Consider the following 56,211-nt stretch of genomic DNA (forward strand, 5'->3'; position numbering starts at 1 on the left):
GACCCGTCGACTCCCGCGCCGTCCGCGACACCACCCGCGCACCCCGAGCCAGCGCACCGAACGACACCGCCAGCTCCTCCACCGCACCCGCCGCCGCAACAGCCTCCACCGGCGCCGAGTTCGGCTTCACCGTGATCACCGGCACGCCGGACGTCACCCGCGACCGCGTCGTGAACGACGCCGCGAACACCGACTGCGTGGCCACCGCACCCTCATCACCGGCCACCACATCCACCGCGTCGGTGATCAGACCCGACCCCAGCCGCAACGCCAACCGCGCCGCGACCTCCTTGCCCTCACCCGACGACGCCACCAGCACCGCCACCGGACCCACCACCTTGGCGGCCGCCTCCAAAGCGTCCACCTTCGGCACCACCAAGAACTCCGCGAACTCCGCCGCGTCATTCACCAGCACCCGCACCGCACCATGCGCACCCAGCACACCCGCAGTCGCCCCGGCACCCGCACCCAACGCCACCGCCACCGGCTCACCCAGCCGACGCGCGATCGTCAACAACTCCAGCGTCGGCTTACGCACCGCACCATCAACATGGTCCACAAAGACCAGGACTTCACCCATGGAAACTCGAACTCCTCGCAGAACAGACGGACAAGCGGATCAGATGAACTTCTGGCTCACGAGGAACTCCGCGAGCTGCCTGCCGCCCTCGCCCTCGTCCTTCACGATCGTCCCCGCCGAACGCGCCGGACGCGCCGCCGCCTCCACGACCTCGGTCCACGCACCCGCCAGACCCACCGACCCAGCATCGATCCCCAGATCGGCCAGGTCCAGGGACTCCACCGGCTTCTTCTTCGCCGCCATGATCCCCTTGAACGACGGATACCGCGCCTCACCCGACTGGTCCGTCACCGACACCACCGCCGGCAACGCCGCCTCCACCTGCTCCGACGCCGTGTCACCATCACGCCGACCCGACACCGTGCCACCGGCGACCGCCACCTGCGACAGCAACGTCACCTGCGGCACCCCCAACCGCTCCGCCACCAACGCCGGCACCACACCCGCCGTCCCATCGGTGGACGCCATCCCCGTCACCACCAGATCGAACCCCACACGCTCGACCGCCCTCGCCAGCACCAGCGACGTCGCCATCACATCAGACCCGTGCAAGCCCTCGTCCTCGACATGCACCGCCTTGTCCGCACCCATCGACAACGCCTTGCGCAACGCGTCCTTCGCATCCTCAGGACCCACCGTCACCACCGTCACCTCAGCGTCCCCCGACGCCTCGGCAATCTGCAACGCCTGCTCCACCGCATACTCGTCCAACTCCGACAACAGACCGTCCACCGCATCACGATCCGTCGTCAGATCCCCCGCGAAGTGACGATCACCCGTCGCATCAGGCACGTACTTCACCGCTACAACAATCCTCAAGCTCACGTGTGCTCTCCTACTACTGCGTCGGGGTACGTCAACTGCCGAGTAAGGGCAGCATAGGCGCCTTGGACTGCTGCTCCCCGCCGGGACGCTGCGGCGCTCCGGCAGAAATATTACTCGCCAGTACAGTCCGCTCCCTCCCCCTGCGCAAGGGTGGGAACTGTGACGTTGCCGACGCGGCCGGGCGCCTCCGCGGCCGTGCTCAGTGGCGCAACGCGTTGAATCGGCCCTGGTGGTAGAGGAGCGGCCGGGCGGGGCCGTCCGGGGCGCCGGCGACGGCCTGCGCGATCACGACGCGGTGGTCACCGGCGGGTATGCGGGACACGACGCGGGCGACGAGCCAGGCCGACACGTCCTCCAGCAGGGGTACGCCGTACGGACCGGGGGCCCACGCCGTGGGCGGGGCGAAGCGGTCGGCGCCGCTGCGCGCGAAGGTGGCCGCGAGGTCCTCCTGGTGCTCGCCGAGGATGTGGACCCCGAGGTACGCGGCATCGGCGACCGTCCGCCAGGCCGAGCCCGCGGTGCTGATGCCGAACGACACCAGGGGAGGTTCCGCGGAGACGGAGGTGAGCGAGGTGGCGGTGAAGCCGGCCGGGCGCGTGCCGGCCGCGGTGATGACGGCGACGCCCGCGGCGTGGCGGCGGAAGACCGACCGGAAGGCGTCGGCACCGAAGACATCGGAGCCGAAGACGCCGGACGCCGGGACTTCCTCGCCTGCGGTGTATGCCGGGGAAACGGCGCCCTCCGGGTACGCCGCTGCGGGCAGTTCGGTCGGGGCGGGACTGGCCTGGGTGCCGAGATCGGGGGACGCGGTCATGAAGTTGTCCTCTTGGTGCTGTCGAGCCGGAGGCGTGCTGGCTTGTGGACGCTCAGCGGCGGTGACAGCGGGCGCTCGCGTGCCGACCGAGGTCGACGTCGAAGCGGGCGAAGAGAAAGAGGTCTCGCGACATAACGTCAGACTGACAATCAGGGTGCCGCGCCGTCAAGGGCGCACGGAGGGGTGGGACGGGCGTCATACCGCGGCGCCGAGGGCCGCGATGACGTCGGCCTTGCGGGGCTGCCCCGCCGCGCGCCGGACGATCGCGCCGTTCGCGTCGAGCACCAGGACGGTCGGGGTCTTCAGGATGCCGAGCCGCCGGACGAGGTCGAGGTGCGCCTCCGCGTCGATCTCGACGTGCGCGACCCCGTCGACCATCCGGACGACGTCCTCCAGGGTGCGTCGTGTCGCACGGCAGGGGGCGCAGAACGCGCTGGAGAACTGGACGAGCGTGGCCCGCTCGCCGAGCGCCGCGCCGATCTCACCGGCCGTCAGCAGTTCCGCGGTGTCCTTGTCCCGCACACGTATCCTTCCGTCGCGCCGCCGGTGCACCAGTCCGAAGACCGCGGCCGCGGCCAGCACCGCGACACAGACCACGAGTCCCGTCATGTCCGCCCTCCCCCGCGATTGCAGCGTTCACAGGACTGCCATGATTCCCGGGGGTCCGGCCGGGCCGCTGTCCGGAATCATGACTGCCATGAGCTCTCACGCCATTGATGCCCGAGGACCGCGGTTCGCCGCAAGCCTGACGACGGTCGTGCTGGCCGCCGTTCTCGTCACCGGCAGCGGCTGGCTGCTCGCCGTCCAGGCGCTCGTGTTCGCGGTGGGCGCGGCGCTGGGTGTGCAGCACTCACCCTATGGGCTGCTGTTCCGCACGGTGGTACGCCCCCGGCTGGGACCGCCGACCGGGACCGAGGACCCGGCGCCCCCGCGCTTCGCGCAGGCGGTGGGGCTGGTGTTCGCGGTGATCGGGCTGGTCGGCTGGTTCGCCGGGCCCCAGTGGCTGGGGATGGCGGCGACCGGTTGCGCGTTGGCGGCGGCGTTCCTCAACGCGGTGTTCGCCTACTGCCTCGGCTGCGAGATGTACCTGCTGGTGCGTCGTACGACCGGGTGACGTGATGAGAATCTCGCCCAGGCGCGGGCACGCGGGATGACACGGCACCCGTTTACGGTGCACGATCAGCCCGCGGTCGCAAACCTACGGCCGCGTAACTTCCACCGGGGGCCACCCCCTACGAAGAAAAGGGGCCCCACGCATGGCCGAACTCGTCTACCCACCCGTCATCGGCTTCGCGCGCACGATGTTCCGGGTGCAGGGCCTGCGCTTCGACATCTCCGGTACGGAGCACGTGCCGCGCAACGGCGGCGCGCTGCTCGTCAGCAACCACATCGGCTACCTTGACTTCGTCTTCGCGGGTCTCACGGCGCTCCCGGCCAAGCGCCTGGTGCGCTTCATGGCCAAGGAGTCGGTGTTCCGGCACAAGGTGTCCGGGCCGCTGATGCGGGCGATGAAGCACATCCCGGTGGACCGTTCGGAAGGCATGCACGCGTACAAGCACGCCCTGTCCGCCCTGCGTTCCGGCGAGATCATCGGGGTCTTCCCCGAGGCGACGATCTCGCAGTCGTTCACGCTCAAGTCCTTCAAGTCGGGCGCGGCGCGCCTGGCGATTGAGGCCGGGGTACCGCTGCTGCCGGTCGCCCTGTGGGGCACCCAGCGCATGTGGACCAAGGGGCAGCCGCGCCAGCTCGGCCGCAACCGCTTCCCGATCTCGATCCGCGTGGGCGAGCAGATGGAGGCGGGCGAGAACGAGAAGCCCGGTGCGCTCACCCGCCGTCTGCGGCTGCGCATCCAGGAGTTGCTGGAGGACGCGCAGCGCGCCTACACCGGCCGCCCGTCCGGTCCCGACGACCACTGGTGGCTGCCCGCGCACCTCGGCGGTACCGCGCCCACCCCTGAGGCCGTGGCCGCCCAGGAGCGGACCGCCGCGGAGGGCTGAGGGCACACCCGCGCGGCGGCACCACCGCGTACGGCGGCCCAACGGTCGCCGATCCCGGGGTTGTTGCCGCGCGGCCCGCACGGGTCCCGACCGGCGGCGTACGGGCCGTACGACACACAAAGGCATGCGCGGCCCCGGCACAGTCATGCGGAGCCGGGGCCGCCGCTTGCCGCCGGGCGGCCGTATCGCGCACGGCCGGGCACCCTGTCCGCCGCCGCCCGATCGGCCGACGTGCCGCTCTGGGGAACCGGCTCCCTGTGACGGATACTGAAAAGGCAAGGCAGTTCGGCAATTGATTTTCCTGTAGCGGTATATCTATGCAGTCCGAGAGGCGGCTGTGGTGGACCGTGGAGGAAGACGCGCCGGCAACCCGACCGTCACGGGCGCACTGGCCGTGGTCGCGGTGCTGGCCGTGCTGATCGTGCTCGTCTGGGGGGCGCTCGCCCGGCACGGCGGCCCTGACCGGGCGTCGGACGCGCCCGGGCGCCGTACTCCCCCGGCGGCCACGCCGTCCGCGTCCCCACTGCCGTCCCCGTCGGCCGTGGGCGAGCGCTCGCCGTTCACGGGACTGCCGCAGGACCGGGCCCGCCCCGTGCTCGCCGTGAAGATCGACAACGTCGGCCCGGCCCGCCCGCAGACCGGGATCGACCGGGCCGACCTGGTGTACGTGGAGGAGGTCGAGGCGGGACTCACCCGCATCCTGGCCGTGTTCTCCGGGCCCCCCGCCGACCTGCCGGACCGGGTCGGGCCGGTGCGCAGCGCCCGCGAGTCGGACCTGGAGCTGCTGCGCCAGTTCGGCCGGCCCGCGCTCGCCTTCTCCGGCGCGCAGAGCAGGCTGCTGCCGGTGATCGCGGCCGCACCGGTGCACGACGTCTCCCCCGCCCACGCCAGTGGGGCGTACGCGCGCGACGGCTCCCGTCCCGCCCCGCACAATCTCTACGCCTCTCCGGCGCGGCTGCTGGCCGCCGCCCCGGACGCCTCGACCGCCCACGACATCGGCTTCCGCTTCGGCCACGCGCCCTCCGGGGGCGCCGCCGCGACCACTCGCACCGTCCGGTTCCCCGCCGGTTCGGCCGGCCTGCGCTGGTCGGCCGAACGTCAGCGCTGGCTGGTCTCGTTCGACGGCCGGCCGGCCTCCGCGACGGGCTCGGGGCAGTTGGGCGCGCCCACGGTCGTGATCCAGTACGTGACCGTGCGCACCTCGCGCTACCACGACCGCTGGGGCAGCATCTCGCCGTACAGCGAGACCGTCGGTTCGGGCGACGCGGAAGTGCTCCGCGACGGCAAGGCGTTCCGGGCGCACTGGTCGCGTCCCGACGCGGACGGCGGGACGCGGTTCACCACCGGGCAGGGCGCGCCGATGACCTTCGCACGCGGCCCGGTGTGGATCGTGCTGGCGCCGCGTCCCTCGTAGACCTCAGGCGATCGCGCCCCCGGTGGCGGCCGACGGGCCGGGGGTGCCGCGTGCGGCGAGCGCCGAGGCGAGGTCGGCGTGGACCGCGAAGACCCCGGTCGTCCGCGTCAGCCGCAGCAGCCGCAGCACGGGCGGGTTGTCGGCGACGAGGCCGAAACGCCCGCCGCGCTCCAGAGTGCGCCGGCGCGCGCGGATCAGCACGGACAGGCCGCCGCAGTCGAGGAAGTCCAGCCCGCGCAGGTCCACCACGAGGTCGAGGTGCGGCCCGGCGCACGCCTCGTCCAGGCGCGCGCCGACGCTTTCCCCCGCGTACAGATCGAGCTCCCCCCACACCTCCACCACGGTGGCGCCGCCGACCACCCACTGACGCACCCCGAAGTCGTGCTCGTTGTCGAACAAAGCCGGCCCCCCGACTCCCGTACCCTGCTGGGCCCCTGACGCTCCGGCGTACGCCGCGCGCATTTCGGCGCGCCGCGCACACCCCCGTGGGTCCGGGATACCCCCCAGCGGTACCCGGCGTCAACACATCGGGACTAACCCGGCAGGACCACCAGTTCCCGGGCGGTCTGGTTGAGCCGCTCCCCGCCCTCGGCGGTGCAGACCGCGATGTCCTCGATACGGGCGCCGAAGCGGCCGGGCAGGTAGATCCCCGGCTCGATGGAGAAGGCCATGCCGGGCTCCAAGGGGCGTGCACTGCCCGCCACGATGTACGGCTCCTCGTGGGTCTCCAGGCCGATGCCGTGACCCGTGCGGTGGATGAAGTGCTCCCCGTACCCGGCCGCGGCGATGATGTCCCGCCCGACGGCGTCCAGTTCCTCCGCCGTCACGCCCGGGCGCACGGCCTGGGTCTGGGCCTGCTGGGCGGCAAGAAGCACCTCGTACAGTTCCCGGAACTCCGCGGGGGGCTCGCCCACGGCGTAGGTGCGGGTGGAGTCGGAGCAGTAGCCCTCCTGCGTGGTGCCGCCGATGTCGACCACGACGGGGTCGCCGCCGCGGATGACGCGGTCGGAGACCTCGTGGTGCGGGCTGGCGCCGTTGGGACCGGAGGCCACGATCACGAAGTCGACCGTGGTGTGGCCCGCTTCGAGCACGGCCTCGGCGATGTCGCGGGCGGCCTCGCGCTCGGTGCGCCCGGCAGTGACCCACTCGCCGATGCGCCGGTGCACCCGGTCGATGGCGGCGGCGGCGCGCCGCAGCGCGTCGATCTCGGCGGGCGTCTTGCGCATGCGCAGGTCGCGCAGCACCTCGCCGGCCAGGCTCTGCTCGGCGCCGGGCAGCGCGGCGCGCAGGGCGAGCACCTTCTCCGCCCACATGTGGTTGTCGACCGCGACGCGACCGCCGCCCGCGGTCCGCGGCAGACGACGGGCGACGAGCGCGTACGGGTCCTCGGTCTCGGCCCAGCCGACGATCTCCACGCCGAGGCCGCCGAGCGGCGAGATCTCGGCGCCCGGCTTCTCCAGTTCCGGCACGACGAGGAACGGCTCGCCGAGCACCGGCAGCGCGAGGCAGACCAGGCGCTCGGTGAGATGGGCGTGGTAGCCGGTCAGATAGCGCAGATCGGGCCCGGGGGACACGAGGAGCGCGTCGAGCCCGGCGTCGGCGGCGGCCTTGCGGGCCAGTTCGAGGCGTTCGGCCGGGTAGAGGGGCGCCGCGGGGGCGCCATGGCCGGGAGCAAGGGGGGTGTCGGTCACGACTCTCACCGTAGACGCCCCTGGCGCCCGGCGCAGGCCGCCCGCGTCGGCGCAGGTCGTAGGCTTGCCGGGATGGACGATCACACCGCTCCCGATCCGCTCCCGGCGCTCGCCGCCCTGCTGCGCTCGCTGCCGCCGTCCTGCGGGCCGGTGCGGCTGGTCGCGGTCGACGGACACGCCGGCGCGGGGAAGACGACCTTCTCCGCCGCGCTGTCCCGGGCGCTCGGCGGGGCGCCCGTGGTGCACCTGGACGATCTGGCCACCCATGACGAGCTGTTCGCCTGGACGGACCGGCTCCGGGAACAGGTGCTGGAACCGCTGAGCCGGGGCAGGACGGCGCGGCCCGCGAAGTACGACTGGGTGGCACGGCGCTTCGGCCCGCTCCTCGACGTGCCCCCGGCACCGGTGGTCCTCGTCGAGGGAGTGGGCGCGGGACGGCGGGCGGTGCGGCCGTGGCTGACGCGCACCGTGTGGCTGGACGTCCCCCGCGACACCGCCAGGGAGCGCGGCGAACGGCGGGACGGCCCGCAACTCGCCGGTTTCTGGGCCGGATGGATGCGCGCGCAGGACGCCCATTTCGCCGCCGACCCCACACGTCCCTTCGCCGACCTGCTGGTGCGGCAGGTGCCGAATGGGTACGAGATACGCGAATCACCCTCCGGAACACCCTTGGCGCACACGGCCGATCACCCAGCGTGACCACGCCCGGCGGCTGCCCCGGCCCCCTCCGGCGGGCCCCCGGGCGGGGCTCCGGGGCGGCTTGACCCGGGGGCCGTACAGGACTTACGTTCTGAATGCGCGGTCATGTACGACCGCCCCACGACGCGAAGCCCCCGGTTGTTCCCCCGTGACCGGGGGCTTCGTTCTGCCCTGGACGGGTGATCCGGCCCCGTACGGCAGCGAATTGCTCACCCAACGTCACGGTCCGCGTGGCTCTACGGTCTGTCCCGCCTGCACGGGTACCATGCGATCGGGGTGCGAGGAGATGCGTCCGCGGTGCGCACCCCGTATCAACTCCCGCCCCGGGACGTGTGGTTGGGGCGGTGGGAGACACCGGGGGGAACGGTTGGTGGGGACCTGATGGATTTCGGCACGGAACATCCCGGCTCCCCTGCCGATCTCGCCTGGGTGCGGGCAGTGGACGCCTACACGATGGGTGCGTACGCCCAGGCCGAGGAGGAGTTCCGGGCGGCCGTCCGGCTCGACCCCGGCATGGCCGACGCCTGGCTCGGGCTGCACGCCCTGCGCGCGGACACCGCCACCGCGCTGCTGCAGATGTACCGGCACCGCGACCGCTTCGGCGAGCAGCGCCGGTCCCGCCGCCGCTCGATGAACTCCTGGTACTGGCTGGGCTGGTGGGTGCAGCCGGTCCTGGAGACCCGGCGCGACCTGCTGCTGGCGCACGCCTCGCACTGGCTCGACGGACGCCACATCGCCGAGCTGGACCGGGCGCTGGCCGAGTGCCCGCCCGTCGACACCGACCCGCACGTCCGCTTCCTGCACGCCTGCCGGGCCTACCTGGTCAAGGACTGGGACCAACTGGTGCGACACACCGAGCCGTTGCTCGGCGACGGTATCCTCGGCATCGAGGCGGGCCTGTTCGGCGGCATGGCCCGGGTGCGGCTGGAGCTGTACGGGCAGGCCGAACCGCTGCTGGTCACCGCCCTGATGCGGTGCCGCAGCGAGCAGCCGCAGCGCAAGGAGCTGCGCTACTGGCTCGCCCGTGCCTACGAGGGCACCGGCCGCACCGCCGCCGCACTGCCGCTGTACCGGGCCGTGCACCGCGTCGACCCCGGTTTCATGGACACCTCGGCACGCCTCACGGCCATCGACGAGGCGGACGGCCTGGGCGACGAGTCCGCCGACTACGCCTCCGTCGCCATGCCGGGCTTCGGGCAGACCGCCCCCGAGGGGCTGTCGCCCGACCCCGATCCCCTGGACGCGCGCGGCGGCGCGATGGGCGTCGCGGGCGGCGGAACGGGCGGCTCGGTGCTGGACGACCCGCTCGGCGGCACCGGCCCGATCGACGACGACATCCGGGAGAAGGCGGTCCTGCCCGTCTCCCCCATCCCGCCCCAGGTGCCGGTGATCGCGCCCGACCCGGTGCTGCTCGCCCAGGCGCTGGCGGAGCTGGACCGCATGGTGGGGCTCGAACCGGTCAAGCGCCAGGTCCGCGCGTTGTCGGCGCAGCTGCGCATGGCCCGGCTGCGGGCCGGCCAAGGACTGCCCGTGCAGCCCCCGAAGCGGCACTTCGTCTTCTCGGGACCGTCGGGCACGGGGAAGACCACCGTCGCCCGTATCCTCGGCCGGGTCTTCTACGCCCTGGGGCTGCTCGGCGGCGATCATCTGGTGGAGGCCCAACGGGCCGATCTGGTCGGGGAGTTCCTCGGCCAGACCGCGGTGAAGGCCAATGAGCTGATCGACTCCGCCCTCGGCGGCGTGCTGTTCGTGGACGAGGCGTACGCCCTGTCCAACTCCGGCTACAGCAAGGGCGACGCGTACGGCGACGAGGCCCTGCAGGTGCTCCTCAAGCGCGCCGAGGACAACCGCGACCGCCTCGTGGTGATCCTGGCCGGCTACCCGGAGGGCATGGACCGCCTGCTGGCGGCCAACCCCGGGCTCGGTTCGCGCTTCACCACCCGCGTCGACTTCCCGAGCTACCGCCCGCAGGAGCTCACGGACATCGGCGAGGTCCTCGCCGCCGACAACGGCGACCGGTGGGACGAGGAGGCGCTGGAGGAACTGCTGGCGATCAGCGGCCATGTCGTCGACCAGGGCTGGATCGACGAGCTCGGCAACGGGCGCTTCCTGCGCACGCTCTACGAGAAGAGCTGCGCCTACCGGGATCTGCGCCTGTCCGGCTACGCGGGCCCGCCGTCACGCGACGACTTGTCGACCTTGCGACTGCCCGATCTGATGCAGGCCTACGGCGAGGTGCTGTCGGGCCGCGGTCCGGGGCTGTCACCGCCGGAGCCGCTGGACTGAGCGGCCCGGTCCGGCCCGTACGAGCCGAGCACGCGGAAGGGCCCGGGCGGTCGCCCGGGCCCTTCCGCGTCAGCTCGCCAGCGCCTGGGAGGCGTGGACGCTCTCCCGTTCGGGAGCCGCCGGCTCCCGCTCGGCGTCCGTCTCCCGGTGGGCCGGGTCGCGGACCTCGCCCACCAGCATCTCCAGTACGTCCTCCAGGGCGACCAGCCCCAGCACCCGCCCGCTCGCGTCCGCGACCGCCGCCAGGTGCGACGCGGCGCGCCGCATCTGGGTCAGCGCGTCGTCGAGCGGCAGCTCGGCGCGCAGGGTGGCCATCGGCCGCCAGAGCCGGGAGGGCACCGGGCGGTCCGGGTCTTCCAGGTCGAGGACGTCCTTGACGTGCAGATAGCCGAGGTAGACACCGTCCGGCCCGGCCACCGGGTAGCGGGAGTAGCCGGTGCGGACCGTCAGCTCCTCGATCTCCGCGGAGGTGACCGTCGCGTCGACCGTGACCAGTTCCTCGGGGGCCAGCAGGACGTCGGTGACCGGGCGGCTGCCCAGCTCGAGCGCGTCCTCCAGGCGTTCCTGCGCGTCGTCGTCGAGGAGTCCCGCCTGCCGGGCGTCCTCGACGAGCGCGGTCAGCTCCTCGCTGGTGAAGACCGCGTCGATCTCGTCCTTGGGCTCGACCCGGAACAGCCGCAGGATGATCCTGGCGCTCCAGCCCAGCACCGCGATGACGGGCCGGAACAGCCGGGCGAAGCCCACGAGGCCCGGGCTCAGCCAGAGCGCGGTCTTCTCGGGCGCGGCCATGGCCAGGTTCTTCGGCACCATCTCGCCGATGACCAGGTGGAGGAAGACCACCACGGCCAGCGCGATCACATAGCCCGCCGGGTGGACCAGGCCGTCCGGGAGGTGGACGGCGACGAAGAGCGGCTCCAGCAGATGGGCCACGGTCGGCTCGGCGACCGCGCCCAGCGTCAGGGAGCACACCGTGATGCCGAACTGGGCGGCCGCCATCATCTGCGGCAGGTTCTCCAGACCGTGCAGCACGGTTCTGGCCCGCCGGTGGGTGCCGGCGAGGGGTTCGATCTGGCTGCGCCGTACGGAGACCAGCGCGAACTCGGCACCGACGAAGAAGCCGTTGCCGAGCACCAGCAGGGCGGCGAAGAACAGTTGCAGGAAGCTCATCGGTCGCGCTCCTGCCCCGCCTGCGGCTCGTCGAACCCGACGCGCACCAGGCGAACCCTTTCGGCACGGTGGTGCGCCACTTCGCGCACCCGCAGCTCCCAGCCGGGCAGCACCGCCGTGTCACCCGGTTCCGGGATGCGTTCCAGCAGGTCGGCGACGAGACCGGCGACGGTCTCGTAGGGGCCCTCGGGCGCCTCGAGTCCTATGCGCTCCAGCAGGTCCACGCGGCAGCCGCCGTCGGCGTCCCACGCGGGCCGGCCGCCCTCGGCGGGCACCTGGGCCAGCTCCGGGAGGTCGGCCGAGTCGTGCTCGTCGCGGACCTCGCCGACGAGTTCCTCGACGATGTCCTCCAGGGTCACCACGCCGGCCGTGCCGCCGTACTCGTCGACCACGACGGCGATCGGCTGCTCGCGCCGCAGCCGCTCCAGCAGGGGCTGGACGGGCAGCGTCTCGGGGACGAGCAGCGGCGCCACCGTGATCCGCCCAACCGGGGTGCGGTCGCGCTCGTGGGCCGGGACGGCGAGGGCGTCCTTCAGGCTCGCCATGCCGACGATGTCGTCCAGCCGCTCCCGGTAGACCGGGAAGCGGGACAGCCCGGTGGCCCGGGTGAGGTTGAGCACGTCGGCGGCGGTGGCGGTGTCCTGGAGGGCACTGACCCGTACGCGCGGGGTCATCACGTTCTCCGTCGTGAGGTCGCCGAGCGAGATCGTGCGGACGAAGAGGTCCGCGGTGTCCTGCTCGATCACCCCGGCCTGCGCGGAGTGCCGGGCGAGCGAGACCAGCTCGGTCGGGGTACGGGCGGAGGCGAGCTCCTCCGCGGGCTCGACACCGAGGGCGCGTACCAGGCGGTTGGCGGCCGTGTTGAGCAGTTCGATCACCGGGCGGAACGCGGCGGAGAAGACCCGCTGCGGTCCGGCCACGAAACGGGCCACCTGGAGCGGGCGGGAGACCGCCCAGTTCTTGGGGACCAGCTCGCCGACGACCATCTGGACGGCCGAGGCGAGGATCATGCCGACGACCACCGCGATGGCGGGCGCGGCCCCGGAGGGCACGCCGACCGTGGTGAGCGGCCCGGACAGCAGGTGGGCCAGTGCGGGCTCGGCGAGCATGCCCACGACCAGCGAGGTGATCGTGATGCCGAGCTGCGTGCCGGAGAGCTGGAAGGAGAGCTTGCGCAGCGACTCGACGACGCTGAGCGCCCGTCGGTCGCCCTCGGCGGCCGCGCGTTCCGCAGCCGGCCGCTCCACGGTCACCAGGCCGAATTCGGCGGCGACGAAGAAGCCGTTCGCGAGGATGAGGACAAAGGCTGCCCCGAGGAGCAGCAACGAGGTGTTCATGCCGCCGCTCCGGGATGTCGGTGCGGAGGGGCGGCGCAGGTACTACCGGACGGTCCGTCCATCGTGGCTTGGGTGTCACTCCTCGGGTCGTTGCGGGGTTCCAGAGTAATGAAGAATCGGGGCGGGGCGGCAGGTCTACTGCGCCGAGGTCCCGCCCGAGCCGTGGACCTCGGCCAGCGCGCGCAGCCCCCGCGCGTCGCGCAGCGCGCCGGCGCGGCCGATGCCGGGCTGAATACCCATGGCGGCCAGGCTCGTTCCGTCGGCCAGATCGAGGTAGACCCAGGGATCGCCGGGCCGCAGATTCACCCGGATCACCTGCGCCCATTCCAGTCGGCGCCGGGTGGTGAGATTGACCACGGTGACGCCGTCGCGGTCGGCGACGACCTTGGGACGGCTGAGCAGCACCAGCACCCCGCTGACGATCACCCCGGTCAGGACCATCCAGGCGCGGTCCGAGGTGTGCCAGGGCCGGGCCCCGTCGGAGGGAAGCAGGACGGCGATCGCGACGAAGGCCGCGAGCAGCCCGGCGCCCAGGGTCAGCAGCACCGCGCGGGTACGCGTGGGCCGGAAGGTGACGGGCAGCTCGGGGAGGTCCGCGGACACGGCGGGGCCGGCGGCCGGGGCGCGATGGGCGGGGTTCACAGGCGGCAGGCGTGGATGCCGGTGGTCAGGATCGCCCGGGCGCCCAGGTCGTAGAGCTCGTCCATGATCCGCTGGGCGTCCTTGCTGGGGACCATGGCGCGCACGGCGACCCAGCCCTCGTGGTGCAGCGGGGAGACGGTGGGCGACTCCAGGCCGGGCGTCAGGGCGATGGCCCGCTCGACGTGCTCGACCCGGATGTCGTAGTCCATCATCACGTAGCGCCGGGCCACCAGGACGCCCTGGAGGCGGCGCAGGAACTGCTGCACCTTCGGCTCCACCGTCGTGTCGGCCTCGCCGGTGCGGCGGATGACGACGGCCTCGGAGTCCAGGATCGGCTCGCCGACGACCTCCAGGCCGGCATTGCGCAGCGAGGTGCCGGTCTCCACGACGTCGGCGATGACCTGCGCGACACCGAGCTGGATCGCGGTCTCGACCGCGCCGTCCAGCCGGACGACGGAGGCGTCGACCGAGTGGTCGGCCAGGTGCCGCTGAACGACCGTCGGGTAGGACGTCGCGATCGTCAGGCCCCCGAACTCCTTCACGTCCGTCACCGTGCCCGGCACGGTGGCGTAGCGGAAGGTGGAACGGGCGAAGCCGAGCTGGAGGATCTCCTCGGCGTTGGCGGCGGAGTCCAGCAGCAGGTCGCGGCCCGTGATGCCGATGTCCAGGCGCCCGGAGCCGACGTAGACGGCGATGTCGCGCGGGCGCAGGTAGAAGAACTCGACGTCGTTCTCGCCGTCGACGAGGACGAGTTCCTTGGTGTCCTTGCGCTGCCGGTAGCCGGCCTCATGCAGCATCGCCGACGCAGGCCCGGACAGTGAACCCTTGTTGGGGACGGCGATGCGCAGCATGAGCGAGTTCCTTTGCAGCTCGGCGTAGGGCGGGACGGACGGACCGGAAGGACGAGAAGGACGGTGAGGTCGGGAAGGTGACGCGCAGGGTGGCGCTGCTCACAGATGAGCGTATACGTCGTCCAGGGCGATGCCCCGGGCGACCATCATCACCTGCAGGTGGTACAGCAGCTGGGAGATCTCCTCCGCGGTGCGGTCGGCGCCCTCGTACTCGGCGGCCATCCACACCTCTGCGGCCTCCTCGACCACCTTCTTGCCGATCGCATGCACGCCCTTGCCGACCAGTTCGGCGGTGCGGGACGTGCTGGGGTCGCCAGTGGCGGCCTTCTGCTGGAGCTCCGTGAAGAGCTCCTCGAATGTCTTCTTGGCCATGGTGGTCCCACCCTACGCGGAACTGCCCTACCTCACCGCCACGGCTCGGACACCGAACGCAGGATCGTCGCGGTGGCGACCGCGGCAGTGACCGCCTCGTGCCCCTTGTCCTCGTTGGAGCCGGGCAGTCCGGCCCGGTCCAGCGCCTGTTCCTCGGTGTCGCACGTCAGCACGCCGAAGCCGACGGGCACGCCGGTGTCCACCGAGACCTGGGTCAGACCCTGGGTGACGCCCTGGCAGACGTACTCAAAGTGCGGCGTGCCGCCGCGGATCACGACGCCGAGCGCGACGATCGCGTCGTAGCCGCGGTCGGCCATCGCCTTGGCGGCGACCGGCAGTTCGAAACTGCCGGGCACCCGGATCAGGGTGGGCTCGTCGATGCCCAGGTCACCGAGCGCGCGCACGGCGCCGTCGACCAGCCCGTCCATCACCTGCTCGTGCCACTGGGCCGCGATGACGGCCACACGCAGGTCGCCGCAGTTCTTCACGGACAGTTCGGGGGCGCCCTTACCGCTCACGTGCGTCTTCTCCTTGCTCGATGCTGTCGATGTGCTGTTGGTACTGGTGGTCCGGGTGGTCTGAGCAGTCCGGGCCACCGGACCGGGACCGGCCTACTGGTTGTGGTAGGCGGCGTTCGGGGCCGGGTCGAGCCACGGCAGGTCGTGGCCCATGCGGTCCCGCTTGGTGCGCAGGTACCGCAGGTTGTGCTCGCCGGCGGCGATGGGCATGGCCACCCGTTCAGTGACCTTCAGGCCGTGGCGCGTCAGCGCGTCGGTCTTGTCGGGGTTGTTGGTCATCAGACGCAGGGAGACCACGCCGAGGTCGGCGAGCATCTGGGCCGCGGCGCCGTAGTCGCGGGCGTCGGCGGGCAGGCCGAGCTCCAGGTTGGCGTCGAGGGTGTCGCGGCCGCGCTCCTGGAGTTCGTACGCGCGCAGCTTGGACAGCAGCCCGATCCCCCGGCCCTCGTGACCGCGGAGGTAGACCACGACGCCGCGCCCCTCGGACGCCACTCGTTCGAGCGAGGCCTGCAGCTGCGGGCCGCAGTCACACCGCTGGGAGCCGAACACGTCGCCGGTCAGGCACTCGGAGTGGACGCGGGCCAGCACGTCCTCCCCGTCGCCGATCTCGCCCGCCACGAGCGCGATGTGCTCGATGCCGTCGGCGGCGTCGCGGTACCCGTAGGCCCGGAAGTCGCCGTAGGCGGTGGGCAGACGGGTCTCCGCCTCGCGGCGGACGGTGGGCTCGGCGGAGCGGCGGTGGTCGATGAGGTCCTCGATCGAGATGATGGCAAGACCGTGCTTGCGGGCGAAGGTCATCAGGTCGGGAAGACGGGCCATGGTGCCGTCCTCGTTGGCGATCTCCACGATCGCGGCGGCGGGGCGCAGACCGGCCAGCCGGGCCAGGTCCACACCGGCCTCGGTGTGGCCGTTGCGGGTGAGCACACCGCCGGCCCGGGCGCGCAGCGGGAAGACGTGGCCGGGCCGGACGAAGTCGCCGGGCTCGGTGCCGCCGGTGGCGAGCAGCCGGATGGTGGTCGCCCGGTCGGCGGCCGAGATGCCGGTGGTGACGCCGTGGGCCGCGCTCGCGTCGACGGACACGGTGAAGGCGGTCTTCATGGACTCGGTGTTGGATGCCACCATCTGCGGCAGCTCCAGCCGGTCCAGGTCGGCCTCCTCCATCGGCACGCAGATCAGTCCGCGGCACTCGGACATCATGAAGGCGACGATCTCGGGCGTGGCCTTCTCGGCCGCGATGACGAGGTCGCCCTCGTTCTCGCGGTCCTCGTCGTCGACGACGACGACCGGGCGGCCTGCCGCGATGTCGGCGATGGCGCGCTCGACGGAGTCCAGGACGATCGGCTCGTCCTTCACCTCGTACAGGCTGTGCAGTGCGGTGCTCATGCTGCTGCCGCTCCTTCCAGGGCGGGCGCCTTGGGGCGCGGGACGCGGGTCTGCTGCCACCAGGCGTGCATGCCGGCGATCACCAGGACGAAGTAGAGGACGTAGACGAAGGCGGAGAACTTCAGGCCGCTGTTCCAGGCCAGCGGGACGCCGACGACGTCGACCGCGAGCCAGGCGAACCAGAACTCCACCCAGCCGCGGGCCATGGCGACCATCGCGGCGACGGTGCCGACGAAGATGTACGCGTCGGGCCAGGGGTTCCAGGACAGCGACGGGTAGAGGGTGAACAGCCCCACGACCGCGAGGAGGCCGGCGACGGTTCCGCCGGCGAGCAGGCCCCGCTCCCGCCACGTGGCGAATCGGATCGCGATCCCTCCGGAACCGCGGGCGCCGCGGCGCCACTGGACCCAGCCCCACACGGCGACACCGATCACCAGCAGCTGCTTGCCGACGCCACCGGTGAGGTGCGCGGACCAGTTGGCCGCCACCAGGACGACGCCGGACAGCAGTTGGACGGGCCAGGCCCACACCGACCGCCGCCAGCCGAACGCGAGCCCGGCCAGGCCGAGGCTGTTGCCCACCACGTCGGTCCACAGGAAGTCCTGGCCGAACGCGGAGAAGGCGGACCCGTTCAGGGCGTCGAGGGCACTCACCGCTCCGCCGCCCTCGGTGTCGTGGCACGGTCCCCGTACAGCCGCTCGACGTACTTGGCGATGACGTCGACCTCGAGGTTCACCGGGTCGCCGGACTGCTTGAAGCCCAGCGTGGTCAGGCCGAGGGTGGTGGGGATCAGGCTGACGGTGAAGGAGTCGGGGCCGGCCTCGACGACGGTCAGGCTGATGCCGTCGACGGTGATGGAGCCCTTCTCGACCACGTAGCGGGACAGTTCCTGCGGCAGCGAGATCCGGACGATCTCCCAGTGCTCCGCGGGCACGCGCTCCACGATCGCGCCGGTGCCGTCCACGTGGCCCTGGACGAGGTGGCCGCCGAGGCGGCCGCCGAGGGCCATGGGACGCTCCAGGTTGACCTTGCCGCCGGGGCGCAGCGCGCCGAGGCTGGACCGCTTGAGCGTCTCGGCCATCACGTCCGCGGTGAACTCGCCCTCGCCGGTCTCGACGACGGTGAGGCACACGCCGTTGACCGCGATCGAGTCGCCGTGCTTGGCGCCTTCGGTGACGAGCGGGCCGCGCAGACGGAAACGGGAGGCGTCGCCCAGGTCCTCGACGGCGACGACGTCGCCCAGCTCTTCGACGATTCCGGTGAACACTCAGTTCTCCTCAATTCGGCTCGGGTATGCGGTAATACGCAGGTCGGGGCCGATGTGTTCGGTCGCGGCGACGTCGAGCCGCAACGCCTGCGAGATGGTCGTGATTCCCGCGTCGCCGAGAGCGGCCGCTCCGGCGCCGAGCAGGACGGGGGCGAGGTAGGCGACGACCTTGTCGACGGCCCCCGCGGCGAGGAACGCGCCGGCCATCGTGGGCCCGCCCTCGAGGAGTACGGAACGGACGCCGCGGCCGTGGAGCTCACCGAGCAGCGCGTGCACGGCGACGCCGTTGCCGGTGCGCGGGAGCCGCGCGATGTCGACGCCGGGCAGGTGCTCGGTGTCGGCGTCCTCGGCGACGGCGATCAGGGTGGGGGCGGCGTCGTCCAGGACGCGGGCGCCGGGCCGGATCTTGGCGTTGGTGTCGACCACGACGCGCAGCGGCTGGGTGAAGGAGCCCGTGAGACCGCGTACGGCCAGATGGGGGTCGTCGGCGCGCAAGGTGCCGGAACCGACGACGACGGCGTCGGACTCGGCGCGCAGCCGGTGGACGTCCGCGCGGGAGGCCGCGGAGCTGATCCAGCGGCTGGTGCCGTCGGCGGCCGCGATCCGGCCGTCGAGGGTGCTCGCGTACTTCCACACCACGAAGGGGCGCCGTTCACGGGTGGCGGTGAGCCAGACCTCGTTGCCGCGGGCGGCCTCGGCGGCCAGCAGGCCGCTCTCCACATCGACCCCGGCGGCGGTCAGGGTGGCCCCGCCGCCGGTGGCCGCGGGGGTGGGATCGCCGACGGCGTAGACGACACGGGAGACCCCGGCGGCGATCAGCGCCTGCGCGCAGGGGCCGGTGCGGCCGGTGTGGTTGCACGGTTCCAGGGTGACGACGGCGGTGCCGCCGCGGGCGGCGTCCCCGGCGGCGCGGAGCGCGTGGACCTCCGCGTGCGGGCCTCCGGCCTGCTGGTGCCAGCCCTCTCCCACCACCTGTCCGCGGGCGTCGAGGATCACGGCGCCGACGACGGGGTTGGGGCTGGTGGAGCCCAGACCGCGGGCGGCGAGCTCTATGGCCCGGCGCATCGCGTCGGCTTCACCTGGTGTGGCCACCGGGTCCTCCTGCCTCTTCGGGCACGGACTCCGGGGCTGCGCGGGAAACGGAACGGGGATACGGATCCGGGAGACGCCGGGTCGGAGGGGTGGCCGCGCAGGTCCGTGTCGTCGTATCCGGGGACACGCACTCGCGCTGCCGCCGACGGCGTACCGGTTCCTGCCCGCCGCGCACTGCCTCCCATCCGGACTTTAACCGTCGGTCCAGGAATCTCACCTGGTCAACCGGCCGCTGGATGCGGACGGGTCGCGGACTGTAACCGCCGGTTCGGAGTTTCACCGACCCCGGAGTGCGCTGAACGTCACTGGTACTGCACTCAGTCTGCCACGGACGATCGATGCATATGCAATGGCCTGCTGTGGGGTCTCTCACACGCCAATGGCGCCCACCCATTGACGCCACTGGTCTAGTCCTCTTAGTCTGCCGCCAACGCCCTTGCCGGGCAGCCCCCTTCGGAGGCCCGAGGTGCCCCACGCACCCGTGCCACCACGGCCCGGCACCAGGACGGACCCGACCGCAGACGCCGACTCCGCCCCGACCGCGGGCTCCCGCGGACCGCCGACACCTCCCCCCACACACGCCCGGCGGCGGAAGGGCGTCTCCCCCGCCGTCGGGCCGGACGTCACACGTCCGGGCTGAACAGCGCGTCCTGCGCGGCGTCCCGCGCCGACAGCAGGGCGCCGCGGAGCACGGCACTGCCCGTGACCGTCCCCGCCCGCACCTCCGTGGGCAGCGGGGACATGCGCGCGAGCCGCTCGGCGACCCGGGCGGCCAGGTCCCCGGCCCCGGCCCGGCCGACCTCGCCGCCCAGGACGACGCAGCCCGGGTCGAGCACCGCGCAGACCGCCGCCACGCCTATGGCCACCCGGTCCGCCAGCGCGTCCAGGAACAGCTCGCCCCGCTTGCCGCCCGTCCGCGCCCCCGCGACCACCGCCTCCGCGGCGGGCGCGTCGTCCTCGTCCCCCGGCACCGGCAGCCCGTGCGCGCGGGCCAGCGCGCACACGGCCGCGCTGCCCGCCAGCGAGTGGAAGCCGCCCCCGCACCCGCTCGCCGTGGGCAGCTCGAACGTCCCGGGAACCGGCAGGAAGCCGATCTCCCCCGTACCGCCGGAGGCACCGCGGCGCAGCACACCGCCCAGCACCACCGCGGCGCCGACACCATGGCCGAGCCACAGCAGCACGAACGTCTCGCGGTCGCGGACCGAACCGAGCCGCTGCTCGGCGACGGCGGCGAGGTTGACCTCGTTCTCCAGCAGCACCGGCGCGTCGATCCGCCGGCGCAATTCGGCCACCAGGGCGGAGTGCCAGGCCGGCAGCTGACCGGTGGCGCGCAGCTCACCGGTGGCCGGGTCGACCAGGCCGGGCGCGCCGACCGCGATCGTGTGCAGCGCCGTGGCGCCCGCGCGCCGCGCGGTGCGCTCCAGCAGGGCGACCGAGCGGGTGACCGTCCGCCGGGGGTCGCCGAGCGGGTCGACGGGCAGCACGGCGCTGCCGATCGTGACGCCCAGCAGGTCGGCGACCTCGATGGCGACGCTGTGCGTGCGCACGTCGAACGCGGCCAGATGGGCGCGGTCGGCGACGATGCCGTACAACCGCGCGTTGGGACCCCGCCGGTCGGCGCCCGTCTCGCCGACGACCGTCACCAGACCCGCCTCCTGCAGCCGCTCGACGAGGTCGGCGACGCTCGGACGGGACAGCCCCGTCAGCTCCTTGATCTGCGACGCGGTCAACGGCCCCTGGCTCTGCAGCAGTTCGAGCGCCAGCCGGTCGTTGATCGCACGGGCCGTACGGGGGGACGCGGTACGGCCGACGAGCGGGCGGAGGGCACTCATGACGGGGATCCTTCCAGAAGCCCCGGCCCGTGGGCCGGGAACGGCTGCATTCCGGCTATCTTTCAGGAAGCCTGCCTGTTAATTTACAGAAGCGGACCACGGGGCGGGACACTGGGAGGGATCACCATGGCGACGACCACGACGAGGAAGACCGAGCCGCGGCTGCGACGGGCCCATCTGGCCGTCGCCGCGATCTTCGCCGTACACGGCTCCGTCAGCGGCAGCTTCGCCACCCGGATCCCCTGGATCCAGGAGCACGCGGGCCTCAGCGCCGGACAGCTCGGCTTCGCCCTCGTCTTCGCCGCCCTCGGCGCCTCCGCCGCCATGCCGCTCGCCGCGCGCATCGCCCACGTGCTCGGCATGCGCGCCGCGCTGCGCGTCCTGATCGGCCTGTGGTGCGCCTCACTGGCGCTGCCCGCGCTCTCCCCCGGACTGCCCTGGCTGTGCGGGGCGATGCTGGTCTACGGCGCCTCGGCTGGCATGGCCGACGTCGTCATGAACGCCCAGGGCGTCGAGGTCGAGGAACGCCTCGGCCGGTCGATCATGTCCGGGCTGCACGGCATGTGGAGCGCCGGCGCGCTGATCGGCTCCCTCGTCGGCGTCGTCGCCGCCCACGCCGGACTCGACGCGCGCGTCCACCTCGCGACCGTCGCCGCCGTACTCGTCGCGACCGGGCTGCTGGTCTGCGGCGGCGTCCTGGACCTGCGGCCCGCCCAGCACGAGGAGGCCCCCGCCCGCTTCGCGCTGCCGCCGCGCTCCGCCCTGGTCATCGGCGCGATCGGCTTCTGCGCCGTCTTCGCGGAGGGCGCCAGCATGGACTGGAGCGCGGTCTACCTCCGCGACATCGCCGCCGCCTCCCCCGCTGTCGCCGCCGCCTCCTACACCGCCTTCGCCTGCACCATGGCCGTCTCCCGCCTCCTCGGCGACATCGTCGTACGCCGCTTCGGCCCGGTCCGCACGGTCCGCGTCGGCGGCGTCCTCGCCACCGCGGGCGGCGTCCTCGTGGCCACCGCCGCCAACCAGATCGCGGCCATCGCGGGCTTCGCCCTCCTCGGCGTCGGCATAGCCGTCGTCGTACCGCTGTGCTTCGCCGCGGCCGGCCGCAGCGGGCCCAACCCGAGCCAGGCCATCGCGGGCGTCGCCACCGTCACCTACACCTCCGGGCTCGTCGCGCCCGCCGCCATCGGCTCCATCGCGCAGGCCAGCTCCCTCCAGGCCTCCTTCGGCCTGGTCACCCTGCTGGCCGCCGGGCTCACCCTCGGCGCGGGCGTCCTGCGCGCCGCCGGCACGTCGGCGGGCGAACCCGCCGACAAACCCGTCGCCGTGGCCACGCCCCATGCCTAGCCTGCACGGCATGCGGACCTTCCTGGAGACCGAGCGGCTACGCCTGCGGCACTTCACCGACAGCGACACCGACGCCGACCATCTGATCGGGCTCGACAGCGACCCCGAGGTCATGCGCTACCTCGGCAGCCCCACCCCCGCCGACGTCATCCGCCACGACGTCCTCCCGCGCTTCGCCCGCTCCCAGGTGTGGGCCGCCGAGGAGCGGACCACCGGGCAGTTCATCGGCTGGTTCGCCCTCACCCCGCGGGACGCCGGCCCCGCCGACGACCTCGAACTCGGCTACCGGCTGCGGCGCGCCGCCTGGGGCCGCGGCTACGCCACGGAGGGCGCCCGCGCGCTGGTGGCCAAGGCCTTCACGGACCTGGGGGCGCGGCGCGTGTACGCGGAGACGATGTTCGTCAACGCGCGGTCGCGGCGCGTGATGGAGAACGCGGGGCTGTCCTTTGTGCGGGTCTTTCACGAACAGTGGGAGGAGCCCTTGGCGGGCGCGGAACACGGGGAGGTCGAGTACGCCCTCCTCCGCACGGACTGGGCTTCCCCGTAAGGTCTTTTTCCCGCCCGCCCTCCCGTGTGCCCTGTGAAGTCACGCACCCCGACGCCAGTTGTTGGGGGGCCGGGTTCGGGGCCTCCGGGGCTGCCATTCTGGACAGCACATTTAGGTGCCTCAGGTACCCGCCTTGATCACTCCGGGTTGTGCACCCAAATATGCTCCACAGTCCAGAACACCACCCCTCCGACCCCGCCCCCTCCGTTTCACCATGCGCCTGATCGCCGGTGGGTGGTCTGAAGCGGCACCGTGCTCGGGCACCCGTAGGCGCCGCGCTGTCCACGTGCGCAGCCGTCACCGCCAACAGACACCCCACCGGCCGTAAGTCGCCCCAACGACCCCGGGAGGGGGTGCGCCGGGGGCCGCCCGCAGGGGACGAGCGGAGACCGCATGGTCGATGCCGAACGATGTAGGGGTAAACCGCGAGCCCCGAGGACGGACTCCGGAGCGGCGCCGACCCCCACGACGCACGCAGCGCGGGGCCCGCACTTACCGCGCCGGGCACACGGGAGGGAGGGCGGGGAAAAAACCAAGGCAGAAACCCTCACGCAGACAGCTCAGCCGACCGCCAGGTCCTGCAGCCCCACAACCTTCAGCAACCGCAACCGCTCGTACGCCTCCGTCCCCACCCCCGCACTGTGCAGAATAAGCCGCTGCCCCCCTTCCGCACTGACCAGCACCTCGCAGTCGAGTTCGAGCGTCCCCACGACCGGGTGCCGGAACCGCTTCGTCGCGAAGCGCCGGACCGCGACCTCGTGGGTGGCCCACAGGGCGGCGAACTCCGTGCTCGCGGCCCGCAGTTCCGCGACGAGGGCGGCCGCGGCCGCATCGTGGGGGCGGGCGGCGAGGACGGCCCGCAGATGCGCGACGTGGGCGCGTCCGAGGTCGTGGTGGTCCTCGGGCGGGAAGAGTTCGCGTGCCGCGGGGTCGGTGAACCAGCGGCGGACGAGGTTGCGCTGGGCCGGTGGCCGGGCCGAGGCGTCGCCGACGAGGGCGGCGGCCATGGCGTTCTGGGCGAGCACGTCGCCGAGGTCGCCGACGACTTGCGCAGGCGTGTCGTCGAGGCGGTCCAGGACGAGCAGGAGCCCTGGCCGTACGTGGGTGGAGCGGTGTGCGTCGCGGGGCGGTTCCTCGCCGCCGAGGTGGAAGAGGTGGTCGCGTTCGTCGTCGGTCAGCCGCAGGGCCCGGGCGAGGGCGCCGAGGATCTGCCGGGACGGCCGGGGGCCACGGGCCTGTTCCAGCCGCGTGTAGTAGTCGGCGGACATGCCGGCCAGTTGGGCGACCTCCTCGCGGCGCAGTCCCGGCGTGCGCCGCCGTGCGCCGGCCGACAGGCCCACGTCGGAGGGGGTCAGGCGGGCGCGGCGGCGGCGCAGGAAGTCGGCGAGTCCTGCGCGGTCGAGGACGGGGCTGGGGTCGGGGTGCGGGTCCACGGTTCCAGGATCGTCCCGGGGCGCGGCCGTATCCAGGGCCTGCCGGTCCCGGGATCAGGAGGTCTCTCCCCTGCCGCGCCGGGCCGCTGGAGGCTGGGCCCGTCGCGAGAGGAGACATCGATGCTGACATTGGTGACGGGCGCCACGGGACGGGTGGGCAGCCGCCTGGTGCCGCGGCTGCTGCAGTGGCGGCGCCCGGGGGACGAGGTGCGGGTGCTGGTGCGGGACGCGGAGCGCGGCGCGCCGTTCGCACGGCGGGGAGCGCAGGTGGTGACGGGCGATCTGCGGAACGAGGAGGACGTGCGGAAGGCGCTCGCGGGGGCGGACGCCGTGCTGAACCTCGCCGCAGTGTTCCGCGGCGACGCCGGGGACGGGGCGTGGGCTGTCAACCGGGAGGCGACCTTGGCGCTGGCCCGGCTGGCGGCCGCGGCCGGGGCGGTGCGCTTCGTGCAGGCAAGCACGAACCTGGTGTACGGACCGGGCCGGGGCCGCCCGGCGTGTGAGGACGACGAGCCGCTGCCGGGCGGCCCGTTGTGGGGCCCGTACCCGGAGTCGAAGGCGGAGGCCGAGCGGGGCCTGCTGGACCTGCACCGCGCGGTGGGCCTGGACGTGCGCGTCGGGCGCCTGGCGTTCGTGTACGGCGACGGCGACCCGCATCTGGCGGAGTCGCTGCGGTGGGCGGGCGGCTGGGCCGCGCACCAGCGGCTGCACATGGTGCACCACGCCGACGCGGCGCAGGGTTTCCTGCGGCTGCTGCGCACACCGGGCATCGGCGGCCGGGTGTACAACTTCGCCGACGACGCCCCCGTGACGGCGGTGGAGCTGCACTGGCTCAGTGGTGCGCAGGCACCGGCCGGCATGGCGGAGCGGGCGCTGCCCGACCCGTGGGCCGGGGTGGTGTCGACGGTGCGGGCCCGCGACGAACTGGGGTTCCGCCCGCAGTATCCGTCGGTGTGGGCGGCGCGCGACGCGGGCGTGCTCTGACTCACCCGATCCGGGGACGCCGCGGCCGCCGCTCCCCGTGGGCCGCGCGACCTGCTGCGACGCTGGGCCCATGACGACGGCACGGCGGGCCGCGCCCGCGGGCGTGGAGCAGGTGGTGGCGCGGATGCGGGCGCTGGGCGCGTCGCTGCCGCCGGGTGACGGCGTGGCGGTGTTCAACCGCGTCTATCTGTCGGTCACCGAGGAGCTGGTACGGCGGCTGGCCGCGGGCGCGTTCGGCGACCCGCCGGCCGCCGCCGAGCTGGGCGGCCGTTTCGCCGGCCGGTACCTGAGGGCGGTCGAGGGCGGCCTGGACGGGCGTGCGGTACCGGCCTGCTGGCGGCCGTTGCTCCTGCTGCGCGGGCACCCGGGCGTGCGCCCGGTGCAGTTCGCGCTCGCGGGCATCAACGCCCATGTGGGGCACGATCTCGCACTGTCGGTGGTGGACACCTGTGTGGCGCTGGCGTGCGAGCCCGCGTCACTGGAGGCGGATTTCGACCGGGTCGGGGAGCTGCTGACGGCGGTCGAGGAGCGGGTGCGCGAGGAGCTGATGCCGGGCCCCGACCTGCTGGACCTGGCCGATCCGCTGACCCATCTGGCCGGTTCGTGGAGCCTGGAACGCGCGCGGGACGCGGCGTGGGCCGCGTCCCGCGTGCTGTGGTCGCTGCGCGGACTGCCGGAGGTGTACGAGGAGTTCACCGAGAAGCTCGACGCGGGTGCCGGGCTGGTCGGCCGCTTCCTGCTGACCCCGCTGGGGCGCTGAGCGGTGGCGGATCAGTCCTCGTCGAGCGCGACCGGTGCGATCTCGTCGTAGCGGTCGCCGGGGCCCGGGTTGGTCTCGTCGGTGGCGCCGCCGAGCTGGTGCATGACGCCCCACACCGCGTTGAGCGCGGTCTGCACGGCGCCCTCGGCCCAGCCGGCCGTCCAGGAGATGTCGTCGCCGGCGAGGAAGATGCCGCGCTTGTCCTCGGGCAGGGTGTCCTGCATGAAGTGCGTGAACAGGCGGCGCTGGTAGCGGTAGTGGCCGGGCAGGTTGGCCTTGAACGCGCCCATGAAGTAGGGCTCGTTCTCCCAGGAGACGGTCACCGGGTTGCCGATGACGTGCCGGCGGATGTCGACCTTGGGGTAGATCTCGCGGAGCGACTTGAGCATGACCTCCATGCGCTCGGCGGCGCTCAGCGGCAGCCACTTGAGGCTGTCGTCGCACCAGGTGTACGACAGGCAGATCACGGCCGGCTGGTCGGGGCCGTTGTCCAGCAGATAGGTGCCGCGGGTCATCCGGTCGGTGAGCGTCATGCTCATCACGTCCCGGCCGGTGTCCTCGTCCTTGTCGAGCCAGAACGGCCGGTCGACGGGGACGAAGAGCTTGCTGGACTCCATGTAGTGCGTGCGCTCGATCGCCGTCCAGTGGTCGATCGGGAAGAGCGAGTCGTCGCAGTCGATCTTGCTGAGCAGCATCCAGCTCTGCGCGGTGAAGACCGCCGCCTGGTAGGTGCGGATGGCGCCGTCGGCGTCGGTGACCGTGATGCGGTTGCCCGCGGTGCGGTGCAGGCGGGTGACGGCCGGGCGCGGGGCGCCGCCGTGCAGCGACTTCAGCGACGTGCCGTACGGCCAGTGCACGATCTTTTCGGGCTCGCGCTCCCACAGCCGTACCGGGAGCTGCTGGCTGCCGCCGACGATGCCGCGGTGGTGGTCGTCGGCCTCGGTGTAGACGACCCGCAGGATCTCCAGGATGGAGTTGGGGAAGTCGGTGTCCCAGCCGCCGGTGCCGAAGCCGACCTGGCCGAAGATCTCGCGGTGCCGGAAGGACTTGAAGGCCTCGGAGTCGCAGAGGAAGCCGTAGAAGGTCTGGTTGTCGAGCTTCTCGACCAGCTTCGACCAGATCTCGCGGATGCGCGGGACGTCGCGCTCGCGCATGGCGCGGTTCATGTCGGTGAAGTCCGCGCCCTCCTCCAGGCAGGCGTTCCAGGCGTGCGCGACGTCGCGGTAGACCTGCGGCAGGTCGTCGATCGTCTCGGCGTAGTGGGACTCGCCCTTGAGGTCGACAACGGTCGACGGGGTCGCGGGCGCCAGCGGGTTGGGGAACGGCTGGGTCTCCAGGCCGACCAGGTCGATGTAGTGCTGGAGCGCCGTGGAGGACGGCGGGAAGCGCATCGCGCCCATCTCCGCGGTCAGGCTCTCGTCGCAGCCCTCGAAGCCGACCGTGCGCAGCCGGCCGCCGATCCGGTCCGCCTCGTAGACGACGGGCCTCAGGCCCATCTTCATCAGCTCGTACGCCGCCACGATGCCGGACAGGCCGCCGCCGATCACCGCGACCTCGGTGCCGTGGGCGGTCGCGGGTATGGAGCCGAGGCCGGCCGGGTCCGCCAGGAAGTCGTCGTACGCGAAGGGGAAGTCGGGGCCGAACATGGTGATGGGCGGGACCGAGGGCACCTCGGGGTGCTGCTCGTCGTGGACCGCGGTGGGCACCGTGGACGTCATGGGGTGACTCTCCTGGCAGTGGAACGGGGTGGGGCCGTGATGAGGGGGTGGGGTGGGGTTCAGCCCAGCGAGCGGTACAGCTCGGGGCGGCGGTCGGCGAGGTAGGGCGTCTCCTCGCGGGCGGCGCGCAGGACGGCGGGGTCGGCGTCGGCGACGACCAGTTCCTCCCCGGACCCGGCCCGGGCGCGGACCGCGCCGTCGGGGCCGGCGAGGCAGCTGAGCCCGGCGAAGTCGAACTTGCCCTCGGGTCCGCAGCGGTTGGTGTAGGCCACGTGCAGCTGGCTCTCGAAGGCGCGGGCCGGCACGAGGGTCTGCGCGACGAACTCGTACGGCCGCATGAGGGCGGTCGGCACGGTGAGCAGCTCGGTGCCGGCCAGGGCGTGGGCCCGCACGTTCTCCGGGAACTCGACGTCGTAGCAGATCAGGATGCCGATACGGGTGCCGTCGAGCTCGGCCTGGACGACGGCCCGGTCGCCGGGGGTGAACCACGCGCGCTCGCCGTCGCCGAAGAGATGCGTCTTGCGGTAGTTGGCCAGGCGCTCGCCGTCCGGGCCGATCAGCTGGGCGGCGTTGAAGACGTCGTCGCCGTCGCGCTCGGGATACCCGTAGACGATGCCGAGGCCGTGCTCGGCGGCGATGCCGGCGACGCGGGCGGCCGTGGGGCCGTCGGCGGCCTCGGCGAGGGACGGGATCGCCCTGCCGACGGCATAGCCGGTCGTGAACATCTCGGAGGTGACGAGCAGCCGGGCCCCCGCGGCGGCGGCCCTGCGGGCGGCCCCGTCGAGCGCGGCCATGCTGTCGTCGACGGACGAGGGGACGCCGCTCGGGCCTTGGTACAGAGCGGTGCGCAGCGGCGCCATGGAGCCTCTTTCGCCTGGTGGAGTGCGGGTTCGCGGTCTGACTCGACCGTACGATCACGCCCGCCGCGGCGACAAGACGCGTCCATTGCGCATCGACCGCCGATTCGTTGCGCGCTTCTCCGGCTTTCCGGCGATTCGTTGCGCGCGGCCGGACGGGCTAGGCCGGGGAGCCCGAGGTGTAGCGCCGCAGCAGTGGCGAGAGCACCAGGACCGACTTGGTGCGCTCCACGAAGGGCTCGCCCGCGATCCGCTCCAGGACGCGCTCGAAGTGGCGCACGTCGGAGGCGTAGATCTGCACGACGGCGTCCGCCTCACCGGTGACGGTGGAGGCGGAGGCCACCTCCGGGTAGCGCGACAGGCCGCGCCGGATGTCCTCGGGCGAGGTGTTGTGGCGGCAGTAGAGCTCGACGAAGGCCTCGGTCTCCCAGCCCAGCGCCGAGGGCTCGACCCGGACGGTGAACCCGGTGATGGCGCCCTCGGCCCGCAGGCGGTCCACCCGGCGCTTGACGGCCGGTGCGGAGAGGCCGACCACGGCACCGATGTCGGCGTACGAGCGGCGGGCGTCCTCGGCGAGGGCGTGGACGATGCGTTCGTCGAGTTCGTTCAGGCGCACGGGGGGTGGGTCACTTCTCTACGCGGGCGATCCGGCCACGGCGCGTGCCGTACCGGGACTAGCCTACGAGCCCGGCCGCCGTCCCCCCGCCGCGGAGCGCCCGGGCCGGGGAGCGGCGTCCCCCGGACCGCTCCCCCGCGCTCCGCCGGCGCAGGCGGTCACTGCCAGCTGGCGTGCAGCGGCTTGCCCTCGGCGTAGCCGGCCGCGCTCTGGATGCCGACGACGGCCTTCTCGGCGAACTCGGCGAGGCTGGCGGCGCCCGCGTAGGTGCAGGAGCTGCGGACGCCCGCGATGATCGAGTCGATCAGGTCCTCGACACCGGGACGGGCGGGGTCCAGGAACATCCGCGAGGTGGAGATGCCCTCCTCGAACAGCGCCTTGCGGGCCCGGTCGTACGCGGAGTCCTCGCTGGTGCGGTTGGCCACGGCGCGCGCGGAGGCCATGCCGAAGCTCTCCTTGTAGACGCGCCCGTCGGCGGTCTGCTGGAGGTCGCCGGGCGACTCGTACGTGCCCGCGAACCAGGAACCGACCATGACGTTGGACGCGCCGGCGGCCAGCGCCATCGCCACGTCGCGGGGGTGCCGCACCCCGCCGTCGGCCCAGACGTGCTTGCCGTGCTTCGCGGCCTCGGCGGCGCACTCCAGCACCGCGGAGAACTGCGGGCGCCCGACGCCGGTCATCATGCGCGTGGTGCACATGGCGCCCGGGCCCACACCGACCTTGACGATGTCGGCGCCGGCCTCGATCAGGTCGCGCACGCCCTCGGCGGAGACCACGTTGCCGGCCACGACGGGCACCCGCGGGTCGAGGGCCCGGACGGCCCGTACGGCCTGGAGCATCGACTCCTGGTGGCCGTGCGCGGTGTCCACGACGAGGGTGTCGACGCCCGCGTCGAGCAGCAGCTTGGCCTTGCCCGCCACGTCGCCGTTGATGCCGACGGCCGCGGCGATGCGCAGTCTGCCCTGCGCGTCGGTGGCGGGGGTGTACAGGGTGGCGCGCAGGGCGCCCTTGCGGGTGATGATCCCGGCGAGCCGGCCGTCCGCGCCGACGGCGGGGGCCAGCTTGCGGTTGGCCTCCTCCAGCCGGTTGAAGGCCTCGCGCGGGTCGATGTCCGCGGGGAGCAGCAGGAGGTCCTTGGACATGACCACGGACACCTGGGTGAAGCGGTCGACGCCCGTCAGGTCGTGCTCGGTGACGACGCCGACCGGGCGGCCGTCCTCCACGACGACGGCGGCACCGTGCGCGCGCTTGGGCAGCAGGGCCAGCGCGTCGGCGACGGTGGCGTGCCGTCCGAGGGAGATGGCCGTGTCCAGCACGAGGTGGCGCTGCTTGACCCAGCCGATCACGTCGGTGACCACGTCGATCGGGATGTCCTGCGGAATGACGACGAGGCCCCCGCGGCGGGCGACGGTCTCGGCCATCCGCCGGCCGGCGATGGCGGTCATGTTGGCGACCACCAAGGGGATGGTGGTGCCGGTGCCGTCCGGGGCGGAGAGATCGACGCTTTGGCGGGATCCCACCGCGGAACGGCTGGGGACCATGAACACGTCGTCGTACGTCAGGTCGTACGGAGGCTTTGCATCATTGAGGAAACGCACGTACTTGATTTTTGCACGACGGGGGCGGCCTCGGCCACGGACGAAAGTCCGGTGCTCAGGAGGTCCCTTTGGAGTTTCCTCCAAGAACGCCCCCGGGCTCAGGGTGTCCCGTCGTACCATTCCGCACTCGCCGGGGGCGGGAGTTCCTGCTCTGCCCACACGAGCTTGCCCTCCGGCGTCAGCCGGGTCCCCCAGCGCCGCCCCAGCCGGGCCACGAGGTAGAGCCCGCGGCCGCCCTCGTCGGTGACGCCGGCACGGCGTGTGCGCGGGACGTTGTTGTCGCGGTCGGCGACCTCCACGACCAGGACCTGGTGGCGGATCAGGCGCAGCCGGACCGGCCCGGGCGTGTGGACCACCGCGTTGGTGACCAGCTCACTGACGATCATCTGCGTGGTCTCCGCCACGCTCTCCAGGCCCCAGGCGTCCAGTTGCCGCGCCGCCAGCGAGCGGGCCGCGCCGACCGCGGCCGGGTCCGCGGGCAGTTCCCAGCAGGCCAGGTCCTCCGGGCTGAGCGCGCGCGTACGGGCCAGCAGGAGCGTGACGTCGTCGCGGGGTGCCGCGCCCGCCCGGAGCGTGCCCATCACCTCGGCGCACAGGTCGTCCAGCGGGAGGCCGGGGCGGGCGAGTGCCGCGGCCATCCGGTCCATGCCCACGTCGATGTCCTGGCGGCGGTCCTCGACGAGCCCGTCGGTGTACAGCGCGATCACGCTGCCCTCGGGGAGCTCCAGCTCGGCGGACTCGTACGGGAGCACCCCGAGCCCCAGCGGTGTGCCGTCGGGGAGGTCGGGGAACTCCACACGCCCGTCGGGCAGGAGGACGGCGGGCGGCGGATGGCCGGCCCGCGCCATGACGCAGCGCCGGGTGGCGGGGTCGTAGACCGCGTAGAGGCAGGTGGCGAGGGCGCAGGTGTCGTCCGCGTCGTCGCCGGTCTCCTCGTCGGCGAGCCGCCCCACGACCTCGTCGAGGTGGGCGAGCAGTTCGCCGGGGGCCAGGTCCATGTCGGCGAGCGTGTGCACCGCGGTCCTGAGCCGGCCCATGGTGGCGGCGGCGTTGATGCCGTGGCCGGCCACGTCGCCGACCACCAGGGCGACCCGCGCGCCGGGCAGGGGGATCACGTCGTACCAGTCGCCGCCGACGCCGTCCTCGATGTCGGCGGGAAGGTAGCGCGAGACCGCGTCCACGGCCGCGCCGCCGGAGACCGCGCGGGGCAGCAGGCTGCGCTGCAGCGCCAGCGCGGTGGCGCGCTCGCGTGCGTACCGCCTGGCGTTGTCGAGGCTGAGCGCCGCGCGGGCGACGAGTTGCTCGGCGAGCAGCATGTCGTCCTCCTCGAAGGGGGCGGGATTGACGGTGCGCACGAAGGCGGCGACGCCCAGGACGATGCCGCGGGCCTGCACCGGCACCACCATCACCGAGTGCATGCCGTGCTCGCGCATGGCCCGGGCCAGTACGGGGTGCCCCGCGGGCCGACCGCCCGGGCGGTCGCCGAGGACCGGTTCGAAGACGGGGCGCCGCGAGGCCAGCACCTCGGTGAACGGCGAGGTCTCCGGGACGGTCACCACCTCGCCGGGGCCCCAACGTGCCTCCGGGGCGCCCGGGCGGACCGAGGCGAGTCCGGCCCGGCGGAAGACGGGTCCCCCGTCGCCGCCGCGGAACGCCCGGTGCGGGGGCTCCTCGCCGAGGTGGACCGCCTCCACCAGGTCGACGGCCGCGTAGTCGGCGAGGAAGGGCACCGTGAAGTCGGCCAGTTCCTGGCCGGTGCGCATGGCGTCGAGTGTGGTGCCGACGCGGGTGCTGGCCTCGCTGAGCAAGGCGAGGCGTTCACCGGACGAGCGCCGGCCGCCGGCCTGAAGGACCAGGGAGCACACGCCGCGCACCGATCCGTCCGGGTCGTCGAGCCGGAAGAAGGACACCGAGTACGCGGGCGCGTTGCCGACGCGCCCGGCGGCGGCGTGCCGGTACTCGCGGCTGAGTGCCGGGGTACCGGTGCGCAGCACCTTCGCCATCACGGCCTCCAGGGCGCAACTGTCGCCCCGCAGGGCCTCGGACGGCCTGCGCCCCAGCCGGTGGTCACCGGGGATGCCGTCCTGGCGTTCGAGGGTCGCGTTGGCCCAGGTGCACCGCAGGTCGGTGCCCCACAGGGCCAGGCCCACGGGTGAGCGGGTGAGGAGTGCTTCCAGAGCCGGCCCGCTGCCGGCCGCCGCGGATTGCACGATGCTCTCCGGACTGGTGAGTAGGGATGTGGTCACGGCTGCCTCCTTCTGGGACGCGCCCGGGGTTCACCGGCCCTCAGGCCGTGAGCAGTTCGGCCGCGCGTTCGGCGATGGCGCAGACGGTCGCGTTGGTGTTGGCCGACGGGATGGACGGGATGACGGAGGCGTCGGCCACCCGCAGCCCGTCGATGCCGCGCAGCCGCAGGTCGTCGCCGACGACCGCCCCGGGCCCGTGACCCATCCGGCAGGTGCCGACGGGGTGCGCGTACGAGGCGACGGTCCGCCGGGCGTACTCCCGCAGCCCCCGGTCGTCCTCGACGGCCGGGCCGGGCAGCACTTCCGTCCCGTGCCACGCGGACATGGCGGGGGACCGGCCGATCTCGCGGGCGAGCCGCAGGCCCCGGATCAGGACGGCCAGGTCGTGGTCGTCGGCGAAGTAGCCGGGGTCCAGCAGCGGGGCGTCCGCGGGATCGGCGCTCGCCAGGCGTACGGTGCCGCGGCTGCGCGGGCGCATCGGCGAGACGCCGATCGTCCAGCCCTGGCCGGGCGACATTCCGTCGAGCAGGTTGCCCGGCGCGTCGACGAAGACCAACTGGAGGTCGGGGCCGTCCAGTCCGGGCCCGGAGCGCACCAGGCCCTGGGCCTCGCCGTGGTTGTTCACGCCGGCCGGTACGGGCCGGCCGGCGCTGTAGACGATGTTGGCGATCGGGTGGTCGTGCAGGTTGGCGCCGACGCCGGGGAGGTCCGCGAGGACGTCGATGCCGCGGTCGCCCAGGTGTGCCCGGGGCCCGATCCCGGAGAGCATCAGCAACTGCGGCGAGCCGATGGCGCCGGCGGTCAGGACCACCTCCGCGCGGGCCCGGGCCGTGCGCGTCCCGGCCTCCGTGCGGTACTCGACCCCGGTGCAGCGGCCGTGCTCCAGCAGCAGGCGGCGGGCCCGCGCGCCGGTCACGACGGTGAGGTTGGGCCGCCCGGCGGCGGGGGCGAGGTAGGCGTCGGCAGCGCTCTGCCGCCTGCCGTCGACGATGTTGAGGTCGGACCAGCCGAACCCTTCCTCCAGGCCGCCGCAGGGGTCGGCCGCGCGGGGGTGCCCGGCCTGCTCCGCCGCCCTCAGCAGGGAGCCGACGACGGGGTGCGGCGGATTGGCGGGCCCCACGGTGAGGGGTCCGCCGATGCCGCGCAGCGCGGGGTCCCGCCCGGCGGTGTTCTCACTGCGCATGAAGTACGGCAGCAGGTCGTCGAAGCCCCAGCCCCGGGCACCGAGGGCCGCCCAGTCGTCGTAGCTGGACCGGTGTCCGCGGGCGAAGACCATGGCGTTGATCGCGGAGCCGCCGCCCAGGAAGCGCGCACGGGGCAGGAAGACCGAAGTGCCGGTGGCCGTCTGGGGGACGGTGGTCTCGCCCCAGTTCGCCGGGCTCTCCATCAGGGACGGCCAGGCCGGCGGCGAGGTCATGGCCGCCGTGGGGCGGCCCGCTCCCGCTTCCAGCAGCAGTACGCGGACGCGGTCGTCCTCGGACAGGCGGGCGGCGATCACGCTGCCCGCGGTGCCGCCGCCGACCACGACGAAGTCGTGGGGCTCGGTTGTCGCTCGCATGACGAATACCGCCTTTCCTGCCGTTTCCACTGCTATCGGATAAAAGGTAACACTGATACGTTATCGACGATAAGACGGATTCGTTACCATTGGCACCATGAGCGAAACGGCAGCACAGGCATCGACGCCCGGCACACGGGAACGGCTGCTGCGAGCCGCCGCGGAACTGCTGACCCAGGGAGGCCGGGAGGCGGTGTCCACCCGCGCCGTGAGCGCGGCGGCAGGGGTCCAGGCGCCCACCCTCTACCGGGTGTTCGGCGACAAGGAGGGCCTGCTCGACGCGGTCGCCGAGTACGGCTTCCAGGGCTACCTGCTGGACAAGCAGGCGCTCGCGTGGACCGACGACCCCGTCGCCGACCTGCGGCGCTCCTGGGATCTGCACGTGGAGTTCGGGCTGTCGATGCCCGCGTACTACCGGCTGATCTACGGCGACGCGCGCGCCGCGGAGGGTTCCGCCGCCCGGGCGGTGGACATGCTGCGCGAACTGATCGCCCGGGTCGCGTCCGCGGGGCGGCTGCGCATGAGCGTGGAACGGGCCACCCGCTTCATGCACGCCAACGGGGTCGGCGTCGTCCTCACCCTGCTGGCCGCACCACCGCAGGAGCGGGACCAGGGGCTGTCCGAACTGGCCCGCGAGAGCGTGATGCGGACGATCACGACCGACAGCGGCGGGGGGAACCCGATCGCGGGGCCCGCGACCGTGGCGGGCCGGGCCGGCGCACTGCGCGAGGCCCTGCGCGATCCGGGCACCCCGGCGCTGACGTCAGCCGAACGCACCCTGCTGACCGAATGGCTCGACCGCCTGTCCGACGCACCCGAGGGCCGTCCGGAGGCGTGAACAGGGGGGCTACGCCGTCGGGCTACGGCCCCGCGGGATCGGCGCGGTCCAGCGCCGGGCGGGGCATGGGCTCGGTGGACTCCAGCAGATAGTCCGCCGCCGACGTGTCGGTGACGATGCTGGTGACCAGGCCGGAGCGCAGGACCGCGTCCACGGCGACCGCCTTGCGCCGACCGCCCGCGATCGCCAGCACCTCGGGGATGCGGCGCAGCCGGTCCGCCTCGATGGTGATGCAGCGCTCGCCCAGGTCGCGCCCGACGAGGCGGCCCTCCGTGTCGAAGAGGTGCGAGGACATCTCGGCGGCGACGCCGAGCGACGCGTAGTGCTCGCGCTCGGCGTCGGTGAGCGCGTCGTGCACCGTGGAGATGCCCGCCGCCCACGAACCGATGGAGACGACGGCGACGGTGACCTTGTCGAAGTAGCTCATGGCGGCCGCGATGCCGCTCTGTGCCCGCAGTGCGGCGGCGGTGGCCGGGTCGGCGAGCACCATGGGGGCGTACATGGGGTGGGCCTCGCCCCCGGAGACGGCCGCGGCCGTGCGCACCGCCTCGACCGAACCGCGGTCGGCGGTGCCCGCGTCGTACACGCCGGTCAGCTGGACGACCGTGCAGGGCGGGAGCCGGTCGAGGGCGTTGGCCATGGTGATGATGGAACGGCCCCAGGCGAGGCCGAGCACGTCGCCCTCGCTGACCAGTTCACCGAGCAGCTGCGCGGCGACCGCGCCCAGGTTCTCCGGGTCGGGGCCGTCCGACTCGTCGGCGGGGGATTCGACGACGACGGCGTGCCGCAGGCCGTAGCGGGCGCGCAGGGCGTCGGAGCGTTCGGCGTCGAGCTCGGCGGGGACCCGGATCTCGATGCGCACCAGATCGCGTTCGAGGGCGGTCTCCAGGACCCGTGCCACCTTGAAGCGGCTCACGCCGAACTCCTCGGCGATCTGGATCTTGGACTTCCCCTCCAAGTAGAAACGGCGTGCCATCGCTGCCGCCTGGACCATCTCGCCGGGGCCCATGCGCACCCCTGTGCGGCCTGTGGTCACGTTCTCTCCCCAGTTGCCCATCTGATCGGCTCCGCGCTCATCCTCGCACGTACTAACGGGTACCGGAGCACGCCGCCCAAGGAGTGGTCAGTGCGCGCAGGCGGCCGCGGCCTGCTTGCGCAGCGCGCGTACGGCCTCGGCGGGATCCTCCGCTCCGTAGACCGCGGAACCGGCGACGAAGACATCGGCGCCGGCCTCCGCGCAGCGCTCGATCGTGGACGCGGACACGCCGCCGTCCACCTGGAGCCACAGCTCCAGGCCGTGCCTCTCGATCAGCTGCCGGGCCCGGCGGATCTTGGGGAGCATGATGTCGAGGAAGGCCTGGCCGCCGAAGCCCGGCTCCACCGTCATGATCAGCAGCATGTCGAGCTCGGGCAGCAGGTCCTCGTAGGGCTCGACCGGGGTGGCGGGCTTGAGCGCCATCGACGCCCGGGCCCCCATGGCGCGGATCTCGCGGGCCAGGCGCACGGGAGCGGCGGCGGCCTCGACATGGAAGGTGACGGAGCCGGCGCCCGCCTCGACGTACGCCGGGGCCCAGCGGTCCGGGTCCTCGATCATCAGGTGGCAGTCGAGCGGGGTCTCGGTCGCCTTGCGCAGCGACTCGACGACCGGCACACCGAGCGTGAGGTTGGGGACGAAGTGATTGTCCATCACGTCGACGTGGAGCCAGTCGGCTCCCTCCACCGCACGGGCTTCTTCGGCGAGCCGGGCGAAGTCGGCGGAGAGGATGCTGGGGTTGATCTGCACGGCCATGCTCCCAGTATGGCGGTGCGGGCGCCCCGGCCGCGCACCCGGGCGCCGCGCCTGTGGAAAACCCGGCGCCCCGCCGGACCTGCACGCGGGCGCCGTCACGCGGGTGCCGCTCCGTCAGATCACACCGCCCCGGAACGCGGTGGCCCCGGAACGTCCGTGACCGCCCGCGCGGCGGCGCGGGCGGTCACGGACGGGACAGGACGTCCCCGGGCTTCACGCGTTGGGACGCTTGCCGTGGTTGGCGCCCTTCTTCTTGCGGGCGCGCCTCTTGTTTCCTCGCTTGGACATGGTGCCCAACTCTCTCATCAAGGACATTTCGACCAGCCCCAGTCTAGAAGCGGCACACCCGGCAGGCACGTTCTTCAGGTGCGTGCCGACCATGCGTATCGCCCCCACCCGGTGGGTGGCAGAATCCGCCGGACGCGCACGACGGCATGCGCGGGCGACACGGGTGCGCTCCGCCGGCCGCGCCGCGGAGACAGGGCGGGACCGGAGGATGCATGTCCTTGAGGGACGAGCTGGTGCGGCTCCTCGAGCCGCCGGCCGACACATGGGCGGCACTGCTGAGCCCGGACGAGATCGTGCGGGGCTACGGGACCCGGTTGCCCGCCGACTACCTGTGGCTGATGGAGACGTACGGGCCGGGCGAGATCTCGCGCTACCTCCAGATCATGCCGCCGGTCCCCGCCGACGAGATCGGCAAGGTCTCCGGGGTCTGTCCCAGCGAGGCCTACCAGTAAGAAGGCGTGGAGGGCATCTATCCGGAATACCTGGTGCGCGGCGGCCTTTTCGTGTGGGGCGGCACCCCTGACGGCGACGGCACGTTCTGGGCCACCTCCGGCGAACCGGACGAGTGGCCGGTCGTCGTCTGCCGCAGGCACCACGGTCCCGACGAACCGGCGTGGACCCGCTACGAGTGCGGCATCGTGGAGTTGCTGGTGCGTACGTTCCAGGGGCGGCTTCAGCGCAACCCCTTCAGCGGCACCGACCTGTGGCGGAACGAGTCCGCGCGCTTCGTTCGCGACTGAGCCCCGGCCGCGTCGACCTCCCGTTCGCCGCGCTCAGCCGGTGCGCCGCAGGAGCGCGAGGTACATCGCGTCCGTGCCGTGCAGGTGCGGCCACAGCTGGACGTCGGGGCCTTCCCCGAGGTCCGCCACACCGGCCATCAGCGGCCGCGCGTCGACCCACTCCACGGCGACGGCCCCTGGGGCGCCGAGAACGTCCTCGACGACGGCCCGGGTCTCCGCCGGATGGGGCGAGCAGGTGGCGTAGCCGACCACACCGCCGACCCGCACCGCGCGCAGCGCGGATTCCAGCAGCCCGCGCTGCAGCGGCGCGAAGCCCGCCAGGTCCTCGGCGCGGCGCCGCCAGCGGGCCTCCGGCCTGCGCCGCAGGGCCCCCAGACCCGTGCAGGGCACATCGACCAGGACGCGGTCGAAAGCGCCCGGCCGCCACGCCGGACGGGTGCCGTCGGCGACGATCACCCCGTACGGCCCCGGGTTCCCCGCCAGCGTGCGGGCCACGAGACGGGCGCGGTGCGGCTGCTTCTCCGAGGCGACCAGGGCCGCCCCGCGCTGCGCCGCGAGCGCGGCCAGCAGTGCCGCCTTGCCGCCGGGACCCGCGCAGCCGTCCAGCCACAGCCGGTCCGGGCCGTCCCCGAGCGGCGCCGCGGCCAGGGCGGCGGCCACGAGCTGGCTGCCCTCGTCCTGCACGCCGGCCCGGCCCTCGCGCACCGCCTCGACGGCCGCCGGGTCGCCGCCCTCGGCGAGGCGGACGGCGTACGGCGACCAGCGGCCGGGCGCGGTGGCGTCCGGGGGCAGCGCGTCGGCCAGCTCCTGCGGCGTGACGCGGCCCGGCCGGGCGACGAGCGTGACCTCCGGGCGCTCGTTGTCGGCGGCGAGCAGTTCCTCCATGCCGGCGCGGCCGCCGCCGAGGGCGTCCCACAGGGCGGAGACGATCCACCGCGGGTGGGAGTGGACGACGGCGAGGTGGTCCTCCGGGTCCTCGTCGTAGGACGGGGCGACCTCGTCCAGCCACGCGTCCAGGTCCTGCGCGGCGATGCGGCGCAGGACGGCGTTGACGAACTTCGACCGCCCGTCGCCCAGCACGACCCGGGCCAGCTCCACGGTCGCGGAGACGGCGGCGTGCGTCGGGATGCGCGTGCCCAGCAGCTGGTGGGCGCCGAGCGAGAGCACGTCCAGCACCGGCGGGTCCACCTCGCGCAGCGGGCGGTCCACGCAGGCCGCGATCACCGCGTCGTAGGTGCCCCGGCGGCGCAGCGTTCCGTAGACCAGCTCGGTGGCCAGCGCGGCGTCCCGCCGGTCGAACTCCCTGCCCTTGCGCGCCGCCTCGGCCTCGGCCTCGCGCAGCAGCGAGGGGAGGACGAGATTGGCGTACGCGTCGCGCTCCTCGACGGCCCGCAGTGCCTCGAAGGCCAGGATGCGCACGGGGTCGCGCTGCGGCTTGCGGTAGGGCCGGCCGCCCTGCGGCGGCCCGCCCTGCGAGCGGCCCTGGCGGGCGGCGGGCTGGGATCGGCGGCGTGACGGTTCGCTCACGTGAAAGGTGCTCCGGGAGGGTCGGTGGTACGGCGGGGCATCGTGCCCCGGTTCCGAGCGTACGGGGGACGCGCGGTTACGCGCCCAGCCGCTCCCCGGAGGGAACGCGGACGCCGCGCGCCCAGTCGGCGGCGGCCATGGGCTTCTTGCCCTGCGGGCGCACCTCGCCCAGCTCCACGGCGTGGCTGCCGGTGCCGACGAGCACGGCCCGCTTGGTGACCTCCAGCTCGCCGGGGGCGAGGCCGGTGTGCTCGGGCAGCAGCGCCACGGGGCCGATCTTCATCCGCTCGCCGCCGAAGAGGGTCCAGGCCCCCGGGGCCGGGGTGCAGCCGCGGACCAGGCGGTCCACGCGCAGCGCGGGCGCCTTCCAGTCGATCAGGGCGTCCTCGACGGTGATCTTGGGGGCCGTCGTGATGCCCTCGGCGGGCTGCGGGCGGGCGACCAGCGAGCCGTCCTCGATGCCGTCCATGGTGGCCGCCAGCAGCTTCGCGCCGCTGTGGGCGAGGCGGGTGAGCAGGTCGCCGCTGGTGTCCCGGGACCGCACGTCCTCGGTGACGACGCCGTAGACCGGGCCGGAGTCCAGGCCCTCCTCGATGAGGAAGGTGGAGGCGCCGGTGACCTCGTCGCCGGCCATCACCGCGTGCTGGACGGGCGCCGCGCCGCGCCAGGCGGGCAGCAGGGAGAAGTGCAGGTTGACCCATCCGTGGGCCGGTACGTCCAGGGCCACGCGGGGCAGCAGGGCGCCGTAGGCGACGACCGGGCAGCAGTCGGGCGCGATCTCGCGCAGCCGCGCCAGGAAGTCCTCGTCACGTGGACGCGCGGGCTTGAGCACCTCGATCCCGGCCTCCTCGGCGCGCTGGGCGACCGGGCTGGCGACGAGCTTGCGCCCGCGGCCGGCGACGGCGTCGGGCCGCGTGACGACGGCGGCGACCTCGTGGCGGCCGGAGGCGATCAGTGCGTCGAGTGCGGGTACGGCGACCTCGGGGGTGCCGGCGAAGACGAGCCTCATGCGGGTGCGGTGCCTTTCTGCGGAACGCGGCGCTACAGAGCGCGGCCGAAGGTGCTGTGCGGCGAGACGCGGACCTCGGGCGCGGGCTGCCCGGTCCACTCCGCCTCCCGTATCGCCTTCATGGCGGCCTTGCGCTGCTCGGGATCGAGCCGGTCGATGAAGATGATCCCGTCGAGGTGGTCGGTCTCGTGCTGGATGCAGCGCGCGAGCAGCTCGGTGCCCTCGATGGTGACGGGGTCGCCGTACATGGTGAAGCCGCGGGCCACGACGCCGTGCGCGCGCCTGGTGTCGAAGCGCAGTCCGGGCAGCGAGAGGCAGCCCTCGGGGCCGTCCTGCTCGTCGTCGCTCAGGCTCAGGTCGGGATTGACCAGATGGCCGACCACGCCGTCGACGTGGTAGGTGAACACCCGCAGCGACACACCGATCTGAGGGGCCGCCAGGCCGGCGCCGGGAGCGTCGCGCATCGTCTCCTCGAGATCCTTGACGAGGGTGCGCAGCTCTTTGTCGAACACGGTCACGGGCTGCGCCTTCATGCGCAGCACGGGGTCGCCGAAGAGGCGGATCGGCTGGACGGACACGCGGCGGGCTCCATGGGTGGACGGCGGTGGTCGGCGGGTGGGCAACCGCACCAGTCTATGGGCCGACAGGGTGGGGGCGCGCACGGCTTCTCGCGCCCCCCGGCGAGCGGGATGCGCCCCTGCTGCGTGACTCCCCGGGCGGCTGGCGCGTTGATGTCAAAGGAGATTGACCGACACGAGCCGGCTCGAGAGGCCAGTTGATGCCCGAACACGCAACTCACGACGCCCAGGCCAGGGCGAGCCTTCACCTGCTGGTGCGGGACATCGAGCGGGTCCGCCGACAGGTCGACGCGCTGCGCACCCTCACCACCCAGTTGGGCAATGTCTATCGCCCCCGGCGCAGCGGCCCGTCCGCCGGATTCGTCGTCTACGGCCGGGCACCCGCACCCACCGTACGGCTTGCCCAGGAACTTCGGGACAGCGTCGAGACCCTGGTGACCGCGGCGGTGGAGTTCGACCGCTCCCTGGGCTTCTCCTGGGACGCCGTCGGCTCCGCGCTAGGTGTGACCAAGCAGGCCGTCCACCGTCGCTACGGCACCCGCCGAGCGGCCGCCGCGGCGTCGGCGGAGCCGCACGGCGAGCCCGACTCCCCCGCGTCGGCCGTCGCGTCGGTCCCCGCGCCGGCCATTCCCGCGCCGACCGTCCCCGCGGCCCGCGCGATGCCCGCTCCCGCGCCCCGCGACGACAGCATCCCCGGCGCGGTCCCCGCTCCCCGCACCGGCTGACCTCCCGCTTCCCCCCTCATACGCTTTCCCGCCCCGCCGCCCACCGCGCCGCACCAGGCCGGACGCCGGGGCGGAAGCGTGTCCGGGCGCGACTCAGCCGATGTCGGGCGGGTCGATGCGCACCCGCACCGGGTCGGCCTCCTTCCGGGCGATCCGCGCGGTCTGCGCGGCCTTGAGCGCGGCGGCGAGCGCCGCGCCGTTCCCGGGACGCACACGCAGCAGCACGCGGTCCCACCGCTCGCCGGGCGGCGTGTCACCGCTGCGGCGCGGACGCGCCGGGTCCACCACGGGCAGCGGCACGGGCCCCAGGATGTCGGTGTCCTCCGGGAGGCGGACGGTGTCCAGCAGGTCCGCGACGGCAGCCGGGCGCCCGCTCACCGAAGCCATCCGGGAGACCGGCGGGAAGCCCAGTTCCGCGCGCTCCGCCAGCTCCCGCACGGCATGGCCGACCGGGTCCCAGCGCACAAGGGCCTGCACCGGCCGGAGCGTCGGCTCCGCCATGACCACCACGGTGCCGCCCTCGCCGGCCGGGCGCACCAGGGCGGCGGCGTGGGCCCAGCGGCGCAGGGTCTCCTCCCCCGCGCGCAGGTCGGGGCGGTTGAGCAGGGCCCAGCCGTCGAGCAGCAGCGCGGCCGCATAGCCGCCGTCGGCGACCGGCTCGGCCCCGGGCGTCGAGATCACCAGCGAGGGCGTCTCCGGCACCGAGGCCAGCACGCCGTCGCGGCCCGAGGTCCGTACCGGCACCTTGGCGAAGGCGCGGCCGAGTTCGTCGGCGGTGCGGCGGACGCCCACCACTTGAGCGCGCAGCCGGAAGCCGCCGCACTCCGCGCAGTGCCAGGCCGCCTCGGGCCGTCCGCACCAGCCGCAGTGCGGCGCGCTGTCGCCGTCGCCGAGCTGGAGCGGCCCCGCGCACTGGGCGCAGCGCGCGGGCTCCCGGCAGCGCTCGCAGGCCAGCCGCGGCACATAGCCGCGCCGCGGCACCTGCACGAGCACCGGCCCGCGCTGAAGTGCCTCCCGGGTGACCTGCCACGCCACACTCGGCAGGCGGGCGACGCGCGCCGCGGCGTCCCGCGCCTCGTCGCCCTCGCCGACGGTACGCACCAGCGGCGCCGTGGCCCGCACCCGTTCACGCGGTGCCGTGATGGGCAACGCCCACTGGCTGTCGACGAGTTGGGCGCCCTCGACGGTGCAGATGAGGCCGCCGAGGAGAAAGCCGGCACCTTCCTCGGCGGCCCGCAGCAGCAGAACGTCGCGGGCGTGCGGCTGCGGGGCGTGCGGTTCGGCGTGGCTGGAGTCGCCGTCGTCCCACAGCACGGTCAGTCCGAGGCCGGCCACCGGCGCGAACATGGCGGCCCGGGTGCCCACGACGGCACGGACACTGCCCCGGCTCACCGCGAGCCAGCGGCGGTACCGCTCCTCGGGCCCGGCGTCGGCGGTGAGCAGCACATGGTGTCCGCCGCCGAGAAGCGCGGTCAGCGCGGTGTCGACGCGGGCGGCGGCACGGCCGTCGGGGACGACCGCGAGTGCCCCGCGCCCCGAGGCCAGGGTCGCCGCCATGGCGCGGGCGATCTCCTCGGGCCAGGTCGGTCCCGGCAGTGCGGTCCACACCGCGCGCGGGGTGTCGCCGCGGGACAGGGCCTGCAGGAAGGCGGGGCCGGTGGCGTACCGCCGCCACGGTCCGGGGTCCACCGGCGCGGGGGCGGGCAGCGGCTCGCGGGGCGGTTCGGCCTCGGCCTTCGCCCGCCGCGGCGGCACCGCGAGCTGGACGACGTCGGCGAGCGCCCCGGCATAGCGGTCGGCGACCGCGCGGCACAGCCGCAGCAGTTCCGGGGTCAGCACCTCCTCCGGGGACAGCACCTGGGCGAGCGGCGCGAGCGGTCCCCGGTAGTCGCTCTCGGCCAGCCGGTCGACGATGAAGCCGTCGTGCAGTTCCCCGCCCTCGCGGCGGCCCTTCACCACGCGCGCGCCGAAGCGCACGCGTACCCGGACGCCGGGGCGCGCCTCGGCGTCCATCGCGGCGGGCACGGCGTAGTCGAAGTACTGGTCGAGGTGGAGCAGCCCCTTGTCGACCAGGACCCGGGCCACCGGCAGGCCGTCGGCCAGCGCGGCCCCCCGCCAGGTGCGCGGCTTGGCCCGGGGCTCCTTGGCCTTGCGCACCGTCTCCCGGATGAGCGCGAGCTGCTCTCCCCCCTGCGGCCCGTCCGCCGGGGGTGTGCCGTGCTGGTCCTCGCTGCTCACAGCCTCAGTGTTACCAGAAGGCTCGGACAGCGCGGCTCCTGTGGCCGCCCGGAACGGGGACGGCCCCGGACCGTGCGGTCCGGGGCCGTCCTCGATGCCCTGTGCGGTGCGGCCTTACAGGCCGACCGTCTCGCGCAGCGCGTCGACGCGGTCGGTGCGCTCCCAGGTGAAGTCCGGGAGGGCGCGGCCGAAGTGCCCGTACGCCGCGGTCTGGGCGTAGATCGGGCGGAGCAGGTCGAGGTCGCGGATGATCGCGGCGGGGCGCAGGTCGAAGACCTGGCCGATGGCCTGCTCGATGCGCTCGGGGTCCACGGTGTGGGTGCCGAAGGTCTCGACGAAGAGGCCGACGGGCTCCGCCTTGCCGATCGCGTACGCGACCTGGACCTCGCAGCGCGAGGCGAGGCCGGCGGCCACGACGTTCTTGGCGACCCAGCGCATCGCGTAGGCGGCGCTGCGGTCGACCTTGGACGGGTCCTTGCCGGAGAACGCGCCGCCGCCGTGGCGGGCCATGCCGCCGTACGTGTCGATGATGATCTTGCGGCCGGTGAGGCCGGCGTCACCCATCGGGCCGCCGATCTCGAAACGCCCGGTCGGGTTGACCAGCAGGCGGTAGCCCTCGGTGTCGATCTTGATGCCGTCGTCCAGGAGAGCCCGCAGCTCCGGCTCCACGACGAACTCGCGGATGTCGGGGGCGAGCAGCGAGTCCAGGTCGATGTCGCTGGCGTGCTGCGAGGAGACGACGACGGTGTCCAGACGGACGGCCTTGTCGCCGTTGTACTCGATGGTGACCTGGGTCTTGCCGTCGGGGCGCAGGTAGGGGATGGTCCCGTTCTTGCGGACCTCGGTCAGGCGCCGGGAGAGCCGGTGCGCGAGCGTGATCGGGAGCGGCATCAGCTCGGGGGTCTCGTCGCAGGCGTAGCCGAACATCAGGCCCTGGTCGCCCGCGCCCTGCTTGTCGAGCTCGTCCTCATCGCCTTCGACCCGGTTCTCGTACGCCGTGTCGACACCCTGCGCGATGTCCGGGGACTGCGCGCCGATGGACACCGAGACACCGCAGGAGGCGCCGTCGAAGCCCTTCTTCGAGGAGTCGTAGCCGATGTCGAGGATCTTGTTGCGCACCAGGGTCGCGATGTCCGCGTAGCCCTTGGTGGTGACCTCGCCCGCGACGTGCACCAGACCGGTGGTGATCAACGTCTCGACGGCGACGCGGGAGGTGGGGTCCTCCTTGAGCAGTGCGTCGAGGATCGTGTCGCTGATCTGGTCGGCGATCTTGTCGGGGTGGCCCTCGGTCACGGACTCGGAGGTGAACAGGCGGCGGGACACATCGCTCCCTGGGGTTGCAGCGGCTGCTGGCTGATCATGGGTGGCTGGCGCGGGGCTGCGCCCGGCCGGCCAGGGGTCAGTTTATCGTTCGTACCACGAAGACGGACACGGCATCTCGAAGGTTGGGAAGGCCGTGACCTGCAACACTGTCCAGCACCCCGGGCCCGAACGCCAGTAGCGCGCTCGCACGACACGCAGTGTCGTGCCGCTGCCGGGGCGGCGATCAGGCAAGACGCCGTACGACGAGGTCCCAGACCTGCTCGGCCAGGGCCTCCTTGGGGCCGTGCGGCACCGGGGTCTCACTGCCGTCGGCGCCGAGGATCACGGCCTCGTTCTCCTCAGTCCCGAAGGCCTTGGAGTCGCCGACCTCGTTGACGACGAGCAGATCGCAACCCTTGCGGGCGAGCTTGGCGCGGCCGTTGACCAGAACGTCGTCGGTCTCGGCGGCGAAGCCCACCACGACCTGCGCGGCGTTGGGCCGATCGGCGGAGAGCTCGGCGAGGACATCGGGGTTGCGCACCAGTGCGACCGGCGCGGGCTCCTCGCCGTCCTTCTTCTTGATCTTGCCCTCGGCGTAGTGGGCCGGACGGAAGTCGGCGACGGCCGCCGCCATGACCACCGCGTCGGCGTCGGCGGCGGCCTTCAGGACCGCCTCGCGCAGCTGCACGGCGGTGCCCACCCGGACCACGTCGGCTCCGGCCGGGTCGGCGAGCGCGGTGTTGGCGGCGATCAGGGTGACCCGGGCCCCGCGCGCGACGGCGGTGCGGGCCAGGGCGTAGCCCTGCTTGCCGGAGGAGCGGTTGCCCAGGTAGCGGACGGGGTCCAGCGGCTCACGGGTGCCGCCGGCGCTGACCACGACATGGCGGCCGGCCAGGTCGGCCGCCAGGGCGCGCGGGCCGCGCAGCAGCACCCGGCGGCAGGCCTCGAAGATCTCGGCGGGGTCGGGCAGCCGGCCCTTGCCGGTGTCGACACCGGTCAGCCGGCCGACGGCGGGTTCGATCACGATCGCGCCGCGACGGCGGAGCGTGGCCACATTCTCCTGGGTGGCCGCGTGCTCCCACATCTCGGTGTGCATGGCGGGCGCGAACACCACCGGGCAGCGCGCGGTCAGCAGGGTGTTGGTCAGCAGGTCGTCCGCGAGCCCGTGGGCGGCCCTGGCCAGCACGTCGGCGGTCGCGGGGGCCACCACGACCAGGTCGGCGCCCTGTCCGATGCGCACGTGCGGCACCTCGTGGACGGACTCCCAGACCTCCGTCGAGACGGGGTTGCCCGACAGCGCGGACCAGGTCGCCTCGCCGACGAAGTGCAGCGCCGAGGCGGTGGGCACCACCCGTACCTCGTGGCCGGACTCGGTGAACCGGCGCAGCAGCTCGCACGCCTTGTAGGCGGCGATCCCGCCGCTCACGCCCAGGACGACCTGTGGCTTCCCCATCGTCTCTCCCGCGCTGTGTGGACCGTGTGCGTACCCGCCCATGACACACCACGGGCCCGGCGGCTCGGCCGCCGGGCCCCCTGATGCGTGCGTGGGTCGTACTACTGCGCCGGGCCCTCGATGGCCTCGGAGGTCAGCAGACCCGCGTTGATCTCGCGCAGCGCGATCGACAGCGGCTTCTCGTGCACATGGGTGTCCACGAGGGGGCCGACGTACTCGAGCAGACCTTCGCCCAGCTGCGAGTAGTACGCGTTGATCTGACGGGCGCGCTTGGCCGCGTAGATCACGAGGCTGTACTTCGAGTCAGTGGCCTCGAGCAGCTCGTCGATCGGCGGGTTGATGATGCCCTCGGGCGCGGTGATGGAAGAGGACACGCTCTACCTTCCGATTGGATGGACTGGATGAACCTTGATCGACGTCGACGATCCGCTGCGCCCCGGGCGGTCCCGCGGGCCGGACTCCTTGGCCGGCTCCCGGTCGGGCCCGGAAAAGGCCGCAAAAGATCAGTCTACGGTCATCAAGGCTAGCAGCTCACGCGCGACGTCCTCGACGGACGTGTTGACCAGGGTGGTGTCGAACTCCGTCTCGGCCGCCAGCTCGACGCGGGCGGCCGCCAGGCGGCGCTCGATGACGTCCGGCGCCTCGGTGCCGCGGCCGGTGAGCCGGCGGACCAGCTCGTCCCAGCTCGGCGGTGCGAGGAAGATCAGCTGGGCGTCGGGCATCGACTCCCGGACCTGGCGCGCGCCCTGGAGGTCGATCTCCAGCAGGACCGGCTCGCCGGCGTCCAGCCGCTCCAGGACCGCCTGGCGCGGGGTGCCGTAGCGGTTGCCGGCGAATTCGGCCCACTCGAGCAGTTCGCCGTTGGCGACGAGCTTGTCGAACTCGTCACTGTCGACGAAGAAGTAGTGCACCCCGTGCTCCTCCCCGGGCCGCGGCCTGCGGGTGGTGGCCGAGACCGAGAGCCAGACCTCGGGGTGGACTGTGCGCATATGAGCGACGACCGTGCTCTTGCCGACCCCCGAGGGGCCGGAGAGCACGGTCAGCCGCGGACGTTCACTCATGGAGCGATTATCCCGGTTCCCGGGGGGTGCTGGGAACGTCAGGCAGCGGGGCTGCCGAACTCGCGCTCCAGGGAAGCGATCTGGTTGGAGCCGAGCCCACGGACCCGGCGGCTCTCGGAGATGCCGAGCCGCTCCATGATCTGCTTGGCGCGGACCTTGCCCACGCCGGGCAGGGACTCCAGGAGGGCGGAGACCTTCATCTTGCCGATGACGTCGTTCTCCTGGCCCTGCTTGATGACCTCGTGCAGCGAGGCGCCGGAGTGCTTGAGCCGATTCTTGACCTCGGCGCGCTCCCGGCGAGCCGCGGCGGCCTTCTCGAGCGCGGCAGCGCGCTGTTCAGGGGTAAGGGGCGGAAGAGCCACGCCTACGTCACCTCGGAAGTAGAACTGTCGGATACGGATCGGTGTGGAACCTAGCTGCCCCCCACCTGCAGGGGCAACGTGAAACGCGCACCTTGCGCGCTCTCGTCGGAGACTAGCGGCCCGAACGCTCACAGTCAGCGCAAACAAGAAGAAAAGTCCTGGTCAGCGTCAATCGACCAGGACTTTCCGGACAAAACTGAGCAGGTTTCCGGACGTCTTGACTCCTACTTGACGGCTTCGGCGAGTTCCGCGGCCTGCTGGAGGGCCGCTTCACGCAGCGCGGAGACCGACGGACCGTGCCGCAGAACGCCCCGGCTCACGCTGGGCACGACATTGCGCACCGCGTCGCCGAAGACCCTCGGCAGGTCCTGGGCCGTGGCGCCCTGGGCGCCGATTCCGGGGGCGAGGAGCGGACCGTTCACGGCCAGTGCGACGCCGGCCCGGTCCAGGGTCGCGCCGACGACCGCGCCGACGGACCCCAGGGGCGCAGCGTCCGCGTTCTCCGCGGCGATGTGGTCCAGCATCACCTGTGCGAGCGACCTGCCGTCCGGCGCGGTTGACCGCTGGACCTCCGCGCCCTCCGGGTTCGAGGTCAGCGCGAGCACGAAGACCCCGCTGCCGCTCGCGCGCGCCGCGTCCAGGGCCGGGCGCAGGGAACCGAAGCCCAGGTAGGGGCTGACGGTGACGGCGTCGGAGAAGAGCGGGGCCGCCGGGTCGAGGTAGGTGGCGGCGTACGCGTCCATCGTGGAGCCGATGTCGCCGCGCTTGGCGTCCATCAGCACAAGAGCGCCCGCCTCCCGGGCGTCGGCGACCGCCCGCTCCAGGACGGCGATCCCGCGCGAGCCGAAGCGCTCGAAGAAGGCGCTCTGCGGCTTCAGCACCGCCACGCGGTCGGCCAGGGCCTCCACAACGGTGCGGGTGAAACGCTCCAGACCGGCGACGTCGTCGCCCAGGCCCCAGGCGGTGAGCAGGGAGGAGTGCGGGTCGATCCCGACGCAGAGCGGGCCGCGGGTGTCCATGGCGCGGCGCAGGCGTGCGCCGAAGGGCTCGGGGCTCATCACGGGGCGGCTGCCTTCCGGGTGTCGGCGCCGACGGCATCGGCGAGGGTGGCGTACGGGCTGTTCCCGAGGCGGGTCGCCAGGCCGCGGTGGATCGTCCGGCACCAGAAGGGGCCCTGGTAGACGAAGGCGCTGTAGCCCTGGACCAGGGTCGCCCCGGCGAGGATGCGCTGCCAGACGTCGTCCGCGGTCTCCACGCCGCCGACGCCGACCAGGGTGATCCGGTCGCCGACCCGGGCGTAGAGGCGGCGCAGCACCTCCAGGGAGCGGGCCTTCAGCGGGGCGCCGGACAGTCCGCCGGTCTCCGCGACCAGGGCGGGACCGGAGCGCAGGCCGAGCCCTTCGCGGGCGATGGTGGTGTTGGTGGCGATGATGCCGTCCAGGCCGAGTTCGAGGGCGAGGTCGGCGACGGCGTCCACGTCCTCGTCGGCGAGGTCGGGCGCGATCTTGACGAGCAGCGGGACCCGGCTCGCGGGCACGGTGCGGTCGGCGGCCTCGCGCACCGCGGTGAGCAGCGGCCGCAGGTGGTCGACGGCCTGGAGGTTCCGCAGTCCGGGGGTGTTGGGCGAGGAGACGTTGACGACCAGGTAGTCGGCGTACCGGGCCAGTCGCTCCGTCGAGGCGACGTAGTCGGCGACCGCCTCGTCCTCGGGGACGACCTTGGTCTTGCCGATGTTGACGCCGACGGTCGTCGGGAAGACCGCCGCGCGGGCTTCCAGCCGTTCGGCCACCGCGGCGGATCCCTCGTTGTTGAAGCCCATGCGGTTGATCAGCGCCCGGTCCTCGACCAGGCGGAACAGCCGCTGCCGCGGGTTGCCGGGCTGCGGCCGGGCGGTGACGGTGCCGATCTCGACGTGGTCGAAGCCCAGCATGGCCAGCCCGTCGATGCCGACCGCGTTCTTGTCGAAGCCGGCGGCGAGCCCGAAGGGGCCGTGCATGCGGCGGCCCAGGGCCTCGACCCGCAGCGCGGGGTCGCGGGGTGCGAGCAGCGCGGCGACGAAGGTGCGCAGGACGGGGATCCGGGCGGCGAGCCGGATCCAGCCGAAGGCGAGGTGGTGCGCCTGCTCGGGGTCGAGGCGCTTGAAGATCAGGCGGAACAGGAGCGCGTACATGTGAGGCCTTCTGCGGTGGTGCGGCCGGCGGGGAGCTCGTGACGAGGGGGGCACCGGTGTGCGGTGCCCCCCCCTCCTGGGCCTATGCCTCGCGGGCCGCGGTCAGGCGCTCCGCGTGCTCCTGGAGGGAGCGGACCCCGACATCGCCCCGGGCGAGCGCGTCCAGCCCCTGCACGGCGGCGGCGAGCGCCTGCACGGTGGTCAGGCACGGGACGCCGCGGGCCACGGCGGCGGTGCGGATGTCGTACCCGTCGAGGCGGCCGCCGGTGCCGAACGGGGTGTTGACGATGAGGTCGATCGCGCCGTCGTGGATGAGGTCGACCACGGTCGGCTCGCCGTTCGGGCCGGTGCCCTCGCTCTTCTTGCGGACGATCGTGGCCTCGATGCCGTTGCGCTTGAGCACCTCGGCGGTGCCGGAGGTCGCCAGCAGCTCGAAGCCGTGCTCCACCAGGGCGCGGGCCGGGAAGATCAGCGCCCGCTTGTCGCGGTTGGCCACCGAGACGAAGGCGCGGCCCTTGGTCGGCAGCGCGCCGTAGGCGCCGGCCTGCGACTTGGCGTACGCCGTGCCGAAGACGGAGTCGATGCCCATGACCTCGCCGGTGGAGCGCATCTCCGGGCCGAGGACGGTGTCGACGCCGCGGCCGTGCACGTCGCGGAAGCGGCTCCACGGCAGCACGGCCTCCTTGACGGAGATCGGCGCGTCGAGCGGCAGGGTGCCGCCGTCGCCGTGGGCCGGGAGCAGTCCCTCGGCGCGCAGCTCGGCGATGGTGGCGCCGAGCGAGATGCGCGCGGCGGCCTTGGCCAGCGGGACGGCGGTCGCCTTGGAGGTGAAGGGCACGGTGCGGGAGGCGCGCGGGTTGGCCTCCAGCACGTAGAGGATGTCCCCGGCCAGCGCGAACTGGATGTTGATCAGGCCCTGCACGCCGACGCCCTTGGCGATGGCCTCGGTGGAGGCGCGCAGCCGCTTGATGTCGTGGCCGCCCAGGGTGATCGGGGGCAGGGCGCAGGCGGAGTCGCCGGAGTGGATTCCGGCCTCCTCGATGTGCTCCATGACGCCGCCGAGGTAGAGCTCGTGGCCGTCGTAGAGCGCGTCGACATCGATCTCGATGGCGTCGTCGAGGAAGCGGTCGACCAGGACGGGGCGGTCCGGGCCGATCTCGGTGGACTCGGCGATGTAGGAGGCGAGGCGGGTCTCGTCGTAGACGATCTCCATGCCGCGGCCGCCGAGCACGTACGAGGGGCGGACCAGGACCGGGTAGCCGATCTCGTCGGCGATGGCCTTGGCCTCCTCGAAGGTGGTGGCCGTGCCGTGCTTGGGGGCGGGCAGGCCGGCCCGGTCCAGGACGCGGCCGAAGGCGCCGCGGTCCTCGGCGAGGTGGATGGCCTCGGGCGAGGTGCCGACGACGCGCACACCGTTGTCCTTCAGTGCCTGCGCCAGGCCCAGCGGGGTCTGGCCGCCGAGCTGGACGACGACACCGGCGACGGGGCCGGCCTGCCGCTCGGCGTGGACGATCTCCAGGACGTCCTCCAGGGTGAGCGGCTCGAAGTAGAGCCGGTCGGAGGTGTCGTAGTCGGTGGAGACGGTCTCCGGGTTGCAGTTGACCATGACGGTCTCGTAGCCCGCGTCGTGCAGCGCGAAGGAGGCGTGCACACAGGAGTAGTCGAACTCGATGCCCTGGCCGATGCGGTTCGGGCCGGAGCCGAGGATGATCACCGCGGGCTTCTCGCGCGGCGCGACCTCGGACTCCTCGTCGTAGGACGAGTAGAAGTACGGGGTACGGGCGGCGAATTCGGCGGCGCAGGTGTCGACCGTCTTGTAGACCGGGCGGACGCCCAGCGCGTGCCGCACCTCGCGGACGACGTCCTCGCGCAGCCCGCGGATCGCGGCGATCTGGGCATCGGAGAAGCCGTAGCGCTTGGCCTCGGCGAGCAGTTCGGGATCGAGCTTGCCCGCGGCGGCCACCTCGTCGGCGATCTCCTTGATCAGGAAGAGCTGGTCGACGAACCAGGGGTCGATCCTCGTCGCGTCGAAGACCTCCTGGGGGGTGGCCCCGGCCCGGATGGCCTGCATGACGGTGTTGATCCGGCCGTCGGTGGGGCGTCCCGCGGTGAGCAGCAGCTCGCCCTTGTCGCCGGTTTCGCCGGTGAAGGCGAACTGGCTGCCCTTCTTCTCCAGCGAGCGCAGCGCCTTCTGCAGCGCCTCGGGGAAGTTGCGGCCGATCGCCATGGCCTCGCCGACCGACTTCATGGTGGTGGTGAGGGTGGCGTCGGCGGCGGGGAACTTCTCGAAGGCGAAACGCGGCACCTTGACGACGACGTAGTCGAGGGTCGGCTCGAAGGACGCCGGCGTCTGCTCGGTGATGTCGTTGGGGATCTCGTCGAGGGTGTAGCCGACGGCCAGCTTGGCGGCGATCTTGGCGATCGGGAAGCCGGTCGCCTTGGAGGCGAGCGCGGAGGAGCGGGAGACCCGCGGGTTCATCTCGATGACGATGACCCGGCCGTCCTCGGGATCGACCGCGAACTGGATGTTGCAGCCGCCGGTGTCCACACCGACCTCGCGGATCACGGCGATGCCGATGTCGCGCAGGATCTGGTACTCGCGGTCGGTCAGGGTCATCGCGGGCGCGACGGTGATGGAGTCGCCGGTGTGCACGCCCATGGGGTCGAAGTTCTCGATGGAGCAGACGACCACGACGTTGTCGTGCTTGTCGCGCATGAGCTCCAGCTCGTACTCCTTCCAGCCGAGGATGGACTCCTCCAGGAGCACCTCGGTGGTCGGGGAGAGCGTGAGTCCCTGGCCGGCGATGCGGCGCAGCTCCTCCTCGTCGTGGGCGAAGCCGGAGCCGGCGCCGCCCATGGTGAACGACGGGCGGACGACGACCGGGTAGCCGCCCAGGGTGCCGACGCCGGCGATCACCTCGTCCATGGTGTGGCAGATGACCGAGCGGGCGGACTCGCCGTGGCCGATCTTGGCGTTGACGGCCGCGACGACGTCCTTGAACAGGTCGCGATCCTCGCCCTTGTTGATGGCCTCGACATTGGCGCCGATCAGCTCGACGCCGTACTTGTCGAGGACGCCCGCGGTGTGGAGCGAGATCGCGGTGTTGAGCGCGGTCTGACCGCCCAGGGTGGGCAGCAGCGCGTCCGGGCGCTCCTTGGCGATGATCTTCTCGACGAACTCCGGGGTGATCGGCTCCACATAGGTGGCGTCGGCGATCTCCGGGTCGGTCATGATCGTGGCCGGGTTGGAGTTGACCAGGATCACCCGCAGGCCCTCGGCGCGCAGGACGCGGCAGGCCTGGGTGCCGGAGTAGTCGAACTCGGCGGCCTGGCCGATGACGATCGGGCCGGAGCCGATGACCAGGACGGACTGGATATCGGTGCGCTTAGGCACGCTGGCCCTCCATGAGCTTCACGAAGCGGTCGAAGAGGTACGCGGCGTCGTGCGGACCTGCGGCGGCCTCGGGGTGGTACTGGACGCTGAAGGCGGGGGTGTCGAGCAGCCGCAGGCCCTCGACCACGTTGTCGTTGAGGCAGACGTGGGAGACCTCGACCCGCCCGTACGGGGTGTCGGTGACCTGGTCGAGCGGCGCGTCCACGGCGAAGCCGTGGTTGTGGGCGGTGACCTCGACCTTGCCGGTGGAACGGTCCTGCACCGGCTGGTTGATGCCGCGGTGGCCGTACTTGAGCTTGTACGTGCCGAAGCCGACGGCCCGGCCGAGCAGCTGGTTGCCGAAGCAGATGCCGAACAGCGGGGTGCCGCGCTCAAGGACGCCCTGGATGACGGTCAGGTCGGCGGTGGCCGGGTCGCCGGGGCCGTTGGAGAGGAAGACGCCGTCGGGCCCGACCGCGTAGACCTCCTCCAGGGAGGCGCCCGCGGGCAGGACGTGCACCTCGATGCCGCGCTCGGCCATGCGCTGCGGCGTCATGCCCTTGATGCCGAGGTCGAGGGCGGCGACGGTGAACTTCTTCTCCCCGACGGCCGGGACGACGTACGGCTCCTTGGTGGCGACCTCCGCGGAGAGGTCCGCCCCGGACATCTGCGGGGCGGCCTGCACCTCGGCGAGGAGGGCGCCCTCGTCGGTGTGCGCCTTGTCGCCGGAGAAGATGCCGACGCGCATGGCGCCGCGCTCGCGCAGGTGGCGGGTGAGGGCGCGGGTGTCGATGCCGCTGATGCCGACGACTCCCTGGCGGGTCAGTTCCTCGTCCAGGGTGCGCCGGGAGCGCCAGTTGGACGGCACGCGGGCGGGGTCGCGGACGACGTAGCCGGCCACCCAGATGCGGGAGGACTCGGGGTCCTCGTCGTTGACGCCGGTGTTGCCCACGTGCGGGGCGGTCATCACGACCACCTGGCGGTGGTACGAGGGGTCGGTCAGCGTCTCCTGGTAGCCGGTCATGCCGGTGGAGAAGACGGCCTCGCCGAAGGTCTCCCCCACGGCCCCGTAGGCACGGCCGCGGAAGGTGCGGCCGTCCTCCAGGACGAGTACGGCAGGGACCCTCGCGGGCCGCTGGGCGGAGGTCGTCATCGTGCGCCTTCCTGGTCGTGCGTAAGGGTGTTCAGGGCCTCGACCCACGCGCTGTGCTCGGCGGAGCGGTCGGAGCGGAAGCCGGAGTCGATCTCCCGGTCGCCGTGCGCCCAGGTGATCACCAGCAGGCCGCCCTCGGTGAGGACCTTGCCCGCGATGCCCTTGTCGAGGCGGGCGCCGCGCAGGGCGCCTGCCGGGATGAAGAAGTCCGGCGCTCCGGTGCGGACGACGTCCACGCCGCGGTCCGTGAGGGTCAGCGCGGCACGGCTGCGCACCCCCAGGCCGTGGGCCACGATGCGGTCCAGCCACTGCCCCGCGGTCGTGCTGCCGTGGTAGCGGCCGTCCATGGTCAGCAGGACCGGCCGCGGCTCGTCGCCGGGCTCCCCCGGGGCGGTGGGGAGGGCGGGCACGTCCCCCTGGAGGGTGCCGCGCCACTTCCAGCCCTGACGCATCAGCCAGTAGACGAGGGCGATGAAGAGCAGCAGCCCGACGACCCAACCGATGCGGGCGGACCAGTCGGTGACCTGGGCGGAGTGCTTGCCCTCCGCCGCGATGAGTACCAGAGGTGTCACGTGAGCTTCCCGTCCATGACCGTCGCCTTGCCCCGCAGGAACGTGGCGAACACCTGGCCCGGCAGCTCCAGACCCTCGTAGGGGGTGTTGCGGCTGCGGGAGGCGAAGCCCGCGGGGTTCACCTCACCACGGTATGCCGGATCGACCAGCGTCAGGTTGGCGGGTTCACCGGCCGAGACGGGGCGGCCGTGGCCGGCCAGGCGCCCGATGACGGCGGGCCGGAAGGACATCCGGTCGGCGACGCCCGCCCAGTCCAGCAGGCCGGTGTCGACCATGGCGTGCTGGACGACCGACAGCGCGGTCTCCAGACCGATCATGCCCATCGCGGCCGCGCCCCACTCGCAGTCCTTGTCCTCGTGGGGGTGCGGGGCGTGGTCGGTGGCCACGCAGTCGATGGTGCCGTCGGCGAGCGCCTCGCGCAGCGCCATGACGTCGGCCTCGGTGCGCAGCGGCGGGTTGACCTTGTAGACCGGGTTGTACGAGCGCACCAGCTCGTCGGTCAGCAGCAGGTGGTGCGGGGTGACCTCGGCGGTGACGTCCCAGCCCTTGGACTTGGCCCAGCGCACGATCTCGACGGAACCGGCCGTGGACAGGTGGCAGATGTG

Annotated in this window: 53 protein-coding genes, 1 pseudogene and 1 riboswitch (1 of these 55 only partly in view); of the genes and pseudogenes, 13 read left to right on the forward strand and 41 right to left on the reverse strand. The window is 73.0% G+C overall.

Going from position 1 to position 56,211, the window contains the following annotated elements; translation table 11 throughout:
• The 4 genes and pseudogenes from ABZ883_RS37545 to ABZ883_RS37560 all read right to left on the reverse strand — a co-directional run.
• Positions 1-580 (reverse strand): annotated as a pseudogene (locus ABZ883_RS37545) (electron transfer flavoprotein subunit alpha/FixB family protein); the annotation flags it as partial.
• Positions 581-619: 39 nt separating this feature from the next.
• The gene (locus ABZ883_RS37550) at positions 620-1,405 is read right to left on the reverse strand and encodes an electron transfer flavoprotein subunit beta/FixA family protein (protein WP_360914750.1); all 786 of its coding nucleotides are present in this window, start codon (positions 1,403-1,405) and stop codon (positions 620-622) included.
• Between the two features lie 199 nt (positions 1,406-1,604).
• Positions 1,605-2,219 (reverse strand): flavin reductase family protein, encoded by a 615-nt coding sequence (locus tag ABZ883_RS37555; RefSeq protein ID WP_360914753.1) that lies wholly within the window; start codon positions 2,217-2,219, stop codon positions 1,605-1,607.
• A 195-nt stretch (positions 2,220-2,414) separates the two neighbouring features.
• Positions 2,415-2,828, reverse strand: a complete 414-nt coding sequence (locus ABZ883_RS37560; RefSeq protein WP_360914756.1) for a thioredoxin family protein — start codon at positions 2,826-2,828, stop codon at positions 2,415-2,417.
• A gap of 88 nt (positions 2,829-2,916) precedes the next feature.
• Between ABZ883_RS37560 and ABZ883_RS37565 the strand changes: the two genes are divergently transcribed.
• From ABZ883_RS37565 to ABZ883_RS37575, 3 genes are all read left to right on the forward strand, one after another.
• The gene (locus ABZ883_RS37565; RefSeq protein WP_360914759.1) at positions 2,917-3,333 is read left to right on the forward strand and encodes a DUF4395 domain-containing protein; all 417 of its coding nucleotides are present in this window, start codon (positions 2,917-2,919) and stop codon (positions 3,331-3,333) included.
• A gap of 142 nt (positions 3,334-3,475) precedes the next feature.
• Entirely contained in the window at positions 3,476-4,216 is a 741-nt protein-coding gene (locus ABZ883_RS37570; protein WP_360914762.1) for a lysophospholipid acyltransferase family protein, read from the forward strand.
• Positions 4,217-4,739: 523 nt separating this feature from the next.
• Positions 4,740-5,630 (forward strand): DUF3048 domain-containing protein, encoded by an 891-nt coding sequence (locus tag ABZ883_RS37575; protein WP_360914947.1) that lies wholly within the window; start codon positions 4,740-4,742, stop codon positions 5,628-5,630.
• A 3-nt stretch (positions 5,631-5,633) separates the two neighbouring features.
• Here the strand turns inward: ABZ883_RS37575 and ABZ883_RS37580 are convergent, their stop codons facing one another.
• Both ABZ883_RS37580 and ABZ883_RS37585 read right to left on the reverse strand, forming a co-directional pair.
• Positions 5,634-6,029: an STAS domain-containing protein gene (locus ABZ883_RS37580; RefSeq protein ID WP_360914765.1), complete on the reverse strand. Its 396-nt coding sequence runs from the start codon at positions 6,027-6,029 to the stop codon at positions 5,634-5,636.
• A 134-nt stretch (positions 6,030-6,163) separates the two neighbouring features.
• Positions 6,164-7,321 carry a Xaa-Pro peptidase family protein gene (locus ABZ883_RS37585; protein ID WP_360914768.1) on the reverse strand — a complete coding sequence of 386 codons (1,158 nt, stop codon included), beginning with the start codon at positions 7,319-7,321 and terminating at the stop codon, positions 6,164-6,166.
• A 72-nt stretch (positions 7,322-7,393) separates the two neighbouring features.
• Here ABZ883_RS37585 and ABZ883_RS37590 point away from each other — a divergent pair, with 72 nt between their 5' ends.
• Together ABZ883_RS37590 and ABZ883_RS37595 are read left to right on the forward strand one after the other, a co-directional pair.
• On the forward strand, positions 7,394-8,020 hold the full coding sequence (locus ABZ883_RS37590) for a hypothetical protein (RefSeq protein ID WP_360914771.1): 627 nt from the start codon (positions 7,394-7,396) through the stop codon (positions 8,018-8,020).
• Positions 8,021-8,401: 381 nt separating this feature from the next.
• Entirely contained in the window at positions 8,402-10,306 is a 1,905-nt protein-coding gene (locus tag ABZ883_RS37595) for an AAA family ATPase (protein ID WP_360914774.1), read from the forward strand.
• Between the two features lie 69 nt (positions 10,307-10,375).
• On the opposite strand, the gene ABZ883_RS37600 is transcribed toward ABZ883_RS37595, so the two are convergent.
• The 11 genes from ABZ883_RS37600 to ABZ883_RS37650 all read right to left on the reverse strand — a co-directional run bounded on the left by ABZ883_RS37600 (position 10,376) and on the right by ABZ883_RS37650 (position 20,767).
• A complete protein-coding gene (locus ABZ883_RS37600; protein ID WP_360914777.1) occupies positions 10,376-11,473 on the reverse strand; it encodes a hemolysin family protein in 1,098 nt (365 codons plus the stop codon).
• A complete protein-coding gene (locus tag ABZ883_RS37605) occupies positions 11,470-12,810 on the reverse strand; it encodes a hemolysin family protein (protein WP_360914780.1) in 1,341 nt (446 codons plus the stop codon). Before ABZ883_RS37605 ends, ABZ883_RS37600 begins: the two co-directional genes overlap by 4 nt.
• A gap of 135 nt (positions 12,811-12,945) precedes the next feature.
• A complete protein-coding gene (locus ABZ883_RS37610) occupies positions 12,946-13,452 on the reverse strand; it encodes a PH domain-containing protein (RefSeq protein WP_360914783.1) in 507 nt (168 codons plus the stop codon).
• A complete protein-coding gene (gene hisG, locus ABZ883_RS37615) occupies positions 13,449-14,303 on the reverse strand; it encodes an ATP phosphoribosyltransferase (protein ID WP_360914786.1) in 855 nt (284 codons plus the stop codon). Before hisG ends, ABZ883_RS37610 begins: the two co-directional genes overlap by 4 nt.
• A 99-nt stretch (positions 14,304-14,402) precedes the next feature.
• Positions 14,403-14,675, reverse strand: a complete 273-nt coding sequence (locus tag ABZ883_RS37620; RefSeq protein ID WP_360914790.1) for a phosphoribosyl-ATP diphosphatase — start codon at positions 14,673-14,675, stop codon at positions 14,403-14,405.
• 32 nt (positions 14,676-14,707) lie between these two features.
• On the reverse strand, positions 14,708-15,193 hold the full coding sequence (gene ribH / locus ABZ883_RS37625) for a 6,7-dimethyl-8-ribityllumazine synthase (RefSeq protein ID WP_360914793.1): 486 nt from the start codon (positions 15,191-15,193) through the stop codon (positions 14,708-14,710).
• Between the two features lie 93 nt (positions 15,194-15,286).
• Positions 15,287-16,576, reverse strand: a complete 1,290-nt coding sequence (locus ABZ883_RS37630; protein ID WP_360914796.1) for a bifunctional 3,4-dihydroxy-2-butanone-4-phosphate synthase/GTP cyclohydrolase II — start codon at positions 16,574-16,576, stop codon at positions 15,287-15,289.
• A complete protein-coding gene (locus tag ABZ883_RS37635) occupies positions 16,573-17,229 on the reverse strand; it encodes a nicotinamide mononucleotide transporter family protein (protein WP_360914799.1) in 657 nt (218 codons plus the stop codon). The genes ABZ883_RS37630 and ABZ883_RS37635 overlap by 4 nt, the downstream gene beginning before the upstream one ends.
• The gene (locus tag ABZ883_RS37640) at positions 17,226-17,843 is read right to left on the reverse strand and encodes a riboflavin synthase (RefSeq protein WP_360914802.1); all 618 of its coding nucleotides are present in this window, start codon (positions 17,841-17,843) and stop codon (positions 17,226-17,228) included. Before ABZ883_RS37640 ends, ABZ883_RS37635 begins: the two co-directional genes overlap by 4 nt.
• Entirely contained in the window at positions 17,844-18,935 is a 1,092-nt protein-coding gene (gene ribD, locus ABZ883_RS37645; protein WP_360914805.1) for a bifunctional diaminohydroxyphosphoribosylaminopyrimidine deaminase/5-amino-6-(5-phosphoribosylamino)uracil reductase RibD, read from the reverse strand.
• Positions 18,936-19,102: 167 nt separating this feature from the next.
• A riboswitch (FMN riboswitch) is annotated at positions 19,103-19,233 on the reverse strand.
• A gap of 325 nt (positions 19,234-19,558) precedes the next feature.
• Entirely contained in the window at positions 19,559-20,767 is a 1,209-nt protein-coding gene (locus tag ABZ883_RS37650) for an ROK family protein (protein ID WP_360914808.1), read from the reverse strand.
• Between the two features lie 126 nt (positions 20,768-20,893).
• Here ABZ883_RS37650 and ABZ883_RS37655 point away from each other — a divergent pair, with 126 nt between their 5' ends.
• Complete coding sequence (locus tag ABZ883_RS37655) at positions 20,894-22,111, forward strand: MFS transporter (RefSeq protein WP_360914811.1); 1,218 nt, start codon at positions 20,894-20,896, stop codon at positions 22,109-22,111.
• Between the two features lie 10 nt (positions 22,112-22,121).
• Complete coding sequence (locus ABZ883_RS37660) at positions 22,122-22,658, forward strand: GNAT family N-acetyltransferase (RefSeq protein WP_360914814.1); 537 nt, start codon at positions 22,122-22,124, stop codon at positions 22,656-22,658.
• A gap of 560 nt (positions 22,659-23,218) precedes the next feature.
• On the opposite strand, the gene ABZ883_RS37665 is transcribed toward ABZ883_RS37660, so the two are convergent.
• Positions 23,219-24,091 carry a helix-turn-helix transcriptional regulator gene (locus ABZ883_RS37665; RefSeq protein ID WP_360914817.1) on the reverse strand — a complete coding sequence of 291 codons (873 nt, stop codon included), beginning with the start codon at positions 24,089-24,091 and terminating at the stop codon, positions 23,219-23,221.
• Between the two features lie 120 nt (positions 24,092-24,211).
• Here ABZ883_RS37665 and ABZ883_RS37670 point away from each other — a divergent pair, with 120 nt between their 5' ends.
• Together ABZ883_RS37670 and ABZ883_RS37675 are read left to right on the forward strand one after the other, a co-directional pair.
• Entirely contained in the window at positions 24,212-25,075 is an 864-nt protein-coding gene (locus tag ABZ883_RS37670) for an NAD(P)-dependent oxidoreductase (protein ID WP_360914820.1), read from the forward strand.
• A 70-nt stretch (positions 25,076-25,145) separates the two neighbouring features.
• On the forward strand, positions 25,146-25,835 hold the full coding sequence (locus tag ABZ883_RS37675) for a DUF5995 family protein (protein ID WP_360914823.1): 690 nt from the start codon (positions 25,146-25,148) through the stop codon (positions 25,833-25,835).
• An 11-nt stretch (positions 25,836-25,846) separates the two neighbouring features.
• On the opposite strand, the gene ABZ883_RS37680 is transcribed toward ABZ883_RS37675, so the two are convergent.
• From ABZ883_RS37680 to ABZ883_RS37705, 6 genes are all read right to left on the reverse strand, one after another.
• Positions 25,847-27,553 carry an FAD-dependent oxidoreductase gene (locus tag ABZ883_RS37680; protein WP_360914826.1) on the reverse strand — a complete coding sequence of 569 codons (1,707 nt, stop codon included), beginning with the start codon at positions 27,551-27,553 and terminating at the stop codon, positions 25,847-25,849.
• Between the two features lie 59 nt (positions 27,554-27,612).
• The gene (locus tag ABZ883_RS37685) at positions 27,613-28,413 is read right to left on the reverse strand and encodes a carbon-nitrogen hydrolase family protein (RefSeq protein WP_360914829.1); all 801 of its coding nucleotides are present in this window, start codon (positions 28,411-28,413) and stop codon (positions 27,613-27,615) included.
• A 157-nt stretch (positions 28,414-28,570) separates the two neighbouring features.
• The gene (locus tag ABZ883_RS37690; protein WP_360914832.1) at positions 28,571-29,026 is read right to left on the reverse strand and encodes an Lrp/AsnC family transcriptional regulator; all 456 of its coding nucleotides are present in this window, start codon (positions 29,024-29,026) and stop codon (positions 28,571-28,573) included.
• A gap of 158 nt (positions 29,027-29,184) precedes the next feature.
• Positions 29,185-30,633, reverse strand: a complete 1,449-nt coding sequence (locus ABZ883_RS37695) for a GuaB1 family IMP dehydrogenase-related protein (RefSeq protein WP_360914950.1) — start codon at positions 30,631-30,633, stop codon at positions 29,185-29,187.
• A gap of 89 nt (positions 30,634-30,722) precedes the next feature.
• Complete coding sequence (locus ABZ883_RS37700) at positions 30,723-32,870, reverse strand: SpoIIE family protein phosphatase (RefSeq protein WP_360914835.1); 2,148 nt, start codon at positions 32,868-32,870, stop codon at positions 30,723-30,725.
• Positions 32,871-32,910: 40 nt separating this feature from the next.
• Positions 32,911-34,428, reverse strand: a complete 1,518-nt coding sequence (locus tag ABZ883_RS37705) for a GMC family oxidoreductase N-terminal domain-containing protein (protein WP_360914838.1) — start codon at positions 34,426-34,428, stop codon at positions 32,911-32,913.
• 97 nt (positions 34,429-34,525) lie between these two features.
• On the opposite strand from ABZ883_RS37705, the gene ABZ883_RS37710 reads away from it, so the two are divergent.
• Positions 34,526-35,266 carry a TetR/AcrR family transcriptional regulator gene (locus ABZ883_RS37710; RefSeq protein WP_360914841.1) on the forward strand — a complete coding sequence of 247 codons (741 nt, stop codon included), beginning with the start codon at positions 34,526-34,528 and terminating at the stop codon, positions 35,264-35,266.
• Positions 35,267-35,288: 22 nt separating this feature from the next.
• On the opposite strand, the gene ABZ883_RS37715 is transcribed toward ABZ883_RS37710, so the two are convergent.
• Together ABZ883_RS37715 and rpe are read right to left on the reverse strand one after the other, a co-directional pair.
• On the reverse strand, positions 35,289-36,323 hold the full coding sequence (locus ABZ883_RS37715) for a sugar-binding domain-containing protein (RefSeq protein WP_360914844.1): 1,035 nt from the start codon (positions 36,321-36,323) through the stop codon (positions 35,289-35,291).
• 66 nt (positions 36,324-36,389) lie between these two features.
• Positions 36,390-37,055, reverse strand: coding sequence for a ribulose-phosphate 3-epimerase (rpe, locus tag ABZ883_RS37720; protein ID WP_360914847.1), 666 nt, complete (start codon positions 37,053-37,055; stop codon positions 36,390-36,392).
• A gap of 500 nt (positions 37,056-37,555) precedes the next feature.
• Here rpe and ABZ883_RS37725 point away from each other — a divergent pair, with 500 nt between their 5' ends.
• Positions 37,556-37,795, forward strand: a complete 240-nt coding sequence (locus tag ABZ883_RS37725; RefSeq protein ID WP_360914850.1) for a hypothetical protein — start codon at positions 37,556-37,558, stop codon at positions 37,793-37,795.
• Between the two features lie 6 nt (positions 37,796-37,801).
• Positions 37,802-38,083, forward strand: coding sequence for a hypothetical protein (locus tag ABZ883_RS37730; protein WP_360914853.1), 282 nt, complete (start codon positions 37,802-37,804; stop codon positions 38,081-38,083).
• A 33-nt stretch (positions 38,084-38,116) separates the two neighbouring features.
• Here ABZ883_RS37730 and ABZ883_RS37735 read toward each other — a convergent pair whose 3' ends face one another.
• From ABZ883_RS37735 to def, 3 genes are all read right to left on the reverse strand, one after another.
• Complete coding sequence (locus tag ABZ883_RS37735; protein WP_360914953.1) at positions 38,117-39,502, reverse strand: transcription antitermination factor NusB; 1,386 nt, start codon at positions 39,500-39,502, stop codon at positions 38,117-38,119.
• 184 nt (positions 39,503-39,686) lie between these two features.
• Complete coding sequence (gene fmt / locus ABZ883_RS37740) at positions 39,687-40,619, reverse strand: methionyl-tRNA formyltransferase (protein WP_360914856.1); 933 nt, start codon at positions 40,617-40,619, stop codon at positions 39,687-39,689.
• A 32-nt stretch (positions 40,620-40,651) separates the two neighbouring features.
• Positions 40,652-41,197, reverse strand: a complete 546-nt coding sequence (gene def / locus ABZ883_RS37745) for a peptide deformylase (protein ID WP_360914859.1) — start codon at positions 41,195-41,197, stop codon at positions 40,652-40,654.
• Between the two features lie 200 nt (positions 41,198-41,397).
• Here def and ABZ883_RS37750 point away from each other — a divergent pair, with 200 nt between their 5' ends.
• Positions 41,398-41,922, forward strand: coding sequence for a hypothetical protein (locus ABZ883_RS37750; RefSeq protein WP_360914862.1), 525 nt, complete (start codon positions 41,398-41,400; stop codon positions 41,920-41,922).
• A gap of 93 nt (positions 41,923-42,015) precedes the next feature.
• On the opposite strand, the gene ABZ883_RS37755 is transcribed toward ABZ883_RS37750, so the two are convergent.
• The 12 genes from ABZ883_RS37755 to ABZ883_RS37810 form a co-directional block, all read right to left on the reverse strand.
• Complete coding sequence (locus tag ABZ883_RS37755) at positions 42,016-44,160, reverse strand: primosomal protein N' (RefSeq protein WP_360914865.1); 2,145 nt, start codon at positions 44,158-44,160, stop codon at positions 42,016-42,018.
• Positions 44,161-44,274: 114 nt separating this feature from the next.
• Entirely contained in the window at positions 44,275-45,483 is a 1,209-nt protein-coding gene (gene metK, locus ABZ883_RS37760; protein WP_360914868.1) for a methionine adenosyltransferase, read from the reverse strand.
• 223 nt (positions 45,484-45,706) lie between these two features.
• Positions 45,707-46,915 (reverse strand): bifunctional phosphopantothenoylcysteine decarboxylase/phosphopantothenate--cysteine ligase CoaBC, encoded by a 1,209-nt coding sequence (gene coaBC / locus ABZ883_RS37765; RefSeq protein WP_360914871.1) that lies wholly within the window; start codon positions 46,913-46,915, stop codon positions 45,707-45,709.
• Between the two features lie 101 nt (positions 46,916-47,016).
• Positions 47,017-47,289, reverse strand: coding sequence for a DNA-directed RNA polymerase subunit omega (gene rpoZ / locus ABZ883_RS37770; protein ID WP_005319902.1), 273 nt, complete (start codon positions 47,287-47,289; stop codon positions 47,017-47,019).
• A 129-nt stretch (positions 47,290-47,418) separates the two neighbouring features.
• Complete coding sequence (gene gmk, locus ABZ883_RS37775; RefSeq protein ID WP_360914876.1) at positions 47,419-47,976, reverse strand: guanylate kinase; 558 nt, start codon at positions 47,974-47,976, stop codon at positions 47,419-47,421.
• A gap of 38 nt (positions 47,977-48,014) precedes the next feature.
• Positions 48,015-48,338 carry an integration host factor gene (locus ABZ883_RS37780; protein WP_018564176.1) on the reverse strand — a complete coding sequence of 108 codons (324 nt, stop codon included), beginning with the start codon at positions 48,336-48,338 and terminating at the stop codon, positions 48,015-48,017.
• 224 nt (positions 48,339-48,562) lie between these two features.
• Positions 48,563-49,396, reverse strand: a complete 834-nt coding sequence (pyrF, locus tag ABZ883_RS37785; protein WP_360914880.1) for an orotidine-5'-phosphate decarboxylase — start codon at positions 49,394-49,396, stop codon at positions 48,563-48,565.
• Complete coding sequence (locus tag ABZ883_RS37790; protein ID WP_360914883.1) at positions 49,396-50,508, reverse strand: quinone-dependent dihydroorotate dehydrogenase; 1,113 nt, start codon at positions 50,506-50,508, stop codon at positions 49,396-49,398. The genes pyrF and ABZ883_RS37790 overlap by 1 nt, the downstream gene beginning before the upstream one ends.
• A gap of 82 nt (positions 50,509-50,590) precedes the next feature.
• Complete coding sequence (gene carB, locus ABZ883_RS37795; RefSeq protein WP_360914886.1) at positions 50,591-53,902, reverse strand: carbamoyl-phosphate synthase large subunit; 3,312 nt, start codon at positions 53,900-53,902, stop codon at positions 50,591-50,593.
• Positions 53,895-55,034 carry a glutamine-hydrolyzing carbamoyl-phosphate synthase small subunit gene (gene carA / locus ABZ883_RS37800; RefSeq protein WP_360914889.1) on the reverse strand — a complete coding sequence of 380 codons (1,140 nt, stop codon included), beginning with the start codon at positions 55,032-55,034 and terminating at the stop codon, positions 53,895-53,897. Before carA ends, carB begins: the two co-directional genes overlap by 8 nt.
• The gene (locus ABZ883_RS37805) at positions 55,031-55,606 is read right to left on the reverse strand and encodes a hypothetical protein (RefSeq protein WP_360914892.1); all 576 of its coding nucleotides are present in this window, start codon (positions 55,604-55,606) and stop codon (positions 55,031-55,033) included. Before ABZ883_RS37805 ends, carA begins: the two co-directional genes overlap by 4 nt.
• Positions 55,603-56,211 carry the 3' end of a dihydroorotase gene (locus ABZ883_RS37810; protein ID WP_360914895.1) on the reverse strand. It continues 690 nt past the right edge of the window, so 609 of the gene's 1,299 nt are visible here — the last part of the coding sequence; its start codon lies off the right edge, out of view; the stop codon is at positions 55,603-55,605. Before ABZ883_RS37810 ends, ABZ883_RS37805 begins: the two co-directional genes overlap by 4 nt.

Source organism: Streptomyces sp. NPDC046977 (genome assembly GCF_040644455.1).
Taxonomy (GTDB): domain Bacteria; phylum Actinomycetota; class Actinomycetes; order Streptomycetales; family Streptomycetaceae; genus Actinacidiphila.

Excerpts from the sequence above, each read along its gene's own strand:
- ABZ883_RS37685 (WP_360914829.1), bottom strand. The coding sequence starts at position 28,413 with ATGGCGCCGCTGCGCACCGCTCTGTACCAAGGCCCGAGCGGCGTCCCC.
- ABZ883_RS37555 (WP_360914753.1), bottom strand. The coding sequence starts at position 2,219 with ATGACCGCGTCCCCCGATCTCGGCACCCAGGCCAGTCCCGCCCCGACC.
- ABZ883_RS37670 (WP_360914820.1), top strand. The coding sequence starts at position 24,212 with ATGCTGACATTGGTGACGGGCGCCACGGGACGGGTGGGCAGCCGCCTG.
- fmt (WP_360914856.1), bottom strand. The coding sequence starts at position 40,619 with ATGAGGCTCGTCTTCGCCGGCACCCCCGAGGTCGCCGTACCCGCACTC.
- ABZ883_RS37655 (WP_360914811.1), top strand. The coding sequence starts at position 20,894 with ATGGCGACGACCACGACGAGGAAGACCGAGCCGCGGCTGCGACGGGCC.
- ABZ883_RS37630 (WP_360914796.1), bottom strand. The coding sequence starts at position 16,576 with ATGAGCACCGCACTGCACAGCCTGTACGAGGTGAAGGACGAGCCGATC.
- ABZ883_RS37620 (WP_360914790.1), bottom strand. The coding sequence starts at position 14,675 with ATGGCCAAGAAGACATTCGAGGAGCTCTTCACGGAGCTCCAGCAGAAG.
- ABZ883_RS37715 (WP_360914844.1), bottom strand. The coding sequence starts at position 36,323 with ATGGGCAACTGGGGAGAGAACGTGACCACAGGCCGCACAGGGGTGCGC.
- ABZ883_RS37790 (WP_360914883.1), bottom strand. The coding sequence starts at position 50,508 with ATGTACGCGCTCCTGTTCCGCCTGATCTTCAAGCGCCTCGACCCCGAG.
- ABZ883_RS37710 (WP_360914841.1), top strand. The coding sequence starts at position 34,526 with ATGAGCGAAACGGCAGCACAGGCATCGACGCCCGGCACACGGGAACGG.
- ABZ883_RS37595 (WP_360914774.1), top strand. The coding sequence starts at position 8,402 with ATGGATTTCGGCACGGAACATCCCGGCTCCCCTGCCGATCTCGCCTGG.
- ABZ883_RS37680 (WP_360914826.1), bottom strand. The coding sequence starts at position 27,553 with ATGACGTCCACGGTGCCCACCGCGGTCCACGACGAGCAGCACCCCGAG.
- ABZ883_RS37600 (WP_360914777.1), bottom strand. The coding sequence starts at position 11,473 with ATGAGCTTCCTGCAACTGTTCTTCGCCGCCCTGCTGGTGCTCGGCAAC.
- ABZ883_RS37705 (WP_360914838.1), bottom strand. The coding sequence starts at position 34,428 with ATGCGAGCGACAACCGAGCCCCACGACTTCGTCGTGGTCGGCGGCGGC.
- pyrF (WP_360914880.1), bottom strand. The coding sequence starts at position 49,396 with ATGAGCCCCGAGCCCTTCGGCGCACGCCTGCGCCGCGCCATGGACACC.
- ABZ883_RS37590 (WP_360914771.1), top strand. The coding sequence starts at position 7,394 with ATGGACGATCACACCGCTCCCGATCCGCTCCCGGCGCTCGCCGCCCTG.
- ABZ883_RS37650 (WP_360914808.1), bottom strand. The coding sequence starts at position 20,767 with ATGAGTGCCCTCCGCCCGCTCGTCGGCCGTACCGCGTCCCCCCGTACG.
- ABZ883_RS37660 (WP_360914814.1), top strand. The coding sequence starts at position 22,122 with ATGCGGACCTTCCTGGAGACCGAGCGGCTACGCCTGCGGCACTTCACC.
- ABZ883_RS37675 (WP_360914823.1), top strand. The coding sequence starts at position 25,146 with ATGACGACGGCACGGCGGGCCGCGCCCGCGGGCGTGGAGCAGGTGGTG.
- hisG (WP_360914786.1), bottom strand. The coding sequence starts at position 14,303 with ATGCTGCGCATCGCCGTCCCCAACAAGGGTTCACTGTCCGGGCCTGCG.
- ABZ883_RS37750 (WP_360914862.1), top strand. The coding sequence starts at position 41,398 with ATGCCCGAACACGCAACTCACGACGCCCAGGCCAGGGCGAGCCTTCAC.
- coaBC (WP_360914871.1), bottom strand. The coding sequence starts at position 46,915 with ATGGGGAAGCCACAGGTCGTCCTGGGCGTGAGCGGCGGGATCGCCGCC.
- ABZ883_RS37565 (WP_360914759.1), top strand. The coding sequence starts at position 2,917 with ATGAGCTCTCACGCCATTGATGCCCGAGGACCGCGGTTCGCCGCAAGC.
- ABZ883_RS37725 (WP_360914850.1), top strand. The coding sequence starts at position 37,556 with ATGTCCTTGAGGGACGAGCTGGTGCGGCTCCTCGAGCCGCCGGCCGAC.
- carA (WP_360914889.1), bottom strand. The coding sequence starts at position 55,034 with ATGACGACCTCCGCCCAGCGGCCCGCGAGGGTCCCTGCCGTACTCGTC.
- gmk (WP_360914876.1), bottom strand. The coding sequence starts at position 47,976 with ATGAGTGAACGTCCGCGGCTGACCGTGCTCTCCGGCCCCTCGGGGGTC.
- rpe (WP_360914847.1), bottom strand. The coding sequence starts at position 37,055 with ATGGCCGTGCAGATCAACCCCAGCATCCTCTCCGCCGACTTCGCCCGG.
- ABZ883_RS37605 (WP_360914780.1), bottom strand. The coding sequence starts at position 12,810 with ATGAACACCTCGTTGCTGCTCCTCGGGGCAGCCTTTGTCCTCATCCTC.
- ABZ883_RS37560 (WP_360914756.1), bottom strand. The coding sequence starts at position 2,828 with ATGACGGGACTCGTGGTCTGTGTCGCGGTGCTGGCCGCGGCCGCGGTC.
- ABZ883_RS37570 (WP_360914762.1), top strand. The coding sequence starts at position 3,476 with ATGGCCGAACTCGTCTACCCACCCGTCATCGGCTTCGCGCGCACGATG.